General features: G+C 66.6%; 54 protein-coding genes and 2 tRNA genes (2 of these 56 only partly in view). 34 read left to right on the top strand and 22 right to left on the bottom strand.

What is annotated here, in order from left to right:
* Positions 1-336, top strand: partial view of a ketol-acid reductoisomerase gene (gene ilvC / locus ABZ824_RS02230; protein WP_174372187.1) — the 3' portion only. The gene continues 666 nt to the left of window position 1, outside the view; 336 of the gene's 1,002 nt are visible here — the last part of the coding sequence; the start codon falls outside the window, past its left edge; it ends in the stop codon at positions 334-336.
* 72 nt (positions 337-408) lie between these two features.
* Here ilvC and ABZ824_RS02235 read toward each other — a convergent pair whose 3' ends face one another.
* Positions 409-816: a hypothetical protein gene (locus ABZ824_RS02235; RefSeq protein WP_356961183.1), complete on the bottom strand. Its 408-nt coding sequence runs from the start codon at positions 814-816 to the stop codon at positions 409-411.
* A 249-nt stretch (positions 817-1,065) separates the two neighbouring features.
* Positions 1,066-1,680, bottom strand: coding sequence for a helix-turn-helix domain-containing protein (locus ABZ824_RS02240; protein ID WP_356961184.1), 615 nt, complete (start codon positions 1,678-1,680; stop codon positions 1,066-1,068).
* A 97-nt stretch (positions 1,681-1,777) separates the two neighbouring features.
* Here ABZ824_RS02240 and ABZ824_RS02245 point away from each other — a divergent pair, with 97 nt between their 5' ends.
* From ABZ824_RS02245 to ABZ824_RS02260, 4 genes are all read left to right on the top strand, one after another.
* The gene (locus ABZ824_RS02245; RefSeq protein ID WP_356961186.1) at positions 1,778-2,242 is read left to right on the top strand and encodes a nitroreductase family deazaflavin-dependent oxidoreductase; all 465 of its coding nucleotides are present in this window, start codon (positions 1,778-1,780) and stop codon (positions 2,240-2,242) included.
* A gap of 192 nt (positions 2,243-2,434) precedes the next feature.
* The gene (locus ABZ824_RS02250; protein ID WP_356961188.1) at positions 2,435-3,478 is read left to right on the top strand and encodes an acyl-CoA thioesterase; all 1,044 of its coding nucleotides are present in this window, start codon (positions 2,435-2,437) and stop codon (positions 3,476-3,478) included.
* 31 nt (positions 3,479-3,509) lie between these two features.
* The gene (locus ABZ824_RS02255; protein WP_356961189.1) at positions 3,510-4,394 is read left to right on the top strand and encodes a MoxR family ATPase; all 885 of its coding nucleotides are present in this window, start codon (positions 3,510-3,512) and stop codon (positions 4,392-4,394) included.
* A 75-nt stretch (positions 4,395-4,469) separates the two neighbouring features.
* Positions 4,470-5,885, top strand: a complete 1,416-nt coding sequence (locus ABZ824_RS02260; protein WP_356961191.1) for a VWA domain-containing protein — start codon at positions 4,470-4,472, stop codon at positions 5,883-5,885.
* A gap of 69 nt (positions 5,886-5,954) precedes the next feature.
* Here the strand turns inward: ABZ824_RS02260 and ABZ824_RS02265 are convergent, their stop codons facing one another.
* On the bottom strand, positions 5,955-6,575 hold the full coding sequence (locus ABZ824_RS02265; protein ID WP_356961192.1) for a TetR/AcrR family transcriptional regulator: 621 nt from the start codon (positions 6,573-6,575) through the stop codon (positions 5,955-5,957).
* Between the two features lie 30 nt (positions 6,576-6,605).
* Between ABZ824_RS02265 and ABZ824_RS02270 the strand changes: the two genes are divergently transcribed.
* The gene (locus ABZ824_RS02270; RefSeq protein WP_356961194.1) at positions 6,606-6,956 is read left to right on the top strand and encodes a DUF6463 family protein; all 351 of its coding nucleotides are present in this window, start codon (positions 6,606-6,608) and stop codon (positions 6,954-6,956) included.
* 66 nt (positions 6,957-7,022) lie between these two features.
* On the opposite strand, the gene ABZ824_RS02275 is transcribed toward ABZ824_RS02270, so the two are convergent.
* Both ABZ824_RS02275 and ABZ824_RS02280 read right to left on the bottom strand, forming a co-directional pair.
* Complete coding sequence (locus ABZ824_RS02275) at positions 7,023-7,643, bottom strand: GNAT family N-acetyltransferase (protein WP_356961195.1); 621 nt, start codon at positions 7,641-7,643, stop codon at positions 7,023-7,025.
* Entirely contained in the window at positions 7,640-8,974 is a 1,335-nt protein-coding gene (locus tag ABZ824_RS02280; protein WP_356961196.1) for a helix-turn-helix transcriptional regulator, read from the bottom strand. The genes ABZ824_RS02275 and ABZ824_RS02280 overlap by 4 nt, the downstream gene beginning before the upstream one ends.
* A 191-nt stretch (positions 8,975-9,165) precedes the next feature.
* Between ABZ824_RS02280 and ABZ824_RS02285 the strand changes: the two genes are divergently transcribed.
* Positions 9,166-9,657 (top strand): DNA-directed RNA polymerase subunit beta, encoded by a 492-nt coding sequence (locus ABZ824_RS02285; RefSeq protein WP_356961197.1) that lies wholly within the window; start codon positions 9,166-9,168, stop codon positions 9,655-9,657.
* Positions 9,658-9,712: 55 nt separating this feature from the next.
* Positions 9,713-9,964, top strand: a complete 252-nt coding sequence (locus tag ABZ824_RS02290) for a hypothetical protein (RefSeq protein ID WP_356961198.1) — start codon at positions 9,713-9,715, stop codon at positions 9,962-9,964.
* A 504-nt stretch (positions 9,965-10,468) separates the two neighbouring features.
* Here ABZ824_RS02290 and ABZ824_RS02295 read toward each other — a convergent pair.
* The gene (locus tag ABZ824_RS02295; protein ID WP_356961199.1) at positions 10,469-10,966 is read right to left on the bottom strand and encodes a very short patch repair endonuclease; all 498 of its coding nucleotides are present in this window, start codon (positions 10,964-10,966) and stop codon (positions 10,469-10,471) included.
* 95 nt (positions 10,967-11,061) lie between these two features.
* On the opposite strand from ABZ824_RS02295, the gene dcm reads away from it, so the two are divergent.
* A complete protein-coding gene (gene dcm / locus ABZ824_RS02300; RefSeq protein WP_356961200.1) occupies positions 11,062-12,363 on the top strand; it encodes a DNA (cytosine-5-)-methyltransferase in 1,302 nt (433 codons plus the stop codon).
* 51 nt (positions 12,364-12,414) lie between these two features.
* On the opposite strand, the gene ABZ824_RS02305 is transcribed toward dcm, so the two are convergent.
* Complete coding sequence (locus ABZ824_RS02305; RefSeq protein WP_356961202.1) at positions 12,415-13,338, bottom strand: NaeI family type II restriction endonuclease; 924 nt, start codon at positions 13,336-13,338, stop codon at positions 12,415-12,417.
* Between the two features lie 417 nt (positions 13,339-13,755).
* On the opposite strand from ABZ824_RS02305, the gene ABZ824_RS02310 reads away from it, so the two are divergent.
* From ABZ824_RS02310 to ABZ824_RS02320, 3 genes are all read left to right on the top strand, one after another.
* Complete coding sequence (locus ABZ824_RS02310; protein WP_356961203.1) at positions 13,756-15,081, top strand: DUF262 domain-containing protein; 1,326 nt, start codon at positions 13,756-13,758, stop codon at positions 15,079-15,081.
* Positions 15,078-15,638 carry a HEPN domain-containing protein gene (locus ABZ824_RS02315; RefSeq protein ID WP_356961205.1) on the top strand — a complete coding sequence of 187 codons (561 nt, stop codon included), beginning with the start codon at positions 15,078-15,080 and terminating at the stop codon, positions 15,636-15,638. Before ABZ824_RS02310 ends, ABZ824_RS02315 begins: the two co-directional genes overlap by 4 nt.
* 174 nt (positions 15,639-15,812) lie before the next feature.
* Positions 15,813-16,610 carry an HNH endonuclease gene (locus tag ABZ824_RS02320; RefSeq protein WP_356961206.1) on the top strand — a complete coding sequence of 266 codons (798 nt, stop codon included), beginning with the start codon at positions 15,813-15,815 and terminating at the stop codon, positions 16,608-16,610.
* 162 nt (positions 16,611-16,772) lie between these two features.
* On the opposite strand, the gene ABZ824_RS02325 is transcribed toward ABZ824_RS02320, so the two are convergent.
* Both ABZ824_RS02325 and ABZ824_RS02330 read right to left on the bottom strand, forming a co-directional pair.
* Positions 16,773-17,837, bottom strand: a complete 1,065-nt coding sequence (locus ABZ824_RS02325) for a Gfo/Idh/MocA family oxidoreductase (RefSeq protein ID WP_356961207.1) — start codon at positions 17,835-17,837, stop codon at positions 16,773-16,775.
* 49 nt (positions 17,838-17,886) lie between these two features.
* Positions 17,887-18,888, bottom strand: a complete 1,002-nt coding sequence (locus tag ABZ824_RS02330) for a LacI family DNA-binding transcriptional regulator (RefSeq protein WP_356961208.1) — start codon at positions 18,886-18,888, stop codon at positions 17,887-17,889.
* Positions 18,889-19,142: 254 nt separating this feature from the next.
* Between ABZ824_RS02330 and ABZ824_RS02335 the strand changes: the two genes are divergently transcribed.
* From ABZ824_RS02335 to ABZ824_RS02375, 9 genes are all read left to right on the top strand, one after another.
* The gene (locus ABZ824_RS02335) at positions 19,143-20,039 is read left to right on the top strand and encodes a TIM barrel protein (RefSeq protein ID WP_356961210.1); all 897 of its coding nucleotides are present in this window, start codon (positions 19,143-19,145) and stop codon (positions 20,037-20,039) included.
* An 11-nt stretch (positions 20,040-20,050) separates the two neighbouring features.
* Entirely contained in the window at positions 20,051-21,058 is a 1,008-nt protein-coding gene (locus ABZ824_RS02340; RefSeq protein ID WP_356961211.1) for a sugar ABC transporter substrate-binding protein, read from the top strand.
* Between the two features lie 10 nt (positions 21,059-21,068).
* The gene (locus ABZ824_RS02345) at positions 21,069-22,112 is read left to right on the top strand and encodes an ABC transporter permease (RefSeq protein ID WP_356961213.1); all 1,044 of its coding nucleotides are present in this window, start codon (positions 21,069-21,071) and stop codon (positions 22,110-22,112) included.
* Positions 22,109-22,891, top strand: a complete 783-nt coding sequence (locus ABZ824_RS02350) for an ATP-binding cassette domain-containing protein (RefSeq protein WP_356961215.1) — start codon at positions 22,109-22,111, stop codon at positions 22,889-22,891. The genes ABZ824_RS02345 and ABZ824_RS02350 overlap by 4 nt, the downstream gene beginning before the upstream one ends.
* 16 nt (positions 22,892-22,907) lie before the next feature.
* Complete coding sequence (iolC, locus tag ABZ824_RS02355; protein ID WP_356961216.1) at positions 22,908-23,846, top strand: 5-dehydro-2-deoxygluconokinase; 939 nt, start codon at positions 22,908-22,910, stop codon at positions 23,844-23,846.
* A gap of 534 nt (positions 23,847-24,380) precedes the next feature.
* Positions 24,381-25,274 (top strand): aldolase, encoded by an 894-nt coding sequence (locus ABZ824_RS02360; RefSeq protein ID WP_356961218.1) that lies wholly within the window; start codon positions 24,381-24,383, stop codon positions 25,272-25,274.
* Between the two features lie 220 nt (positions 25,275-25,494).
* Positions 25,495-26,385: a 5-deoxy-glucuronate isomerase gene (iolB, locus tag ABZ824_RS02365; RefSeq protein ID WP_356961220.1), complete on the top strand. Its 891-nt coding sequence runs from the start codon at positions 25,495-25,497 to the stop codon at positions 26,383-26,385.
* Positions 26,382-28,223 (top strand): 3D-(3,5/4)-trihydroxycyclohexane-1,2-dione acylhydrolase (decyclizing), encoded by a 1,842-nt coding sequence (gene iolD, locus ABZ824_RS02370; protein WP_356961221.1) that lies wholly within the window; start codon positions 26,382-26,384, stop codon positions 28,221-28,223. The genes iolB and iolD overlap by 4 nt, the downstream gene beginning before the upstream one ends.
* Before the next feature lie 468 nt (positions 28,224-28,691).
* A complete protein-coding gene (locus ABZ824_RS02375; RefSeq protein ID WP_014987157.1) occupies positions 28,692-28,895 on the top strand; it encodes a cold-shock protein in 204 nt (67 codons plus the stop codon).
* Positions 28,896-28,963: 68 nt separating this feature from the next.
* Here the strand turns inward: ABZ824_RS02375 and ABZ824_RS02380 are convergent, their stop codons facing one another.
* Positions 28,964-29,602, bottom strand: a complete 639-nt coding sequence (locus ABZ824_RS02380) for a dihydrofolate reductase family protein (protein WP_356961223.1) — start codon at positions 29,600-29,602, stop codon at positions 28,964-28,966.
* A gap of 108 nt (positions 29,603-29,710) precedes the next feature.
* On the opposite strand from ABZ824_RS02380, the gene ABZ824_RS02385 reads away from it, so the two are divergent.
* Positions 29,711-30,223, top strand: coding sequence for a helix-turn-helix domain-containing protein (locus tag ABZ824_RS02385; RefSeq protein WP_356961224.1), 513 nt, complete (start codon positions 29,711-29,713; stop codon positions 30,221-30,223).
* A 3-nt stretch (positions 30,224-30,226) separates the two neighbouring features.
* On the opposite strand, the gene ABZ824_RS02390 is transcribed toward ABZ824_RS02385, so the two are convergent.
* Positions 30,227-31,033 (bottom strand): nucleotidyltransferase domain-containing protein, encoded by an 807-nt coding sequence (locus tag ABZ824_RS02390; RefSeq protein WP_356961225.1) that lies wholly within the window; start codon positions 31,031-31,033, stop codon positions 30,227-30,229.
* 51 nt (positions 31,034-31,084) lie between these two features.
* Positions 31,085-32,275 carry an MFS transporter gene (locus ABZ824_RS02395; RefSeq protein ID WP_356961227.1) on the bottom strand — a complete coding sequence of 397 codons (1,191 nt, stop codon included), beginning with the start codon at positions 32,273-32,275 and terminating at the stop codon, positions 31,085-31,087.
* A 93-nt stretch (positions 32,276-32,368) separates the two neighbouring features.
* Between ABZ824_RS02395 and ABZ824_RS02400 the strand changes: the two genes are divergently transcribed.
* Positions 32,369-33,295 carry a LysR family transcriptional regulator gene (locus ABZ824_RS02400; RefSeq protein ID WP_355080578.1) on the top strand — a complete coding sequence of 309 codons (927 nt, stop codon included), beginning with the start codon at positions 32,369-32,371 and terminating at the stop codon, positions 33,293-33,295.
* A gap of 909 nt (positions 33,296-34,204) precedes the next feature.
* Here the strand turns inward: ABZ824_RS02400 and ABZ824_RS02405 are convergent.
* The gene (locus tag ABZ824_RS02405; protein ID WP_356961229.1) at positions 34,205-35,914 is read right to left on the bottom strand and encodes an alpha/beta fold hydrolase; all 1,710 of its coding nucleotides are present in this window, start codon (positions 35,912-35,914) and stop codon (positions 34,205-34,207) included.
* Between the two features lie 75 nt (positions 35,915-35,989).
* Positions 35,990-36,544, bottom strand: a complete 555-nt coding sequence (locus ABZ824_RS02410) for a TetR/AcrR family transcriptional regulator (RefSeq protein WP_355080575.1) — start codon at positions 36,542-36,544, stop codon at positions 35,990-35,992.
* Positions 36,545-36,687: 143 nt separating this feature from the next.
* Here ABZ824_RS02410 and serA point away from each other — a divergent pair, with 143 nt between their 5' ends.
* Together serA and ABZ824_RS02420 are read left to right on the top strand one after the other, a co-directional pair.
* Positions 36,688-38,286 (top strand): phosphoglycerate dehydrogenase, encoded by a 1,599-nt coding sequence (gene serA, locus ABZ824_RS02415; RefSeq protein WP_355080573.1) that lies wholly within the window; start codon positions 36,688-36,690, stop codon positions 38,284-38,286.
* Positions 38,287-38,531: 245 nt separating this feature from the next.
* The gene (locus tag ABZ824_RS02420; RefSeq protein WP_356961231.1) at positions 38,532-39,539 is read left to right on the top strand and encodes a 3-isopropylmalate dehydrogenase; all 1,008 of its coding nucleotides are present in this window, start codon (positions 38,532-38,534) and stop codon (positions 39,537-39,539) included.
* 319 nt (positions 39,540-39,858) lie between these two features.
* Here ABZ824_RS02420 and ABZ824_RS02425 read toward each other — a convergent pair whose 3' ends face one another.
* Entirely contained in the window at positions 39,859-41,040 is a 1,182-nt protein-coding gene (locus ABZ824_RS02425) for an MFS transporter (RefSeq protein ID WP_355069791.1), read from the bottom strand.
* A 205-nt stretch (positions 41,041-41,245) separates the two neighbouring features.
* On the opposite strand from ABZ824_RS02425, the gene ABZ824_RS02430 reads away from it, so the two are divergent.
* The 4 genes from ABZ824_RS02430 to ABZ824_RS02445 all read left to right on the top strand — a co-directional run bounded on the left by ABZ824_RS02430 (position 41,246) and on the right by ABZ824_RS02445 (position 43,929).
* Positions 41,246-42,019: a fumarylacetoacetate hydrolase family protein gene (locus ABZ824_RS02430; protein ID WP_356961232.1), complete on the top strand. Its 774-nt coding sequence runs from the start codon at positions 41,246-41,248 to the stop codon at positions 42,017-42,019.
* A 13-nt stretch (positions 42,020-42,032) separates the two neighbouring features.
* Positions 42,033-43,523 (top strand): glutamate--tRNA ligase, encoded by a 1,491-nt coding sequence (gene gltX, locus ABZ824_RS02435; RefSeq protein ID WP_356961234.1) that lies wholly within the window; start codon positions 42,033-42,035, stop codon positions 43,521-43,523.
* A gap of 115 nt (positions 43,524-43,638) precedes the next feature.
* Positions 43,639-43,710 (top strand) — tRNA-Gln (locus tag ABZ824_RS02440).
* A gap of 146 nt (positions 43,711-43,856) precedes the next feature.
* Positions 43,857-43,929, top strand: a tRNA-Glu gene (locus tag ABZ824_RS02445).
* A 949-nt stretch (positions 43,930-44,878) separates the two neighbouring features.
* Here ABZ824_RS02445 and ABZ824_RS02450 read toward each other — a convergent pair.
* The 3 genes from ABZ824_RS02450 to ABZ824_RS02460 form a co-directional block, all read right to left on the bottom strand.
* Complete coding sequence (locus tag ABZ824_RS02450; RefSeq protein ID WP_355069796.1) at positions 44,879-45,058, bottom strand: DUF5302 domain-containing protein; 180 nt, start codon at positions 45,056-45,058, stop codon at positions 44,879-44,881.
* A gap of 151 nt (positions 45,059-45,209) precedes the next feature.
* Positions 45,210-45,710 carry a PPOX class F420-dependent oxidoreductase gene (locus ABZ824_RS02455; protein WP_356961235.1) on the bottom strand — a complete coding sequence of 167 codons (501 nt, stop codon included), beginning with the start codon at positions 45,708-45,710 and terminating at the stop codon, positions 45,210-45,212.
* Positions 45,711-45,743: 33 nt separating this feature from the next.
* On the bottom strand, positions 45,744-46,445 hold the full coding sequence (locus ABZ824_RS02460) for an IclR family transcriptional regulator (protein ID WP_355069799.1): 702 nt from the start codon (positions 46,443-46,445) through the stop codon (positions 45,744-45,746).
* A gap of 155 nt (positions 46,446-46,600) precedes the next feature.
* Between ABZ824_RS02460 and leuC the strand changes: the two genes are divergently transcribed.
* From leuC to ABZ824_RS02475, 3 genes are all read left to right on the top strand, one after another.
* Entirely contained in the window at positions 46,601-48,022 is a 1,422-nt protein-coding gene (gene leuC, locus ABZ824_RS02465) for a 3-isopropylmalate dehydratase large subunit (RefSeq protein ID WP_355069800.1), read from the top strand.
* Positions 48,023-48,061: 39 nt separating this feature from the next.
* Positions 48,062-48,670: a 3-isopropylmalate dehydratase small subunit gene (leuD, locus tag ABZ824_RS02470; RefSeq protein WP_356961237.1), complete on the top strand. Its 609-nt coding sequence runs from the start codon at positions 48,062-48,064 to the stop codon at positions 48,668-48,670.
* Positions 48,671-48,826: 156 nt separating this feature from the next.
* Complete coding sequence (locus ABZ824_RS02475; protein ID WP_039799597.1) at positions 48,827-49,480, top strand: HU family DNA-binding protein; 654 nt, start codon at positions 48,827-48,829, stop codon at positions 49,478-49,480.
* Positions 49,481-49,663: 183 nt separating this feature from the next.
* On the opposite strand, the gene ABZ824_RS02480 is transcribed toward ABZ824_RS02475, so the two are convergent.
* The 3 genes from ABZ824_RS02480 to cofC all read right to left on the bottom strand — a co-directional run bounded on the left by ABZ824_RS02480 (position 49,664) and on the right by cofC (position 53,552).
* A complete protein-coding gene (locus ABZ824_RS02480; RefSeq protein ID WP_356961239.1) occupies positions 49,664-50,629 on the bottom strand; it encodes a bifunctional NUDIX hydrolase/histidine phosphatase family protein in 966 nt (321 codons plus the stop codon).
* A complete protein-coding gene (locus ABZ824_RS02485; RefSeq protein WP_356961240.1) occupies positions 50,626-52,797 on the bottom strand; it encodes an RNA degradosome polyphosphate kinase in 2,172 nt (723 codons plus the stop codon). Before ABZ824_RS02485 ends, ABZ824_RS02480 begins: the two co-directional genes overlap by 4 nt.
* Before the next feature lie 71 nt (positions 52,798-52,868).
* On the bottom strand, positions 52,869-53,552 hold the full coding sequence (gene cofC / locus ABZ824_RS02490; RefSeq protein WP_356961242.1) for a 2-phospho-L-lactate guanylyltransferase: 684 nt from the start codon (positions 53,550-53,552) through the stop codon (positions 52,869-52,871).
* Between the two features lie 31 nt (positions 53,553-53,583).
* Between cofC and ABZ824_RS02495 the strand changes: the two genes are divergently transcribed.
* Together ABZ824_RS02495 and ABZ824_RS02500 are read left to right on the top strand one after the other, a co-directional pair.
* Positions 53,584-54,579, top strand: coding sequence for an NAD(P)H-dependent glycerol-3-phosphate dehydrogenase (locus tag ABZ824_RS02495; protein ID WP_355069808.1), 996 nt, complete (start codon positions 53,584-53,586; stop codon positions 54,577-54,579).
* A 76-nt stretch (positions 54,580-54,655) separates the two neighbouring features.
* Positions 54,656-55,759 (top strand): D-alanine--D-alanine ligase family protein, encoded by a 1,104-nt coding sequence (locus ABZ824_RS02500; protein ID WP_355069809.1) that lies wholly within the window; start codon positions 54,656-54,658, stop codon positions 55,757-55,759.
* 52 nt (positions 55,760-55,811) lie between these two features.
* On the opposite strand, the gene ABZ824_RS02505 is transcribed toward ABZ824_RS02500, so the two are convergent.
* On the bottom strand, positions 55,812-55,857 hold the 3' end of the coding sequence (locus tag ABZ824_RS02505; protein ID WP_356961243.1) for a DUF3515 domain-containing protein. Its footprint extends 722 nt past the window's final position; the window shows 46 of its 768 coding nt (coding positions 723-768); its start codon lies beyond the right edge, outside the window; it ends in the stop codon at positions 55,812-55,814.

The raw sequence follows: 55,857 nt of genomic DNA on the forward strand, positions 1-55,857 counted from the left end.
TTCGAGGTGCTGCACGAGCTGAAGCTGATCGTCGACCTGATGTACGAGGGCGGCATCGCGCGGATGAACTACTCGGTCTCCGACACCGCCGAGTTCGGCGGCTATCTGTCGGGCCCGCGGGTCATCGACGCCGACACCAAGAAGCGCATGCAGGACATCCTCAAGGACATCCAGGACGGCAGCTTCGTCAAGCGTCTGGTCGCCAACGTCGAGGGCGGCAACAAGGAGCTCGAGGCGCTGCGCAAGAAGAACGCCGAGCACCCGATCGAGGTCACCGGCGCCAAGCTGCGCGGCCTGATGAGCTGGGTCGATCGCCCGATCACCGAGACCGCCTGATACCCAGGCCGATTCGCGCGGTGGCCCGCTCCGGAGTTCCGGAGCGGGCCACCGGCGTCTTTCGCGGAGTTTCTAACTGCTGCCGAACGAGCCTGTGCCCGGGAAGCCCTGGCCCCAGCCCCCGCCCTGGCCCCAGCCTTGGTTCCAGCCTCCGCCCCAGCCCTGGTTCCAGCCTCCGTCGCCCCAGCCCTGGTTCCAGCCTCCGCCGCCCCAGCCACCACCGCCCCAGCCACCGCCCTGGCCCCAGCCAGGACCGCGGCCATAAGGTGGTGCGCCGTAGTGCGGTTTGTCTACCAAGACGTTGTTGTTGCAACTCCAGTCCTGGAACGGGCCGAAGGCGCACTGGTTGTAAGCCGGAGTGACCCCTGGTGTGCTCGGGGTGGCGGAGGCGGGCATCGCCAGCGCGGTCAACGGAATCGCGGCGATCGCACCGGCGACGGCCACGCGAAAGATACGGCGTGCGCTGATTGACGAGAACAACGTAAATCCTTTCGGTCTGCGGCGAGCGTCTCCGCCCGCCATCCCCCGTTGCGGGGTCCGCCCACGGCCCACCCCCGCAGACAGATCTTGGATCTACGGTCACTGCTTCGCGGTCGCGCTTACCGACGGCACAGCGACTGCATAGCTACACTCTTGCGCACTCGCCGCCGAAGGTCACGGGTGTTCTCTCCCCTGCGGGGCAAATCGAACCGCGGTATTAGGGAGTTCCCCTATCGCCGCACCCTGGGATCAACCGAACAGCGGCAGCACCGTGTCCACTATGTCCGCAGGCGACGGCAGTGACGTGAACGCGCTCGCTGGGCTCAGGTGGCGTTGCAGCGCGCGCTGATGCGCCGCGCCCACGAGCAGCAGCGCTGCCGCGCGCAGATTTACGGCGCTCGAGGCGGAGGGCTGCGCGGCCGCGAGCCGCGCCTGCATCGCGTCCACCGCGCGGTGCGGACCGATGTCCGTCTCCTGGGCGCGGTCGAGGTACCGCGCGCGCAGTTCGGCGTCGGATTGGATCGCGGCGGCAACGGGGATCGTGGCGACGAAGAAATCTTCCAGCGCTTCCATCAAGGCGACGAGATCGGCGCGCAGGTCTCGGTGCGCGTCGATGTCGCCGAGGACGTCCTTGACCGGTCGCAGATGCCGTTGGACCACCGCCTGCAACAGCCCGGTCCGGTCGCGGAAGTGATAGAAGATGCTCGACTCGGCGACACCGGCGCGGTCGGCGACCCCTTTCGTGGACAGCCGCGCCACACCCTCCTCGGCGAGGATTCGCTCCGCGGCGGCGATCACCGCGTCGCGGACGCCCGTCGAGGGACGCCCACGGCGGCGGCCTTCGACCCGGCCGGATGCCGTCACGAATCCTCCGATCTTTCGTTCGTCACCCCTTGCAGTATGCCCGACGCGGTCGTATTTTCTGAGTAGATACTCAGTAAATCTCTCGGAGGTGACCGATATGTCCAGCCAGGCTTCGGTGCGACCGTCCCAATCGCGTATCCAGCGCACCGGGGACGTCGTCGTAAGGTCGTTGCTCCGGTCTCCGCTGCATCGGGTGCTCAGCGGCAGGTTGCTGCTGGTCACCGTGCTCGGACGGAAATCGGGGCGCGAGTACACCAATCCGGTCGGATATGCCGACCATGACGGAGCGCTGCTCGTCGGCACGACGGCCCGATGGCGGCGCAATCTCCGCGACGGTGAAGCCGTGCGTGTCCGGCTGCGCGGCAGTGAGATTCGTGCCAGAGCCGAAGTGATCGCCGACGAGGCCCGGCTCGCCAAGCTCGCTCCGGTGGTGGTGTCGGCGAATCCGATCCACGGGCGCTACGCGGGTATCGAGCTGGAGCCGGACGGGACGGTCGATCGCGACGATCTGCGGCGAGCCATGGCGAACGGGTATGTGATCGTTCGTCTGAGCCCGGTCTGAGGCGGACCGGGTCGTTGCCCGGGTCCGTTTCGCGCCGTCCAAATCGCTCTCCCGCCGCCGCGCGGTAAGGCATCCGTTGTAGCGACCGTCTGGTTACTCGCTCGTACGGCGGCTGGGGCCTATGGTTCTTCCGGACAACGAGGTCGGAGAAATGTACACCCGGAGATTCCCTGTCCGAACGGATTCCGCACCGTGGCCCACTCGACAAAGCTCGACCGCACCGTGACCGTCCCGACCTCGGCCGGCCGCCGACCCGAGGCGATCCACCGATTTCTCGTGAAGCCCGACGACGCGGGCATCGTCGGATCGGTCGACGGCGGCAAACTCCTGGAATGGATCGACAAGGTCGCCTACGCGGCGGCGGCCCAGTGGAGCGGCCGCTACTGCGTCACCGCCTACGTCGGCAATATCCATCTCGACCGGCCGATCGCGGTCGGTGAGCTGGTCGAATTGCATGCGAATCTGGTCCACACCGGGCGCACCAGCATGCACATCCTGGTCACCGTCTATTCGACCGATCCCACCCGAGTGCGGCCGGTGCAGTCGGCGCAATGCCTGACGATCTTCGTCGCAGTGGACGACGACCGGCGCACCGTGGAAGTGCCGCAATGGAATCCGGCCACGCTGCTGGAATTGCAGCGGCACCGCCAGGCGCGTGCCCGGATCTCGGTGCGCAAGCTGATCGAGGAGGCGATGGCCGGCCAGCGGTACACGTCCGCGGGCACCGCGCCGAGCGCCACGCTGCGGTTCCTGGCCGCGCCGTCGGACATCAACTGGGGCGGCAAGGTGCACGGCGGCCGCACGATGCGGTGGATCGACGAGGCGGCCTACGTCTGTGGTGCGGACTGGGCGGGGCAGCGCGTCATCACTTCGTACTTCGGCGGCATCCGCTTCTACCGGCCGATCGTCATCGGCCATGTCGTCGAGGTCACCGCGCGGCTGATCCACACCGGCCCGCGCAGCATGCACGTCAGCGTGCACGTGACCTCCACCGACGCCCACTCCGACGAGCCCGCGCTCGACGCGCACGGTCTCGCCGTGGTCGTCGCGCTTGACGGCGAGGGCAAAGCGCGGCCGGTGCCGCAGTGGGAGCCGGTATCCGAGGAGGATCGCGCGCTGGACGCGCACGCCAGGCACCTCATCGAACTTCGCTCGCTGGTCGAGCCGTTCACTGTGGCGAGCGCCGTGCCGTCGGACGCCGAGCCGAGCCATTTCCGCATACCTGCGCCGAGCTGAGGCCCACGCGCCCGGTCTAGACTAGTTACCGATGAGTAAGTTCTTCGCGTCGGTGGACGAGGTGACCGGGCGTCTCACCGAGGCCGGGTACCTCCCGTCCCTCGATATCGCCACCGCCGTGTTCCTCGCGAGCCACCTCGGCAAGCCCCTGCTGATCGAGGGCCCCGCAGGCGTCGGCAAGACCGAGCTGGCCAAGGCCGTCGCCGCGGCGACCACGTCCGACCTGGTGCGGCTGCAGTGTTACGAGGGCATCGACGAGGCCCGCGCCCTCTACGAGTGGAACCACGCCAAGCAGCTGCTGCGCATCACCGCCTCGGACGACGAAGGCTGGGACAGTACCCGCGACCACGTCTTCACCGAAGAGTTCCTCCTCGCGCGCCCGCTACTGGCCGCCATCCGTAACCCGCGCTCCACGGTGCTGCTCATCGATGAACTCGACAAAGCCGATGTGGAGTTGGAAGGCCTGCTGCTCGAGGTGCTCGGCGATTACCAGGTGAGCATCCCGGAACTCGGCACCGTCACCGCGGTGCGCAAGCCGTTCGTGATCGTGACCTCCAATGCCAACCGCGAGCTGTCCGAAGCGCTCAAGCGGCGGTGCCTCTACCTGCACATCGATTACCCGACGGCGGAATTGGAGCGGGCGATCGTGCGGATGAAGGTTCCGGAGCTGGACGAGGCGCTGGGAGAGCCGGTGGTCCGCGTGGTCGGTGCGTTGCGCCAGCTCTCGTTGCGCAAAGCGCCGTCGATCGCGGAGACCGTCGATTGGGCGAAGACGCTGGTCGCTCTGGGTGCGCGCAATCTATCCGGTGGCGTCGTCCGCTCGACGCTCGGTGTGCTGTTGAAATATCAATCCGACCACCGCGTCGCGATCGAGCGGCTCGGACTCGATCTGGATGCCGAGCAAGGTGGGCGGTGAGATGGGGTTCCGTCCGACCGCTGACCGCCTATCGTCCGAGGCCGGTCGTCGCGCCCACTGCGGGGCAGGGGCGTTATGAGCATCGCTGAAAGCCGCGCCGATGAGATGACTACCGGATCGATGACCGATCGCCTCGTCGAATTCGTCGGGCTGCTGCGTGACCACGGCATCAACGCGGGACCGAGCGAGACCATCGACGCGGCCGAGGCGATGATCGCCCTCGGAATCGGTGATCGCAATCGCTTGCGTTCCGGCATGGCCGCCTGCCTGCTGCGCCGCAATGGTCAACGCGCCGTGTTCGATCAACTCTTCGACCTCTACTTCCTGACCGCTCAGCAGCCGCGACCGGTCGAGCTGTCGACACCCGAATCCATCGAAGCACTGCGTGATCGTCTGGTTGCCACACTGGCACAGGATGATTCGGAGTCGGTCGCCGAACTGGCCCGCCAGGCGCTGACCGAACTCGGCGGCTACGGCGGCGCGGGCGCCGGGCAGTCCACCGCGCCGGTCACCACCGCATCCGGCGCGGGCTGGTCCTCTTACCTGACCATGAAAGCCCTACGCCCGGAAGAACTCATCGATCGCGTCGTGGCGGGCATGAACGGCTCCTCCCAGCTCGACACCACCGTCCACACCATCGAGGCCAACCGCCGCCTCGCCGCTTTCCGCACCGCCGTCCAAACCGAGGCCCGCCTGCGCTCGGCACAGCTGCGCGGCACCGAGTACATCGCCCGCCGCGGCGTCGAGTCCAGCACCGACCAGATCGATTTCCTCGGCGCCCGCGAACAGGACCTCGCCGAAATGCGCCGCCTGGTCCACCCTTTGGCCCGCAAACTCGCCACCCGCCTCGCCGTCCGCCGCCGCAAAGCCGTGCGCGGCCAGATCGACCTACGCCGCACCCTGCGCCGCTCGATGGCCACCGGAGGCGTCCCCATCGACCCGGTCCTGCGCGCCCGCAAACACGGCCGCCCCGACCTGGTCGTCCTCGCCGACATCTCCGGCTCGGTCACCGGCTTCGCCGAATTCACCCTTCAGCTGATCCAGGCCCTGCAAGACCAGTTCAGCAAGGTCCGCAGCTTCGGCTTCGTCGACACCTGCGACGAGATCACCCACTTCTTCACCCCCGGCGAACCCCCGACCCCCGGCACCGCCGCCCGAATCATCCGCTCCACCAAGGTCGCGCGCTTCGGCAGCTCCAACTACGGGGAAGCCTTCCAAGGCTTCCTCGACAACTACGCCGATGCCCTCGGTCCGCGTACGTCCGTTCTCATCCTCGGCGACGGGCGCACGAACCGCACGGACCCGAATCTCGCTGCGGTGCGGACCATTGCCGACCGGGCGAAGCACACCTACTGGCTGAATCCCGAGCCGTCTCGGTCGTGGTCGACGGGGGATTCCGCAGCCCACGTGTACGCGGAATGCGTGACGATGCACGAGTGCCGGAACGTCAAGCAGTTGACCGAGGTCGTCGCGCGGTTGCTGCCTGCGTAGAGTCCGCTCCGGCCCGCCGGTCACACCTGGGCTTGGTCGATCTGGCGCCCACGGCGATAAGACCCCGGCTCACCCAACACCGGTGCCGCCGCCCACATGAATGTCCGTCCGCCGCAACTTGTGCACAACGGCGGCCGTGGCGGTGGCGATGACGTCGTCGACCCACTCCGGAATGGGCGCCGCGTTCGCGATGTACTCGCGGACGAGCCCGTAGGGAATCGCCTTGACGGCAGCCACCGCGATCGCCATGCGATGCTCGTCGGCCTCGCCGAATTCCGCCGCGACGGCAACGCGTAGCGCGTCGTTCATTCGGTCGTTGACTCCTGCGATGTCGGCGCGCAACTCGGCAGAGCCCACTTCGAGCAGTTCCTCCCGCCGGAACATCTTCATCGCCCGAGCTTCGGTGGGATGCTCGCGGCAGTATCGCGGCAGGTGCATCGCGGCGGTGAGCAGCGGGTCGGCTCCCTCCAGCGCGGCGACGACTCCGATCTGAAAGCGCCGGATCGAGCGCAGCCACAGTCGTGCGAGCAATTCTTCCCGGGAAGCGAAGCGCACGTAGATCGATCCGGTGTGGATGCCGGAGGCGGCGCTGATCGCGGCGATCGTGGGCCGGGTCGTCGCCGGATCGGCGAGCAAGTCGCGCGCGGCGTCGAGAACCTGGTCATCGGTGAATCGCCGGGGTCTTGCCATGAGGGACAGCCTAAGGCAGAGTTTAAGAATATGGATTCAAAAACTGCGCTTCCGCTGACCGGCGGCCTACTCGCATTCATCGGATCGGCGCATACCGCGCTCGGTGTTGTCATCTGGGCAACCGGTCGAGAGCAGACCGAACTCGCCTTCTGGTTCACCGCGTTCGGCGTCGCCGCCGTCGGCTTCGGCATCGCCGTGATCGAGACGGAGCGCGCCCGCGGCTACGTACCAGCGCCGATCCTCGGCGCAATCGCTGTTCTCACCGCGTTCGGCCTCGTATTCGAGCCTGTGTCAGGGTTTCTCACCGTCCTGATACCGCTGGCCATCGGTGTCCGCGGGTGGGTGCGCCACCGGCGAATTGCCGCGGTCCCGGCAGGGTGAGTCGGACCCCGCTCGGCCACGGCGGACACGAATCGCTGCATGGAAGCGCTGAGCCGCAGCTCTTCCTCAACGGGCAGCAGCACCTTTCTGGTCCACGTGAGCCTGTTGAAGATCGCGCATCAGAACATCGAATCGCGGCGCATCGGGCCAATCCGGGCGCAGTGTGCCGACGCGATACCACCCCCAGCGGCGATAGTTGTCATACGCCCGGCGGTTATCCGGTCGGACAAGCAGCGTCGCGCGCTGTTCCGGCCGACCCTCGAGCAACTCGTCGTGCAGGGCACGCGCAATCCCCTTCCTCGTGAACTGTTTGCGCACCATGATCTCGCTGAACGCGAATGTGCGAGAGCCGTTCTCGGCGGTGAAGGACGCTTGGTCGCCCTCGTCAAGTTTCAGTCCGTCCCACCACGCGGTCTTGGCAGTGAGCGGCCAACCCCATGCCTGGCCGCAGGGTTCGCCGTCGAGGCGGGCGATCACCAGCTCGAAGGCACCGGCGCGGGCGGGGTCGGTGTAGGCGTCGAAACGGTGCATGAACGCTTCGGGCGATTCGAACTCCTCACCGGACTCGATCGCGTCAACGTAGGAGTCACGGAAGATGCGCACGACGTCGTCGCGGAGTTCGCGTGCCTGCGCGGCGGTGTAGCGCTGAAAGATCAAGACAGACAACGTGGAATCTTCGGAGGTCATACGGTGATTGTCCTTTCCGCCAGCTCGTCGAATCGTGTCGAAAATTCCTCGGCCCGGCCTTCTGCCGCTGCTCGAACTGGTTCGAGCAGGCGCAGCGTGCGGGTGGACGACACGGAGTTCTCCAAGTCGGCGAGAACCGACATGCCCTCTTCTGCAGCAGTGTCGATCTCGCCTAGATCAGCGAGCGCCGCCGCGAAGCCTGCTCGATAGTTCGCAGAGTTACGCGCACTGGTCTTGTCCACAGCCAGCCCGGAGCACAGGTCTGCCGACTTCGCGTGATCGCCCAAGTGGCTGAAGCCGCGGGCTTCATGGCTTCTGATCTCGGTGGCATTGACGAACCGCAACCACTGTGGGCAGTCCTCCCGTGACTCATGGTCGAGCGCGAAATCAAGCTCCCGCCAAGCGGTGGCCATGGCTTTTCCGAACGCGGTGCGGTCGCCCAGGACTCCGTATGCTTGCGCTTCGCGTGTCGCGATCAGGGCATGGACTCGCCCCGGTGCGTGACCGCGTGTGAGCGCCCGAGCGCGGGCGGCGAGAGCCAGGGCACGGTGCGGATTCGCTTCGCCTGTGCGTTGCCGCGACAGCGCCATCTGCGCGGCGTTGAGGCAGACATGCACGGTCAGTTGGTCATCGCCGGCTTGGCTGGCCAGCGCGAACGCGTCGGCGTAGCAGCTGCGGGCGAGTGGATACCTATCGGCGTCGTAGGACAGCCAACCCGCGATCGTCGCAAGCTCTCCTGCGGCACTCATGAATGCGCGGCCCGCCTGTTCGGAGAACGCACAGGTATCCAAGAGGTGCTTAGCTGCCTCGAGTCCTTGAACGGCGTCGCTCACAAGGGCCGCACCACCAATGACTTGCTCGCGCCGCCCGAACTCGGCCGCAAGCGTGTCGAGCCTTTGCGCGTCGGCGATCCCGATTCGAGCTGGAGCTCGATCACCACCTGCCGCGAAGTAGGCGGCACCTAGTAGCATTCCGAATTCACGTCGCTTCACAATGTCCTCGACTTCCGGCGCGCTATCGCGACCATCCCTGACCAGGCTATCGCTCGCTATGCCGACGAAGCGCTGGTGAACCAGCGGCACCGTGGCCTCGTGTACGGAGTTGATCTCGGCGCGGAAACGGGCACGCTGCTCATCAGTGAGACGAGCGAGCTCGGTGTCCAACGCTTCAGCCGACTCATTCCGCACCGGCTTTGCGTGGGTTGCGCGCTCCCACTTCCGAATTGTCGCCGTCGTGAAGCCCACCTTCTCGGCGAACTGCTCCTGCGTCATCCGCAGGGCAGCCAAGCGAAGTGCTTTGACCTCTACCTTTGTCCACTTGCTGACGATCATGCTCACCCCCTATTGCCCCTGCAAAAGCATGCTGGCGCAATCGTATTACTTCTGTGCGAGTCCTGTGACTGGGATCGCATGCCTGACCTGGCGAAGCTGGAAGCAGCCCCGCCGCCGGGTTGAAATTGGACCTTCACCGACTCCCCGGCGGCGGGTGCATGCCACGTTGAACCAGGCGGAGGGACACCCGAATGAGTTCGCCGAACGACATCAAGGACACGCCGTTGTCGGTGTGCCACTTCTACCGGAATGTGTGTGGCCTACCCGCTGAGGTAGATCCGCCGCACACGGGCCGGATTGTGATCCGCACCGGCGTCGTATGCGGGTTGATGATGCCAGCGTTCCTTGGTTCTGAGGTCAAGGCGCGGATGCGGTGCCACGGTCCGGAGATCGGCCCGATTCTGACTCATCCGCGTTCGCAGCGGTGGACATTCCTGACAGGTTCGGATCTACCGGACGGGATGGGGCTGTTCGCGGAGATGTCGCGCTTGCAGGTATCCATCATTCGTGGCGGAGGAATCATCGCTCTGCCTGGCCCGGGCCAGCGACCTGGCCTGTTCCGTGCGTGGGTACAGCCGCCGAGTGATCCGTTTCGGCCGTCCGGACGCGCTGTTGTAGATGCGATTCGGGAAAGTGTCGCGCAGGCGAGCAAGCGGAGGGGCCTGGTGCGCCATGCCCGATGACGCGCAACGGTGCGGCCCGGAATGCGAACCATGGATCACCGCGACGCATTGTGGCGTGACGAAGGCCGATCAAGTGACTGGTGAACTTCTGGCGGTGCGCTGTCCGTCGAAGAACTGCACTGATGTCGTTGTGCCGCTCGTCACAGGCCGGATTGCGCCACATGTCGCCACGGCCGGTGCGGCCCGCGGTCGGTGCCCGTGGACCGGCATTCGTGTGGTCGACGACCGCACACCCTTCCATAGCGAAAACGCCGAACTCTGTCTGACCGAGCCGATTACGTTGGACGACTGGCGGTTGCAGTCATGAAGTATGACGCTCGAGCAGAGGCTGAGATCGACGTACTCATCGACGTGCTAGCTTCGCTCGGCAAAGCGGCGGAAACGACTACTTCTCGCACACTCAGCGATGCTGAGCGGATCCGAGTATGCGCCGTCGTGCTGTACGAGTTGATCATCAGTGCGCGCAGTGTCGCCGGGCCCGACACCGGACGGCTGTATGCTGCGCCTATCCTCGACCCAGTTGTCGAAGGTGCCGCGGCCGCAGATGAGGTGTCACGGATGGACGTTCTGGTACGGGCACTCCTAAATTGCCAAAGATTCCCGTAGTAATTGATGAAGCCCGTGAGCTTGCCTTCAAGACAAGGTGGGTCCTCCAAGTGCGAGACAACGCAACCTCCTGCACCACGCCGACGATCAGTCTTGAGGTGGTCGTCTTCACGGGCGTGACCGCGCTTGACGCTGACTCTACGACCGATCTTGGTCGGCTTCACAAGCTACATTCGCCGGACGCGCCGGGCGGTCGGTTCCATTGTCAGCCCCTCGCTCTAAGATCGCTCGCATGTTCGAGCCCGTCTTCGAGAGCGCCAACTACGGCCTGCACAGCAGCCTCAAGTTCTTCGTGCTCCCAGAGACGAACAACCTTCCACCCTGCACCGGTCAAGGCAGCGTCCGCAGCGCGGTCACGTTCGACGTTGCGACGAAGCTTAGGCGCCCAGTACCACTCGTTCGTAGTGGGCTGCCGACCGTGTACAGGACAGACATGCCAGAAGCACCCGTCCACAAACACGGCGACTTTGCGGGCGGTGAACACGATGTCTGGGCGGACCTTCACGGAGCCGACCTCCAGGCGAAGGTCTTTGCGATAGCGGTACCCACGTCGATGCAAGGCGCGACGAAGCGTCACCTCGGGCTTGGTGTCGGCTCGCCGGTTCGCCTGCATGTTGCGAGAGCGGCCAGCATCGAGCGGAGCCGGATAAAGGCCTTGCTCGTGCGCCGTCCGCCGGGCAATCTCCGCCTTGCTCTCAGTCATATCCACTCCGGCTGTACGAGGAAGGATGCCCTACGGAAAGATACACCTCACGATTGGCCCGGACGCCGCCGGCCACGACATCGAAAGGCATCGCTGTGACAGAACTTCGTGTCATTGAGATCTGCGCCGGCGCCGGCGGTCAGGCCCTCGGACTTGAGCGCGCTGGTTTCGCGCATGAATTGGCAATCGAGCTCGATGACACTGCGGTCAAGACGCTCAGAATGAACCGTCCAGAATGGGACATTCGGCAGGGCGACGTCGCCGATACTTCTGTTTGGGACCCTGCGGACTATGCACCGACGCCACAGAAATATGCAATCGACTTGCTCGCCGGTGGAGTTCCGTGTCCCCCGTTCTCGGTCGCCGGAAAGCAGCTCGGTGCAAAAGACGAACGAGACTTATTCGCGTGGGCGGTCGAGCAAGTTGGGATAATGCGACCTCGAGCGCTTTTGCTAGAAAATGTGCGCGGTCTTGCCATGCCGCGGTTTGCCGGGTATCGACAGCATGTTCTGGATAGGCTTCATGATTTTGGCTATTCCGCAGTATGGAAAGAAATACAAGCATCCGACTACGGTGTTCCGCAGCTGCGTCCGCGCTTTGTTCTTATCGCCATGGAGCATCATTGCCTTAAGTTCTTCGAATGGCCCGAGGAAAATCCAAATAAGCCAAAAGTCGGCGCAACGCTGCGTGAGATGATGAAATGTAAGAACGTGTTCGAGGACGACGACACCTTGGAAAAATGGGTGAAGCTAGCCGATAAGGTAGCCCCCACTATAGTCGGTGGATCTAAGAAACATGGGGGAGCAGACCTTGGGCCAACGCGTGCAAAATTAGCTTGGAAGGAAATGGGTATAGATGGCTATGGCTTGCACGATGACGACAAGCCTTACTCTCGAAACGATCGGTCGATAACTGCCATAGGGCCGAAACTTACTCCGGAGATGGTTGCCCGCCTCCAGGGCTGGAACGATGGTGAGTTCAGTTGGAAGTTTGAGGGACGCAAAACTGCGAAGTATCGGCAAATCGGAAATGCATTTCCGCCGCCGGTGGCCAAAGCGCTTGGGTTGGCGATCGCCAAGGCTCTAAAAAAATCAAAGGGCAAATCTGCTACTCTTAGAGATCGTGCGAAAATCTCCGCCGTGGACCCTATTTACCGAGCGCTACGTGACAGTGGCGAGTATATGACTGTGGCGGACATTGCCAACAAAGTGGAAGACTATCTAAATGAACTGGAGATAGCGCGCCACATTGATAGGCTCAGCCACGACTTCGAGATAGAAGAAAAAGAGCTTAACGGCCTCGTTTCGTACAGGCTCGGCGGGTTCCGTGCTTTCACGGGTCAGGATAACCATTCGCGGCACGAAAGTTTTAGAAAGAACCGGTCGCGGATCAGCTGAGGAGAAAGTGACCTACGGGTGCGGCGAGAAGCGCCGCACCCGACGGGCCAGTCATTCTTCGCGCACGCCTGGTTCGGGCAGATCCGGTGCGATATGGGCTACCTCGTCAGGCGTAGCGCGCCTCCAGTGAGCGCCGCCAATTATTGGATCAGTTTCACTCCCAGGAGAGACACGTACCGCAATATAGTGCTTGCTGTCCGGCACTGGCACTCCTAAGCGCTGAGCGATGTGTGCATGATAGCTGCTCAGTATGATGATTCCTTCGGGCTTAAGAGCACTTCGTGCCCCGCCATTTTTGCGCACACGTTTCTGATCGTCGAGTTGCCTGGCCACAGTCCGTACGGTATTCCTATGAACTAACCGGCCTTCAGTAGCGCGAAACAGTCTATTCACTCGTTGCGTACCGTAACGGCTGTCAAATATATGTTCGACCACATGCTCGGGGAGTTGCAGTAAGATATTCGCAGGCATCGGTGCATCGCGCCACAACCAGACAACAGCAGCGCGCCCTGCTGCATTCAACCCGCTCTTCATGTCACGATTCGCGCCGATCCTGCGATACTCGGACTTGGCTCGGACTAGCCCGAGCGAGAATTTAGCTTCACAATCACTAGCAGTTGCAACTAGGGCAATTTCATCGAAGACTTCAGGCGGCAGCATCCAGCCGCCATCGTTTTGACTCCACTTTGCGTCCACCTGGTGGCCAGCAATTCGATAGTCTGTGGTGTCGCCTCCTTTGAATTTAAACGCCCGCTGTGCATTTATCTCAAATAGAGTACCAAAGTGAGTTTTCTCCGTCTTCATCAATTGTGACCAGTGATATCGACCGGTTTCCGCTCCGTTATAGATCATGTCATAGGTGTGGCGAAACACATCAGCCCACCTGCTGCCGTCGGGATCCAGTCGCCTAATCTCAGCAGCCACTTCTTCAAGGGCATGATCGGGCAAAGGACGTGAATCAAACAGACTCGTCACGCTGCGCAATCTATCTTGAAGTGAGATGCCGTTGCCTTTGGCCCCGTCTTAGGTTGTGCCTCTGCACGTGGAGGGTGGGCCGCCGCCCAGGCTGCCGTGTTCGTCGGTGGTTGGCCCGTCACAGCGTCGGGTGAGTGTCGCCTGCGCGGCTGGTGCCCACGTACCTAGAGGGCTCCTCGCGCCAGAGGGCTTCACCGTTCTCCTGGTAGCCCAGCGATATCTGTTTGAGTGGCGGCGCGGCTCGGTCATGTCGGAACGGCGAGACGGCAGGCGGTTCGCTGCGGAGGAGCGCGGCCAGGCTTGGCGCCCGGCATTCAGGTCGGCCGGTTGCCCGGCCTGGCAGCCGTGAGTACGAAGAACGTACGCCAAGCCACTCCCTAATCCCTGCACCGCACCGGGTCGAGCGGGAGATGCGCTGTGGCCAAGCAGATTGAAATTGGGCTTTGCTGTGCCGCAGTCGGATACGATGCGCCAGCGGGAGTGGTTGGAGACTATCGTGTGGAAGGGGCTGGCCGTATGGAAGGTGACTACGACGAGGGAGACGGCGGCGGGATGGAGACCAACTCCAGCGGTCAGGCTGTAGTGCTGCCGCCCCGTAACGAGCGAGCTTCTTGGCTCGACGACGCGTCGCAGGAACAGGAAGATCTCTCAGTAATTGAGTACGATATCGTGTCCTCTCCGAATGACTGGAATTTCACAACAATTGTGAACTTTATAGAATCCGGAGCCTTGAAGATACCCGCTTTTCAGCGAAATTTCGTCTGGGATCAGAAGCGTGCATCGAAACTAATCGAATCACTGATGATCGGGCTCCCGGTCCCGCAAGTGTTTCTGTATGAGGAAAGCCGTAACAATTTTATTGTAATTGACGGTCAGCAGCGCCTGCTTACTCTATTCTTCTTCGCTAAAGGTCGTTTTCCGCTTCCTAAGATCAGAGGTGAGCTTCGGCCCAGCCTCAGTTCGGGCGTGATTGACGAAGAGTTCCTGCATGACGATACTTACTTCACGGACTTCAAGCTCACGCTTCCCAAGTCGGCCTCTGGTCAGCAGAACAGATACCATGGCCTTTCATACAAAACCCTGAAAGACGATCGGATAGTTCTGGATCTCCGCACGATCAGGAATATCGTTGTGAAGCAAATGAGCCCATCAGGAGATTCCGCCATCTATGAGATATTCAGTCGCCTCAACACGGGTGGAGTAAACCTATCTCCGCAGGAGATTCGTGCCAGTCTGTATCACTCCTACTTGATAAATTCCGTACTGGAACTGAATCTTCAACCTGAATGGAGGAAGCTCGTTGGCCAGACGAGCCCGGATCCTCGAATGAGGGATACGGAGTTTCTGCTTCGTAGTCTGGCTTTGGCTCGCAAGCTTGATAAGTTCAGTGGTTCAATGGCGGCTTTCGTCAACGGTTTCTGCGAAGAAGTAAAGAAATTCTCGCCCGAGCAAGCCGATGATGCAGTCTCGGACCTCCGTGCGTTCTTTGCTATATTTTCTGGTCAAGCTGAAGATACTTTCTCGCGGGGAGGAAAGTTCAGCGGAGTTCTATTTGAGAGCTTCTTTGCGGCATGGGTCCGCAGCGGAAAGCCGCTGCTGGACCCGAAGCGCGTAACGGATTCGGTTGCTCGCGTTAAGGCTGGTGGCGATTTTGCGAAAACCCTACAGGAAGGGTCGACCAAACCGGCGAATATTCGGAATCGGGTAAGACTCGCTGAGGAGGAAATCGAGGCAATCAGATGATCACGGCGACAGTCGATCAGGACGCGACTGGCCCGGTTGCATCCCTCTACGAGGACTATCGGGGTCTGGTGGAAGACCTCAAGGACCGCAGCCCTTCAGGTTTGGCTGCGCTGAACCGCACCTACCACAAAGTCATCCTAGTGGCGGCGGCGAGTAGTCTGGAGAATCAGGTCAAAAAAGTCATTGGGTCAATGTTCTGTGAGCATGGCCGTGATGAACTTGGCATGTTCGTCAAGAATCGAGTGATGGATAGAGGATATCACCAACTATTTGACTGGAATGCAGGAAAGGCGAAGTCATTCTTTAGCAGCTTCGGACCGGACTGCTCCAGATTGTTTGAAGAGAAGATTAAAAGTGACATCGAATTTGAGAACCAGCACTTCTCGTTCATGCGACTGGGTCGTCTTAGGAATCAGCTAGTGCATCAGGACTACGCGACCTATGCCCTCGATGAAACGCCAGATGAGCTATTTGTGCTATATCGGACTGCTGCGCTTTTCCCTGGTCGATTTGAAGAAGTTATCTTTGCGGGGACGCATACGGCGGTCGCGGGATAGAATTATTCTTAGTCGACGAGTGCAGGTCTGAGCCGCAGTCCCCTGCGTAATCGCCATATCCGAAACATGTGCACTGGAGAGGTGTCTGTCTCACATGTTCTTCGCTAGCCTATCGGTGAACTTCCACGCCGACCTTGCCTGTATGGACATTCGCGACGGTAAGCTGGTCGCCGCATGACAGCGCAGGACTACCCGGCGGAGGCGTACGCCTTGGATGGCCAGCTCTGGTGGACCCTCCCCTTCTATCCTGGCACGAAACGGCCCTATGGTGCAGTGAACAAGATCGCGGCCTGGCTCTACTTCAACAAGCGGGTCGGCGATCGCTTTACTATTCGTGAACTTCGCGAAGCTGTCGGTACAGATAACGCGCCGAACTACCAAGAGCATTTTAATCGACGCTTGCGTGAATTACGCGCACTTGGTTGGTTACTGCCGTCTTCCCAGGAAGATGCGGAATTGCGTACCGATGAGTATAGGGTCGGAGTTAAGGGATGGCACCCGGGTGCCGGACCTCGTCCGAAGTTCTCCAGCCGCATCAGCCCTGCAGTGCAACGTACAGTGTTTGATCGCGATGGCCGCCGGTGCGTAATCTGTGGTGTCGCCAGCGGGGAGCCATACCCGGCTGCGCCTACCGAAATGGCCGCTATAACAATTGGGCACCGCATACCCCAAAAATTCGGCGGCAGTGACGATATAGATAACCTCCAAGTTGAATGCCAGCGGTGCAACGAGCCCATGCGCGAGGAAGCGGGACTCCCGGTAACCTTCGACGAGGTATATGCACAGATCAGGCGACTCAAGCGCGCAGAGAAGGAAACGATGTTGCGGTGGATGCGGAGCGGCAGAAGATCGCGATCCAGGCTCGATGTCCTGTATGACCAAGCTCGGCAGCTAAGTCCCAACGAAAAGCGGCAGTTGACTGAGCGCCTTGAGTTGGCTACTGATCAGCCGTCATTGGGTCAGGAATCGTAAGCCGCTGAGTTACTTCGCTTGTGCGAGGCTCCTGACTAGTCTGGCTCTGCTCTCATGATAAGAGAGCAGGTTGCTTCGACGCGTACGGTTCCACTGGCTGAGTGGGTGAGGATTCGTACTGCGTCATGCTTGTTATGTGGCGTGGTACCGGTACTCCACGCCTTAAGACCGAGCGATGTCGGGCTGATGTTGATCACTTTTCCACGCCCGGTTCCGCATCTCAGCTAGCTTGACTGCCCGCTCTTCGCTCCGGGAAAGCTCGCACGCCTCGGCGATGTAGAACGCTTCTAGTGCATCGGTCACGGCGCAGGGATTGTCGAGCCGCCCGGTCGCAACCTCGATGAACGCCGCCAGTTCGTCGGCATACGCCGGACGGAACCGTTCCATGAACCCCCCATAGGGAGGATAGGGCGAGGGACTGTGGTCGGGCTCGACGGAAGTCAGGGGTGCGCGGTCGTCCAGCCCGACAACCGCATTCCCTTTGGAACCCAACGCTTCCAGCCGAACGTCGTACCCCGCCCCGTTGTACCGGGTCAGCGAAACGGTGGCCAAAGCACCATCATCGAGCCGCAGCAACACCGCCGCCGTGTCGACGTCGTCCGCTTCGGCGAAAATCGCCGCGCCTCGGTTCGCCCCGAGCGCATACACCTCGACGATCTCCCGCCCCGTCACCCACCGAATGATGTCGAAGTCATGAACTCCGCAGTCGCGGAAGATGCCGCCGGAGCGGGGAATGTAGTCGGCGGGCGGCGGAGCCGGGTCGAGGGTTGTGGCCCTCAGCGTGTGCAGCCAGCCGAGGCTTCCGTTCCGAATCGCTTCGCGTGCGGCGCGATAACCGGCGTCGAACCGCCGTTGGAAGCCGATCTGGACGGGCACCGAGGAGTCGCGGAGGTGATCGATGACGGCGAGGGTCCCGGTGATGTCGGTCGCTACGGGCTTCTCGCAGAAGACGGGAATCCCCGCGTCCACAGCGCGGATGATGAGTTCGGGGTGGGAGTCGGTGGCGGTGGCGATGATCAGGCCGTCGAGGTCGGCGGCGAAGAGGGTGTCGAGGTCGGGGGCGAATTCGACGCCGAGGACGGCGGCGGTGGTGCGGGCGCGGTCGGCGTCGGCGTCGGCGACCACGACGGTGGCGACGTTCGGGAGTTTCTTCAGGGTCTCGGCGTGCGAGGTCCCGATGCGGCCGGTTCCGGCGAGGCCCAGCGTGACGGGTCGGTGGGGTGACATCGGCTCTCCTTATATATGGACGCGACGTGTGTTGGCGGGCGCCGGTGGTTCAGCGTGGGGCGGCTGTGGTGGAGCGGACGACGAGTGACGGTTCCACCCGGCGGCGGGCCGGGGTGGTGCGGCCGTCGCGGAGTCGTTCGGTGAGCGCGTCGATCGCCAGGCGGCCCATCTGGGTGCGGGGCTGGTCGATGGTGGTCAGCGCGACGTGACGCAGCGCGGCAAGCGAGGTGTTGTCGTAGCCGACCACCGAGACGTCCTCTGGCACCCGCAGGCCCGCTTCCTCCAGCGCGGACATCGCCCCCACGGCGTTGAAGTCGTTGCCGCAGACCAGCGCGGTGGGGAAGTTGTCGTGGGAGAACAGGTTCAGCAGTTTGCGCACCGCGGCCATGCCCGCGGAGTCGGTGTGCTCGCTCGGCACGACCATCGGTTCCAGGCCGTGGCGCTGCATGGCGGCGCGGTAACCCTTGCGGCGTGGGGCCGACGTGAAAGCGCCGCCGCCGTCGAGGTGCACGATGCGCCGATGTCCGAGCATGACCAGGTGGTCGACGGCCAATCCGGTGCCGACCTCGCCGTTGTCGTTGACCGTGTCGATCTCGGTGACGGTGGACGTGCGGGATACCAGCACCAGCGGAGCCTGCTGCGCCGCTGCGCGAATGGCGGCGGCGGGCAGGATCGGCGACAGCAGGATGATGCCCCCGGGACGGAAGGAGAGCAGGCTCTCCAGCGCGGTGCGCTCGCGGGCGGCGGTGCGTCTGCCGGTGTTGAGGATCAGTTCGAGGCCGGCGGCCTGGGCGGCGGCGTCCATCCCTTCGACGACGTCGGCGAAGAAGGCGTTGCGCAGGTCGGAGACCATGACGCCGACGATGTTGGAGGTCCGGCTGGCCAGCGAGCGCGCCATGATGTGCGGTTGGTAGCCGAGGTCTTTCGCCGCGTCGAGCACGGCGCGGCGACGGTGCTCGCTGACCTTCGGGGAGTTGCGCATGACCAGCGAGACGAGGGCGCGGGAGACGCCGGCGCGGGCGGCGACATCTTCCATGGTCGGTCGTGCCATGACGCCTCCGTTCCGCGTTCGCAGGCCTTTTCGGCTCGGACGATACAAGCTCCGCGCGGGCTGATCAATAGAGCGCTCTAATCGGACTTCACGAGTGGCGTATCGGTTCGGGCGAGGCGCTCACAGTCGAATATCGCCTGGTAATTGCGTTTTGGCGACGCGCTGACGACTCTTGACACGCTATGACCTGCGTTACATAGTTGGAGCGCTCCAATAGAGCGGTTCACCTCGACGTCGAAGGTCGGAGAGCACCGATGACCGAATCCCTCTACCCGCTGCGCATCGCGGCCGCGCCGATCTCCTGGGGAGTATGCGAGGTCCCCGGTTGGGGCCACGTGCTCGACGCGCACACCGTCTTGGCGGAGATGGCCGCACTCGGCCTGACCGCGACGGAACTCGGTCCTCCCGGCTATCTGCCACGCGACCCAGGTGAGCTGCGCCGGTTGCTGGAGACCTTCGGACTCACCGCCGTCGGCGGATTCCTCGCCGCCGTGCTGCACCGCGACCGGCAAGACGCCATCGCCCGCGCCGAGGACACCGCCGCCCAGCTGGCCGCCGCGGGCGCGGAAGTCCTCGTCCTCGCCGCCGCGACCGGATTCGACGGGTACGACGCGCGCCCGCAACTGGACGGCTCCGAGTGGAGCGCCTTGGTCGACACGGCCACCGCGATCCGGGACGTCGCCGCCGCGCACGGCCTGCGCGCGGTGCTTCACCCGCATGTCGGCACCCATGTGGAGAGCGAGGCCGAGGTCGAGCGGTTCCTCGCCGATTCCGATCTCGACATCTGCCTGGACACCGGGCATCTGCTCATCGGCGGCACCGACCCGGTCCGGCTCGCGCGACGACACGCGGAGCGGATCGGGCACATCCATCTCAAAGACGTGCGCGGCGCGCTGGCCGATCAGGTCCGTGCCGGAAAGCTGGACTACAGCTCGGCCGTGTGCCGTGGGCTGTATGTGCCGCTGGGCGAGGGCGAGGTCGACATCGCGGCACTCGTGCACACCGCGCGGGCCGCGGGCTACCGGGGCTGGTACGTGCTGGAGCAGGACGCCGCGCTGCGACCGGGCGAGTCGGCGCGGCAGGCGAGCGACGACACCGGGCGCAGCCTGCGCCACCTCGCGGACATCGCGCTCGCCGCCGCGGGAATCTGAAGGAAGCGACGATGTCTCCGACAACGCAGCGCGGCCTCACCGCGAGAGGGCGGCGTTCGAGCCGCCTGCTGCCGTGGATCGCCACGGCCGCGCTCCTGGCCGCGTGCACCGGCCCCGGCGCCGACGCGCCCGCACCCTCGCAGACGCCGACGGCCGCTGGGACGGTGGAATCCGTCGCGGTGGTGACCCACGGGAGCCCTGGCGACGCGTTCTGGAACGTCGTCAAGAACGGCGCGGAAGCGGCGGGCAAGGACCTCGGAATCCGGGTGGAGTACAACGCTTCCGGTGATCCGGGCCAGCAGGCGAAGCTGATCGACAACGCGGTGGCGCAGGGCGTCGACGGGCTCGTCGTCTCGATGGCCAATCCCGAGGCGCTGCGGCCGTCGGTGGAAAAGGCTGTCGCCGCTGGCATTCCGGTGGTGACCATCAATTCGGGCGAGTCCGAGAGCGCGAAGTTCGGCGCGTTCGTCCATGTGGGCCAAAGCGAGTCGCTGGCCGGGCAGGCCGCGGGCAGACGGCTCGCCGAGGCGCGGCGCACGAAGATGCTGTGCGTCATCCACGAAGCGGGCAATATCGGCGCGAACGAGCGCTGCGCGGGCGCGACCAAGGCCTTCGGCAATGCCACCACGCTCCAGGTGGACATCAACAATCCCACCGACGCGCAATCACGGATCAAAGGAGCGCTGGAGGCCGACCGCTCCATCGACGCGGTTCTGACGTTGAACTCGCAAGTCGCCGCGCGAGCCGTGGACGCGGTGCGGGAAGCCGGTTCGGCCGCCACCGTCGCCACTTTCGATCTGAATTCCGATGTGGTGGACGCGATCCGGGCCGGAAAGCTGCTGTTCGCGGTGGATCAGCAACAGTACGAGCAAGGCTATCTGCCGATCGTGCTGCTGAAGCTGTACCGGACGAACCTGAACACCGCCGGAGGCGGCGCTCCGGTGCAGACCGGTCCCGGTTTCGTCGACAAGAGCAATGTGGACGCCGTAGCCGCGCTCGTCGCGCAGGGCACGCGATGAGGTGGATGAAATGACCGTTGCCACAAAGACACCCGACCGGACCCGAGACACGGACCGCTCACCGCTGCAACGCCTGGCCGTGCGGCCGGAGATCGGCGCGGCGCTGGGCGCGCTGCTGGTGTTCGTCTTCTTCTCCGTCGTCACCGACCGGTTCCTGAGTCCGCTCGGCGTCGCGACCTGGCTGGACGACGCCTCCACGCTGGGCATCATGGCGGTGGCCGTGGCCCTGCTGATGATCGGCGGCGAGTTCGACTTGTCGGCGGGCGTGATGACCGCCTCCACGGCGTTGGTCACCGCCCTGCTCGCGGTGCACGCCGGCTGGAACGTGTGGTTCGCGCTGCTCGCTTCGCTGGTGTTCGCGCTGGTCGTCGGCGCGTTCAACGGCTGGGTGGTGATGCGGACCGGCCTGCCCAGCTTCATCGTCACTCTGGGTACGTTCCTCGCCCTTCAGGGCCTGAATCTCGGCGTGACTCGGCTGGTCACCGACACGGTGCAAGTGTCGGGCGTGCGCGGCGCGGACGGCTACCAGTCGGCGGGCTGGGTGTTCGCGTCGACACTCGACATCGGGGAAGCGCACCTCCAGGCATCGGTGGTCTGGTGGGTCGTGCTCACCGCGATCGCCGCGATCGTTCTGGTCCGCACGAGGTTCGGCAACTGGATCTTCGCCGTCGGCGGCGCGCAGTCCAGCGCCCGCGCGGTGGGCGTGCCCGCGGATCGCACCAAGATCCTGCTGTTCATGGGCACGGCGTTCGCCGGCTGGGTGGTCGGCTCCTGCAACATCCTGCGGTTCGCGAGCGTGCAGGCCAACCAGGGTGTCGGGCTGGAGCTGCACTACATCATCGCCGCCGTCGTCGGCGGGTGTCTGCTCACCGGTGGCTTCGGTTCGGCGGTGGGGGCCGCGATCGGCGCGCTGATCTTCGGCATGGCGCGCCAAGGCATCGTGTTCGCCCGCTGGGACAGCGACTGGTTCATGCTGTTCCTCGGTGTGCTGCTGCTGGCGGCGGTGCTGGTCAACAACCGATTCCAGAAACGAGCCGAAAGGGTGCGCCGATGACTTCCCTCATCGAGGCCGTCGACCTCGGCAAGAGCTACGGCGGCGTCGTCGCCCTGCGCGAGGTGTCGACGGTGGTGAACGCGGGCGAGGTGACCTGCGTGCTCGGCGACAACGGCGCGGGCAAATCCACGCTGATCAAGATCCTCGCCGGAGTGCACCGGCACGACCGAGGCGAACTGCGCATCGAGGGCGAATCGGTGCGGTTCGCCTCACCGCGCGAGGCGTTGGATCGCGGCATCGCCACGGTGTACCAGGATCTCGCGGTGGTGCCGTTGATGAGCGTGTGGCGCAACTTCGTGCTGGGCTCGGAGCCGACATTCGGATTCGGCCCGTTCCGGCTGCTGGACCGCAAGAAAGGCTGCGCGATCGCGCGAACGGCGTTGGCGGATATGGGTATCGAAATCCGCGACATGGAACAGCCGGTCGGCACGCTGTCGGGTGGGCAGCGGCAATGCGTCGCCATCGCGCGAGCCGTGCACTACGGCGCGAAGGTGCTGATTCTCGACGAGCCGACAGCCGCGTTGGGCGTGAAGCAGGCCGGGGTGGTGTTGCAGTACGTCGTGCGGGCGCGCGAACGCGGGCTCGGCGTCGTGCTCATCACGCACAACCCGCACCACGCCTATCCGGTCGGTGACCGATTCCTGCTGCTGAAGCGGGGCGCGATGCTCGGCTCGTACGAGAAATCGGAGATCGACCTGCCGGAACTGACCCGCCAGATGGCGGGCGGGGCGGAACTGGAGGCGTTGCAGCACGAACTGCGACGCGTGGTGACGCCGTGAACGAGGAGGCGGATTCGTGACCGAGCTGGAGGCGTTGACCATCGGCCGGGTCGGGGTGGACCTGTATCCCGAACAAAGCGGCGTCGCCTTGGCACAGGTGCGCAGCTTCTCGAAATTCTTGGGCGGCACCGCGACCAACGTCGCCGTGGCCGCCGCCCGGCTCGGTCGCCGTACGGCGGTGCTGACCAAGGTGGGCCCCGACGGCTTCGGCGACTTCGTGCGCACGGCGCTGGAGGACTTCGGCGTCTCGTCCCGTTATGTGACGACCGCGCCGGACCTCCAGACGCCCGTGGTCTTCTGCGAGCTCACGCCGCCGTCCGATCCGCCACTGCTGTTCTACCGCGCGCCGATCGCGCCGGACCTGACCATCACTCCGGACGAAGTGCCCTGGGCAGTCGTGGATGCCGTGTCCTTGCTGTGGGTCACCGGCACCGGAGTGAGCGCGGAGCCGGGGCGCGGCACGCAGCGGGACATATTGCTGCGGCGTGCACGACGCGGGCATACGGTGCTCGACCTGGACTACCGGCCGATGTTCTGGCCGGATGTCGAGACCGCGCGGACCGAGATCGGGTGGATGGTCGACCACGTGAACGTAGTGGTCGGAAACCGTGCCGAGGTAGAGATGGCGGTGGGCACCGCTGACCCGCACGCGGCGGCCGATCGGTTGCTCGCCCGTGGAGTGCGCCTCGCGGTGATCAAGCAAGGCGGCGACGGCGTGCTGGTGGCCACCGGCGAGGAACGTTGGACGGTGCCGCCGTGCCGCGTGGACGTGGTGTGCGGGCTCGGCGCGGGTGACGGATTCGGCGGGGCGCTGATCCACGGACTGCTCTCGGACTGGGACCCGCGCCGCATCGCCACCTACGCCAACGCGGCGGGCGCTCTGGTCGCCGCGCGCCTGGCCTGCGCCGACGCGATGCCCACCGGCGCGGAGATCGAGGAACTGCTGTGCGGCTGAGTCGCCTGGGCGGCACCGGGGAGCCGTCGCGCCTGTGGCCGACGGCGCCGACCCGAGTCGAAGCGCGTGCGGACGCCCGTCGGAATCGAGCTCGACTGCGCCCGATGAGTGCGACTGCGCCGACCCACGGCTTGCTCTCGCATGGCGCACGCGGCGCATCCGCCACCGACGCCGACGTGGTGGGCGCATCGGTCGCCACGTCTGGCCTGGGCGGATGCGATGCCCACGCGCGCGGAGATCGAGGAATGCCGTGGGTAGCCGCACGGATTGGGGAAGCAGCTGTGGAGCCGGGCCAGAAATCGAGTAGCTGCTGTGGGACGCCGCGCGGACCGGGGGAGCTGCTGTGGGACGCCGCGCGGACCGGGGGAGCTGCTGTGGGTAAGTCGTGGACTAGGAGAGCTGCCGTGGGTGAGCTGCGGGCTAGGCGAGCTGCTGTGGGAGGCGGCGGACCAGAGGGGCTGCTGTGGGTGAGCAGCCGCGGACTGGAAAACGCGCTGTGCGGCCGAGACTCGAGCCCAGAACGGAGGAGCTGCTGTGCATGTGACCGACGAACGCTGGCGTGAGTTACTGCACGTGCGCGCGACGGACCCCGCCGCGGTCGAACGGGCCTATGCCAAACGGGTTCGCCGCGCCGACCTGTTGGCGGGCAAGCAGACCTTGTTCCTCGTCGCCGCCGACCACCCGGCTCGCGGGGCGCTGGGCGTCGGCGCGGACCGCACTGCCATGGCGGATCGGCGCACGCTGCTGGAACGGCTGCTGATCGCGTTGGCCAACCCGGACGTCGACGGCGTGCTCGGCTCGCCGGACGTCGTCGAGGAACTGTTGCTGCTGGACGCGCTGGACGACAAGGTCGTGATCGGTTCGATGAACCGCGGCGGGCTGGCGGGCGCGGAGTGGGAGATCGACGACCGCTTCACCGGATACGACGCGGACTCCATCGCGCGGTTCCGGCTCGACGGCGGCAAAATGCTGCTGCGCCTGGTCGACTCCGACGCGGGCACCGTGCCGACGCTGCAAGCTTGCGCGGAGGCGGTCTCGGAGCTGGCGGCGCATGAGCTGATGGCGATGGTCGAGCCGCTGCCGTATCACCGGGACGGCTCCGGTGCGCTGGTGATGAGCAAGGACGCGGTCTCGCTGTCGCGGGCGATCACGGTGGCCTCCGGACTCGGCGTCACCTCGGCCTACACCTGGCTGAAGATCCCCGCACCGCAGGATATTTCGGTACTGGACGCCACCACACTGCCGGTTCTCGTGCTGGGCGGTGCACCGTCCGGAGATCCGGCGGTGGATCGAGCGCTGTGGGGCGGGGCGCTCGGCCACGACGTTGTTCGCGGTCTCGTCGTCGGCCGCACCCTGCTGTACCCACCGGACGGCGACGTCGCCAGGGCGGTCGAAACCGCGGCCCGCTTGCTGAAAGAAGCCCGATGAGGCGGGACAGCATCTCGGTACCGGCCTCGCGATGTGCCACAGACGGCGGCGATCGCTCATCGACAGAGCCGATCCGAGCGGTGCCCGTCGTTCCTGCCGTGTACAGCACGGGCACAGTCTCCGACCACTGGCACGGTCGTCGGCGAACGGGTCGGCCGACTGTGTTCGCCCGGCGAGGCGACCGAGTTGCCGGTTCTGGATCGAGCATGGAGGAGGTGCGATGACACTGCATCGTCCGGAAGGAACGCTGCGTCATGACGGTGACCCGATCCTGCTGACTCCCGACGACGCCGGATGGACCTATGCCGGGCTGCGGGTGCTGCGGATCGACGCGGGCGAGTCGCGGACAGTTCGGACGGGGGAGTTCGAGGCGTTCGTCCTGCCGCTGTCGGGGGCGTGCACGGTCCGCGTCGACGGCGAGACCTACGCGCTGACCGGCCGGAAATCGGTCTTCACCCGAGTGACGGATTTCGCCTACGCCCCGCGCGACGCCGAACTGGAAATCGTGGCCGAGGGCGGTGACCTCGAGGTGGCACTGCCGATGGCCCGCTGCGGGAGACGGCTCGAGCCGAGATACGGCCCCGCCGAGGAGGTGCCGGTCGAAATTCGAGGCGCGGGAAGCGCGACGCGTCAGGTGACCAACTTCGGCATACCCGGTGTGTGGGAACACGCGGACAAGCTCAACGCCTGCGAGTTGATCACCCCGGACGGCAACTGGTCGTCCTATCCGCCGCACAAGCACGACGAGGCCAGCGCCTGCGAGGTCGTCAACGAGGAGATCTACTACTTCCGCATCGCCGGACGGGACGGCATCACCCCGTCCCGCGAGGGATTCGGTATGCACCGCACGTACACCGCCGACGGCACGGTGAACGAGAACGTCGTGGTCCGCGACGGTGACGTCTTCCTGATCCCGCGCGGTTATCACGGCCCGTGCATCGCCGCGCCTGGTTACCCCATGTACTACCTCAACGTGCTGGCCGGTCCGGCGCCCGAGCGATCGATGGCGTTCTGCGACGACCCCGCGCACAGCTGGGTGCGGGCGCGCTGGGACGCCGAGCCGATCGATCCGCGCTGCCCGGTCACTTCCCACGAAGGACGGATCGGATGAAGCTCACCACGGCGCAGGCGCTGGTGGCCTGGTTGATCGCCCAGCGCTCGGAGACACTCGACGGCCGCGAGGCGCCGTTGTTCCCCGCCGTCTTCGCGATCTTCGGCCACGGAAACGTGCTCGGCCTCGGCACCGCGCTGCACGAGCGGCGCGCCGAACTCCCCGTCTGGCGCGGGCACGCCGAAGAGGGGATGGCGCTGGCCGCCGTCGGCTATGCGAAGGCCACTCATCGGCGTCAGGTCGGTGTCGCCACCTCATCGATCGGTCCCGGCGCGCTCAACATGGTGACGGCGGCGGGCGTCGCACACGCGAATCGCCTCCCGCTCCTCCTCCTTCCTGGCGACACCTTCACCGGACGCGCGCCGGACCCGGTTCTGCAACAGGTCGAGCACTTCGGCGACCCGACCGTCACCGTGAACGACGCGTTCCGCGCGGTGAGCCGCTACTTCGACCGCGTCACACGCCCGGAACAGTTGATCGCCACTTTGCCCCAGGCGGCCGGGGTGCTCACCGACCCGGCCGACGCCGGCCCGGTCGTCCTGGCGCTTCCACAGGACGTCCAGGCCGAGACCTACGACTTCCCTGACACGCTTTTCGAGCCGGTGCTGCACCGTCTCACCCGGCCACGTCCCGACCACCGGGCACTCGCCGAAGCCGTCGCCGCACTGCGCGCCGCGCACCGTCCGCTGCTGATCCTCGGCGGCGGCGTCCGGTATTCGGGCGCGGGACGCACCCTGCTGGAATTCGCCGAGAAGCACGGCATTCCGATTGTGGAGACCACCGCGGGCCGCACCCTGGTGCCGCACGAGCATCCGCTGTACGCGGGACCGCTCGGCATCACCGGCTCGGCGTCGGCGAACGCGATGGCGGCTGACGCCGACCTGGTCCTCGCGGTCGGCACCCGGTTGCAGGACTTCACCACCGCGTCCTGGACGGTCTTCGCACCGGACGTTCGTCTGGTCACCATCAACGTGGCACGCTTCGACGCCGTCAAGCACGGCGCGCTAGCGGTGGTCGGCGACGCCGAGGCCACCGTGTGCGAGCTGGCCGGGCGGATGGGGGAGTGGCGAGTCGACGCCGAGTGGACCGCGCGAGCCGCCGAGCAGCGGGGCGCCTGGGACGCGCACATCGATGAACTGCGCGCGCCGACCCCGGGCGCGCCGAGCTACGCCCAGGTGGTCGGCGCCGTGAACGACCTGAGCGGGCCGAGCGACTATGTGCTGACGGCCTCCGGCGGCCTGCCCGGTGAACTCGTCGGCGGCTGGCGGGCGACCGGTGGCGCGCCGACCATGGACGTGGAATACGGCTTCTCCTGCATGGGCTACGAGCTGGCGGGCGCGTGGGGCGCGGCCATGGCGCGCACCGACGGCGTGGTGACGACGCTGCTCGGCGACGGCTCGTATCTGATGCTGAACTCGGAGTTGTTCTCGGCGGCCTTCGCGGGGCATCCGTTCGTCGCGGTGGTCTGCGACAACGACGGCTATGCCGTGATCGCGAGGCTGCAAGAGGGGCAGGGCGGTGAGCCGTTCAACAACTTCTATGCCGATTGCCGCACCACGCGGGAACAACCGCCGCGAGTCGATTTCGCCGCCCATGCCGCCGCTCTGGGGTGTGCCGCTTTCACCGCCGCCGACCTGGACGAATTTCGTGACGCGTACCTGCGGGCGCGGGCGACGGCGATGGCCGAGCAGCGCCCCGCGGTGCTGGTTGTGCGGACGCGGCCGTCGTCGTGGACCGACGCGGGCGCCTGGTGGGAGGTCGGCGTGCCCGAGCAGCTGCCGGGCCGCGCCGCCTACGACGAGGCGAAACCGCGCCAGGTGCGCTACCTCCGGCCGTGAACAGAACTTAATGAACAGTGCGCCCGATGGGCCACGGACCTAGGCTGAAGTAGGAGTCTAGGCGTGGTACGCTGAAATGCGCTGCGGCACAAGATAACTGGTAGCGAATCCGTATCGGTTTCGAGCCGCGTCGCAAAGAAGCTCCACGCTGCCTGGCGCAGTTCGGTGGGGCATGCTCGTCAGGGAGGGTGACGGGCGTTATCCGGCGAAAAGTACGGGTATCCGACGGGCGGGCCCCGGCGATGTCGCGTGATCGGGACCCGACCGAGCGTGGGAGGTGACAGACCAGCCCGCCCCTGAGCGAGCATTGCGAGTGCACTCGCGCACGACCGAGCCGAGCGTCCTCGTGAGCGTTAGCTCACAGTTGGTGGTGCGAAACGTGAGTAATTCGTCGGATCATGGCATCGTTGATCTACGAGACCAGGGCATCTCGATAACACCACCTGGCTCGTCTACAGAAAGTATGAAATGGCTCAAGGCATTGTGAAGTGGTTCAACAGCGAGAAGGGCTTCGGCTTCATCGCACAAGACGGCGGAGGGCCCGACGTCTTCGTGCACTACTCGGCTGTGAGCGGCTCGGGTTTCCGGTCCCTCGATGAGGGGCAGCGCGTGGAGTTCGAGATCGGCCAGGGACAGAAGGGTCCGCAGGCCCAGGACGTCCGCGTTCTCTGATCGCGACTTGACTTTCGAAAGGCCCCGCACCGGGACGGTGTGGGGCCTTTCCGCTTGTTCGGAGGTCCTCACGCCTCGGAGCGGGTGAAGGTGACATGGGTGACGGCGGGGGAGTGGGTCACCGAGGCGACCTGGTAGCCCGGCAGTTCGCCCAGATCGTCGTAGAGGCGCTCGCCCGCGCCGAGCAGGATCGGGACGACGGCCAAATGCAACTCGTCCACCAGCCGCGTCCGCAGGAACTGCCGCACCGTGGAGCAACCGCCGCCCAAGCGCACGTCTTGGCCGTTCGCCGCGTCGAACGCGCGGTGCAGCACCGCCTCGGGGGTTTCGTCCACGAAGTGGAAGGTGGTCCCGCCCTCCATCCCGAACGACGGGCGTGGATGGTGCGTCAGGACGAAGACGTCGTGGTGGTACGGCGGATTGTCGCCCCACCAACCCGTCCATTCGTGGTTCGGCCATGCTCCGCGAATCGGACCGAACATATTGCGGCCCATGATGGTCGCGCCGATGCCGCGATCGCCCGCGGCCAGATGCTCATCGTCGACGCCGGGATCGTTCGTGGCCTCCGGGTTGGCGTAAGGGGTCGCGAAGACCCACTCGTGCAGTCGCGTGCCGCCTTCGCCCAGCGGATTGTCCGGCCCTTGGTTCGGACCGGCGACATAGCCGTCCAGGGAGATCGCCAGGTTGTGTACGCGCAGCTTCGGCATGCCCACTCATTCCCACTAAGTGATTGCAATTCGCAATCGGTTGGAGGCAGCGTACGTCCAACTGGTTGTATATTGCAAGCAGTAGTTGACGACCGACAGGAGTGCCGGATGCGCGAGGAGGGACGTTCGGGATGCCCGATCAACGCGACGATCGAGGTGATCGGCGACCGGTGGACGCTGCTGGTGCTGCGTGACGTGATGTTCGGCAACCGGCGGCACTTCCGCGAACTGCTGGCCGGATCGGAGGAGGGCATCGCCTCCAACATCCTGTCCGACCGGCTCAAGCGCCTGGTAGCCGCCGGGCTGCTCAGCCGTGCGGACACCAGGCCCGGCCAGAAGGCCGAATACCGGCTCACCGAAGCGGCCATCCAATTGGTGCCGATCATGGCGCAGCTCGGCGCGTGGGGTCTGCGGCACCGCCCGACCACTAAGCGCCTCCGGGTTCGCGCCGAATTGCTCGAGGCGGGCGGTCCGCGGCTATGGGCGGATTTCATGGACGAATTGCGCGAGGGCCACCTCGGCATCCCGCGCCCGGATCCGGACCGTCCGACCGCCACCCAGCGACTCGCCCAGGCTTACGCCGACGCCGTCGCCGAGGACGATCGGAAAGTCGCCTCGTAGGCGTCAGCCCGCCAGTGTCTCGGAGCGGAAGAACTCCGCGGTGATCGCCCTGGCCCGAGTGATGTCCTGGCCCCGAGATTTGACGAAAACCTCCTCCGCACAGGCGAATTCGGCGGCGATGAACGCGGAGATCGGCGCGGGCGCCGACCCGCTGCCCATCTCGCGGGTTCGCGATTTGAGGTCGGTCAGCTCGGTCACCGCCGCCGACAACTCCGCGGGCAGCTCGCACTGCCGCAACAGTGTGGGCAGATGCATCGGCGCCACCGCCGCCCCGGGACGCTCGCGCAGCCAGCGCAGTGCCATCGCCGGACGCAGCGCGTAGAACACCTTCTTCAGCGATCCGGTGCGCTCGAACAGCTCCCACTGCTTGGCGCCCAGGTGCAGATAGTGCCGGGCGACCCTGTCACGGTCGGCGACCTCATCGGCCAGCGCGCGCAATCGGTCGCGAAACAGCGGGTCGCCGCGGTACACGATCGGCGACATCAGCCATTCGATCAGCACGGCGTTGCCCTGCACCAGCAAGCGCAGCGCTTTGGCCAGATCCCAGCCGTTCACGTCGAGCAGATCCGTGAGCGGCGTCTCCACCACGTCGCGGGTGCGCCACGGGGACAGGTAGGTCTCCAGCGTGGCGACGTAGACGAACCGGCAGTCGTAGTCCGAATCGGGAGACGGAAAGCCCCACGCGCGGCTGCCGCTTTCGATCGCCAACCGGATCGACACCCGGTGGTCCAGCTCCACCCGGTCCAGCTCGCGATCGATGGACCCGACCACCGTCGGGTCCATCGAATCCGGTATCGCGCGCAGAGACATGGAGCGATGGTAGGTGCCGCAGCGAGGTTGTCGCAGCTGCATTTTCGTCGTTCAGGACCGGTGCACGCCCCTTCCGAGCGCGGCGACCGGCACGGCCATGAGCGCGAGCGTCCCGCCCAGCCACATGGCGGCGGCCACGCCGATCGCGTCCGCCGCCAGACCGCCGGTCAGCGACCCCAGCGCGATGGCGGCATTGAAAACACCCGCGAACAGGGCGGACGCGCCTTCCTTCGCCTGCGGCGCCGCGGCGAAGACCAAGCTTTGCGTGCTCACCGAGACCCCGCCGTAGGACACGCCCCACACGATCATCAGCGCGACAGCCCCCGGCAGGGAGCCGCCCAGCGCAGGCAAGGCGATCGTGGTCGCGGCGAGAATCGAGCCGATCGCGATCAAGGTCTTCCGCGGTGCCCGCGCCGCAGCGGCTCCTGCGCCGAAATTGCCTGCGACACCGGCGATCCCGTAGATGAGCAACAGCGCACCGAGCGTTTCCGCATCGACGCCGGTCGCTCCCTCGAGCGCAGGCCGCACATAGGTGTAGGCGGTGAAGTGGCCGGTTACCAGGAAGGCGACAACGAGCAAGGCGATTCGCAAGCCGGGTTGCCGCGACAGTCGCAACACGCCACGCAATGCCAAGGTTTCCGTCGCGGGCAGACGCGGCAGCAGCACCGCCAGAGCCGCGAGCACCAGTACTGCCAGGCAGGCCGCGGCCACGAACGCGATCCGCCACCCGGCGAGCGCACCCAAGAAAGTTCCCGCCGGAATGCCGAGCACCGACGCGACCGCGACGCCGGAGAAGACCAGCGAGGTCGCGGCGGCGACCGATCGCGCGGGCACCAGCCGCGCGGCCAGGCTCGCCGCGATCGCCCACACCCCGCCCATGCCGACGCCGACCAGCACCCGCGCCCCGATCAGCACGCCGAAGGTGGGGGCGGCGGCCGCGCCGAGATTGCCCAGCGCGAGCAGCGCCAGCAATCCGCACAGCACCACCTTGCGCTCGACTCGGCGCAGCGTCGCGGTGACCAAGGGCGCGGCCAGCGCGGCGACCAGGCCTGTCACCGTCAACGCGAGACCGGCGCGGCCTTCGCTCACTCGCAGCGCCGAGCCGATCGGAGTGAGCAGTCCGACCGGCAACATCTCGGCGGTGACCACCGTGAACGTGCCCGCTGCGACCGCGCCCACTCCGAGCCAACCGCGTAGCGACGAAACCGGCTGCGAAGCAACGACTTCTCGAACCTGTGTCATGTCTTCCAGACAAAAGGCTCCCGGTATGGGGAAACAACGGCGAAGGTCTCATAGTTCTATGAGCTGGACTCATCGACCGTGGAAGGGAGGCAGATGAGTGGGCTGGAGGTCCGTGAACTGGAAGCGTTTCTTGCGCTCGCCGAGGAACTGCACTTCGGGCGGGCCGGTGCTCGGCTGTATGTGTCGCAGAGCCGGGTGAGCCAGCTACTGCGCTCGCTGGAGCGGCGCATCGGCGGACAGCTCGTGGAACGGACCAGTCGCACCGTCCGGTTGACCCCGCTCGGCGCGGATTTCCTCGCCGCGCTGCGGCCCGCCTATGCCGCGTTGCGCGCGACGGTCGACGATGCTCGCGCCGCCGCCCGGGGTGCGGACGGGATCTTGCGCATCGGATTCCAAGGCGCGGGCAACGATCACCTGATGGCCGCGGTCGAGTTGTTCCAGCAGTGGCACCCGGACTGCTCGGCCGAGCTGGTCGAGATACCGCTGGCCGACCCGTTCGGTGCGGTGCGGCGCGACGAGGTCGACGCCGCTGTCGTGCTGCTGCCGATGGGCGAGGGAGATCTCGTGCTCGGCTCGGTGTTCGCGGGGCAGCCGCAGACGCTCGCGCTGGCCAGTGCCCACCCGCTTGCGGGCCGGGCCGAACTGTCGGTAGAGGAACTCGCCGCTCTTCCACTGATAGGAGTGCGCGCGCCCGCGCCGGAGTATTGGCGCAGAGCTCAGGCGCTCGACGTCACGCCGGGCGGTCGAAGGGTGCGCTCCGGGCCCGAGGTCGGCACGTTGGAAGAAGGTCTCGCCGCGGTGGCGGCCGGCCGCGGAGCGATGTTGCTGTGTCATCCCACCGCGGATTCCCACCGCAGACGGCCGGTGGCCTTCGTGCCGGTCACCGGGATCGCCGAGTCCCGGCTCGGACTGGTGTGGCGTCGGTATCGCGAGACACCGCGGGTGCGCGCGTTCTCCCGCGCCGTCGCGGCCACCAAGCCGTCCGAAGATGTGCGATCGGTCACTGTCGGGGCATCCTGACGGTCTGCCGTCGCGGCGCCCGGCGAATCGACAACAGGGCCGCCGACGTGGAGCCGAGCATTTCTCCGTCTACCCCTTCGACGTATTCGAAAGTTATTTGGTATCTCTATTGCCGGGTTTGTCGAAGTGGCTCGAATCACTCGGCAGCCTCTTTTCCGGACGCGGCGCGAGATTCGTACGAAGTTTTTCTGGAATGTCGCATTCGACTTCTGTTAGCGAGGGAAATCTTCTAGCGCTTTCGGTGTCTTGACCTGGACAAACGTATAGATTCCCAGCTCATTCGCAATGGGATGAGTGTCGTGAGTCACATTTCGATTGATATGTGGTCTGCATTACCAAACATTCGAATTCTGTAACTGTCGCCGATCCGGCACCGACATGCCCCGTGTCAGCCAGTTCGACTGGATAAGTTTCGAGGAAGAGGTATTTCCATGATCCCCGTTATCATCGACACCGGTAGCGCTGCCTTGAACGGTCTTTTCGGCACCCTCGGCGCCGCGCTGCACGGTCTTGTCGACACCCTGTGGACGGGTTCCTTCGGCGGCCGCTGACCGACGTAACGGTCGAGCAGAGTCGACCGGGTCGCACGCCGACCGATGGCGTGACCGAGCGGGCCCCCGCACCTGGTGGTGTGGGGGCCCGCCGCTGTGTGCGGTTGGTGGACGAGCCGGGGTGGTCGGGTTCCGCCGCGATGAGGTCCGCGCCGATGCCGGGAAGGTCGAAGCACAGTGCGGCCGCGTGTGCTGCGCGTCGACAAGCCGCGCCCCGCAACGGGCGGGATCGGCCGCGCGGCCGGGATGTCGGCGGTCGGGATCGGCCTCGTGCCGCGTGGTCAGCGGTGGGTGTGGCCCCGTGCCCTCGACGCCGGAGTCGGAGATCAGCCTTGCGCCGCGATGTCGGAGTGCGAGATCAGCCCTGCGCCGCGACCGCGGAGATCCGGCTGAGTTCTGCCGCCACCTGGGTCGGGTGGGTCAGTTGCGGGTAGTGGCCCGCGCCTTCGATCGAAATCCGCTCTCGCGCGTTCGGGGCGGTGACCGGGTCGTCGGAACCGGCGATGATCCGCACCGGCACGTCGATCCGGTCCAGCAGAGTTCGCAACTCTGCACGCCGCGCGGGAGCGCTCGCCTCGCGCAACGCGCCGACCGTTCGACCCGCGACGCCCGGCCTGCGCAGGTTCGCCGCCGCGCTCGCGATGGCGTCGCTCTCGGGCACGCCGAGCCGTTTCGACAAGGCCGCCGCCGAGATCCGGCGCATCGCCGCGGTCGCGAGTGGCGAGCGCAGCAGCCGGCCCGACCGCGGCTGCAAGAAGGCGGGCGCGACCAGCACCACGCCGGAGACTCGGTCGGGATGCTGCGCCGCGTACCGCAGCACCGGGCCGCAGCCGAGCGAGTGGCCGACCAGAACGGGGCGCGTGTGCACCGAAGCGAGCAATCCCGGCAGCACCGCGTCACGATCCCCGGGCGCCGAACGCCCGAGGCCGGGCAGGTCCACGACCAGGCTGGGCCCGTCCAGCTCCGCGCGCACCTCGTTCCATGACTCGCCGTCCAACGGAAGGCCGTGCACCAGGACGTAAGCGGGGCGGACGCGCTCGCCGCCGACCCAGACGCCGTCGGCGAAACCGGCTGTCGGGTCATCGGCCACCGCGCCGAACCGGGTGGCCACGAGATGGTCGGCCCAGCCCAGGAGGGTCGCCTCGGTCGGCGGCATGGTGAGCCCGGCCCGGCGCGCCACTTCCAGCGCCGCCGATGTGTCGTAGCGGTCGTCGGCGATGAAGCTGAGCGTCTCCGGGTCGGCGCCGGTGAGTGCGGGCGGAAGCTTCGAGATGACGCCGACCGGAATCGAGAACCGGGGCGCGCGGACGCCCAGGTGATCCGCCAGTAGCCGAACAAGTTTCGGCAGCACGGGAGTCCGATCATCCAGAACCGTGTAGGACCGGCCCGCGGTATCGGGCAGCGTGGGCAGGCTGATCAAGAAATCCGTGAAGTAGTCCAGATCCACGATGGGCACGAAGGTCTCGGGCCCGCCGGGGAGAGCCGGAAGCCGCCCGTTCCACAGATCCTCGACGACGCTCGGCAGCCCGATGTATTGACCGGGGCCGATGACGCTGCTCGGGTTCGCGATGGTCAGCGCGACGCCGAGTTCCGCCGCCCGGCGGCGCAGCAGCGGATCCGATTCGAACTTCGACGCGCCGTACGCGCCGTTCTCGTAGTGCTGCTCCTCGGATTCCTCCACGGTGATCCGGTACCCGGTGATGTGCACGACGCGTCGCAACTCGGGAAGGGCGGCGGCCCATTCCAGCACCCGCAGCGCCCCGGTGACGTTCACCGCGTACGCGTCCTCGGGGGCGAGCCCGAAGGCGAATCGGGCCGCGCAGTTGTACACGTCGCGCACGCCGGACGCGTCGAACTCGGCGGGCAGGCCGAGGTCCGGCGCGGTCACGTCACAGGTGAGGATCTCCAACCCGCTCTCGTCCACGCCTTGTCTGCGCAGCCAACTGGTGAGCCGCTCCGCGCTGCCAGCACGCAATGCGGCGGCGACGGAATGCCCCTGCTGGAGCAGGCGGGCGACCGCATTGCGGCCGAGGAACCCGGCGGCTCCGAAAACGATGCTGTCGGACATGACGTCCTCCTTACTAGACCGGTCTACATATTCTGTGGACATGGAAAACTTCTTGCGGTATCGGCGGATTCGGCCTCAGATCATGGCGCGCAGTGTGCGTTCGACCCGTTCCAAGGGTTCACGGCTTCGCTGCGCACGTGCCAGCAGCAGTGCGCCCTCGACCATCGCGAGCACCGCCGCCGCCAGATCGTCCGCGTCGTCGCGGCCGTCGGCCCGCAGCCGGATCCGCAGCGCCTGCTCCCAAGCGGCGTAGGCGGCGGCGCATTCGGCCTGGATCGGATCGTTCGCCGCCGCGACGTCCAGGGCGACGGTGGCGACCGGGCAGCCTTGTTGCCAGCCGGATGCTTCCAGCCGGTCGCCGAACGCTCGGAGCAGTCTGCTCGCGGCCTCGGCGGCATCGCCGGGCTCGATGGTGTCGATCAGCGCGGCGATCTCCTTGCCCGCTTGGGCGACCGCCGCCGCGACCAATTCGTCCTTGCCGCCGGGGAAATGGAAGTACAACGATCCGCGCGGCGCCCCACTGGCCGCCAGGATCTGGTTGAGCCCTGCGCCGTAGTAACCGTGCCGCTCCACCAGCGTGCGCGCCGCGTCGACGAGTTTGCCGCGAGTCTCGGTGCCTTTGACGCCCATGCGGTGACTGTAGACCGGTCTGCATATTTTTGCCAGCGTCGGGACTGACGACGGCCGCCCACCAGGTGGTAGCCGGGTCGGAAATCGCGCGCACTAAGCTGGTCGGCGGTAATTGCCGACCCCATTCCCCAGGAGTACTCCACGTGAGCCAAGCAGGCCGTCCTGTAGTTCTGATCGCCGACAAGCTCGCCCAGTCGACCGTCGACGCGCTCGGTGACGGTGTCGAGGTCCGGTGGGTGGACGGACCGGACCGCCCGGCCCTGCTGGCCGCGGTGCCCGAGGCCGACGCGCTGCTCGTGCGGTCGGCGACCACGGTCGACGCCGAGGTCCTGGAAGCCGGGAAGAACCTGAAGATCGTCGCTCGCGCGGGCGTCGGCCTGGACAACGTCGACGTTCCCGCCGCCACCGAGCGCGGCGTCATGGTCGTGAACGCGCCCACCTCGAACATTCACACCGCCGCCGAGCACGCGGTCACCCTCTTGCTGTCCGCCGCCCGCCAGATCCCGGCCGCGGACGCCACCCTGCGTGAGCACACCTGGCAGCGCAGCAAGTTCAACGGCGTCGAGATCTTCGACAAGACCGTCGGCGTCGTCGGCCTCGGCCGCATCGGCCAGCTGTTCGCCGCGCGACTGGCCGCCTTCGAGACCAAGATCGTCGCCTACGACCCCTACGTGTCGCCCGCGCGCGCCGCGCAGCTCGGCATCGAGCTGCTCAGCCTGGACGAACTGCTCGAGCGTGCCGATCTGATCTCGATCCACCTGCCGAAGACCCCGGAGACCAAGGGCATCATCGGCAAGGAGGCCATCGCCAAGACCAAGCCCGGCGTGATCATCGTCAACGCCGCGCGCGGTGGCCTGGTCGACGAGGCCGCCCTGGCCGAGGCCATCAAGTCCGGCCACGTGCGCGCCGCGGGCCTGGACGTGTTCGAGACCGAGCCGTGCACCGACAGCCCGCTGTTCGACCTGCCGCAGGTCGTGGTGACCCCGCACCTGGGCGCCTCCACCTCCGAGGCGCAGGACCGCGCGGGCACCGACGTCGCCAAGTCGGTGCTGCTTGCGCTCGCCGGTGAGTTCGTGCCCGGCGCGGTGAACGTCACCGGTGGCGCCGTCGGCGAAGAGGTCGCCCCCTGGCTGGACATCGTCCGCAAGCAGGGCGCCCTGCTCGGCGCGCTGTCCAACGAGCTGCCGGTCAGCGTGGAGGTGCAGGTGCGCGGCGAGCTGGCCGCGCAAGAGGTCGGCGTACTGGAGCTGTCCGCGCTGCGCGGCATCTTCTCCGCGCTGGTCGAGGACCAGGTCACCTTCGTCAACGCGCCCGCGCTGGCCAAGGAGCGTGGCATCACCGCCGAGGTCACCACCGCGACGGAGAGCCCGAGCCACCGCAGCGTCGTCGACCTGCGCGCCGTGTTCGGTGACGGCAGCACCCTGAACGTGGCGGGCACGCTGACCGAGCCGCAGCTGGTGGAGAAGATCGTCAACGTCAACGGGCGCAACTACGACATGCGCGCCGAGGGCCTCAATCTGGCCATCCTGAACTACGACGACCGGCCGGGCGCGCTGGGCAAGATCGGCACCAAACTCGGCGAGGCCGAGGTCGACATCCTGGCCGCGCAGCTGACCCAGGACGTCGACAAGGAGGGCGCCACCGTGGTGCTGCGCGTGGCCCGCGAGGTGCCCGCCGACGTCCAGGCCGCGATCGCCGAGTCCGTCGGCGCGGCCAAGGTCGTCCAGGTCGACCTGTCCTGATCCGATCCGGGGCGCGGCCCCGGTGAACTCGGAATCGGCGCCGCGCACGAGCACTCGTGCGCGGCGCCGGTCTCTTCGTCGGCGCGCAGGCCCGCCGCGCGCCCGGTGCTCGGCGATCCGGCCGCGCCGAGTACCGTGACGGTGCTGCGGTCACCCGGCCGGAATGTCGTGCGCACGCCGACGGTCGCCTCCGGGCCGCACGTTGCGGCGGCCCGCGACCGGCAATATCGAACGGAGCATTTGTCATGAAGCTTGCTGTCATCCCGGGCGACGGGATCGGGCCCGAGGTCATCGCCGAGGCGCTCAAGGTGCTCGACGCGGTCGTGCCAGGCGTCGAGAAGACCGAGTACGACCTCGGCGCGCGCCGCTACCACGCGACCGGCGAGATCCTCCCGGATTCGGTGCTGCCCGAACTGAAGCAGCACGACGCGATCCTGCTCGGCGCGATCGGCGATCCGTCGGTGCCCAGTGGCGTGCTCGAACGCGGCCTGTTGCTGCGCACCCGGTTCGCGCTGGACCACCACGTGAACCTGCGGCCGTCCAAGCTGTTCCCTGGCGTGACCAGCCCGCTGGCCGGCAACCCTGACATCGACTTCGTCGTCGTGCGCGAGGGCACCGAGGGCCCGTACACCGGCACCGGCGGCGCGATCCGCGTCGGCACCCCGCACGAGGTGGCGACCGAGGTCAGCACCAACACTCGCTTCGGCATCGAGCGCGTGGTGCGCTACGCCTTCGCCAAGGCGCAGGCCCGGCGCAAGCACCTGACGCTGGTGCACAAGAACAACGTGCTCACCTTCGCCGGCTCGCTGTGGCAGCGCACGGTGGACGAGCTCGCGGCCGAGTTCCCCGACGTCACAACGGCTTACCAGCACATCGACGCCGCGACCATCCACATGGTCAACGACCCGGGCCGGTTCGACGTGATCGTCACCGACAACCTCTTCGGCGACATCATCACCGACCTGGCCGCCGCCGTGAGCGGTGGCATCGGCCTCGCCGCCAGCGGCAACATCGACGCGTCCGGCACGAATCCGAGCATGTTCGAGCCGGTGCACGGCAGCGCCCCCGACATCGCGGGCCAGTCCAAGGCCGACCCGACCGCGGCGATCCTCTCGGTCGCCCTGCTGCTCAACCACCTCGGCGACGCCGAGGAGGCCGCGCGCATCGAGTCGGCGGTCGCGAAGGACCTCGAGTCTCGCTCCGGCACTGCGTCGACCGTGGAAATCGGCGACCGCATCGCGGCCACTCTCTGACCGTCGCGCAGGAAGGCCCCGCTGCCACTCCGGCAGCGGGGCCTTTCGCGTTCACACGCAGATCGTGCTGCCTGCGCAGTGATTCGGCATCGTGGTCCGACCAGGTGGCCGCGTCCTCCGCCTCCCGCAGCGCCCGATCGATCGTCGATCGGGAGACGTCGTGGGTGCCGAAGAGCGACTCCGCCTGGCGGGCGAATTCCGCGGCGGCCTCCCGCGCCCGCGGCGCGCTCGACCGACATCGAGTCGAGATCGTCCGGGGCGATCTGCATGCGGAGTGCGGCCCTGTGCCGCGGACCCGGCAATCCTTCGACGCGCGAACCTAGGCGGGGTCGCGGGGAACCAGCGGGACCGCCGCGACGGCCGAGACCGCGGCCAGAAGGAAGGCGGCGGGGAAGCCGCTCGCGGTGATCAGGGCGCCGAACACGGGTGGAACCGCGGCCATCGCGAGGTTCTGCCCGGTGTTCTGGATGCCGAGGCCCCGGCCGCTCCAGTACGGGCCCGCGATCTCGGCGACCGCGGTGAAGGCCAAGCCGTTGTCGGAGACGGTGATCACGGACGCGGCGATCAGCAGCGGAATGGCGGCCCACCACCAGTGGGTCGACGCGGTCAGCGCCAGCGCGGTCATCGACAGCACGGCGGCGACGGCCACCGTGCGCAGCGGGCCCATCCGGCTGCCGACCCGATCCGACCACGCGCCCGCACCGATGCGGCCAAGCGCGCCGAGGATCTGTGTGACGGTCACCAGCGCACCCGCCGCGGCCAACGACCAGCCGACATCCCGGTGCAACCACAGCAGCGCGAACGTCCACACGGTGCCCTGCGGGACGACGAGCAGAACCGAGACCAGATGGATGCGCCACAGCATGGCGTTGTCGCGATAGGGATTGGCGCGCAACGCCGGATCGGCGGCGGCGCGATCGGGACGCGGCGGGTCCACGATGCCGGCCAGACAACCCATGGCCGCCACACCCGCCATGAGTGCGGGAACCAGAATGGCCGCGGGTACACCGTGGGCGGAGGCGACGGCCGGAATCGCCAGCGCGCCGACACCGACGCCCAGCGGCTGCGCGGTCTGCCGGATGCCCATCGCCAGCCCGCGCCGCTGCGGCGGGAACCAGCCGACGATCACCCGGCCGCTCGCGCCGTTCGTGCTGGCCGCCCCGACGCCCCCGAGAAACAGCAGCGCGCCGAGGGCGATGTCGTTCGTCGTCGCCGCGGCGGCGCAGCCCGCCGCCAGCATCAGCAGCGGACCACCGACCAGCACCTTGCGTTCGCCGATCCGGTCCACCAGATAACCCCACGCGATCAGGGTGCACACCAGCCCGACGGTGGGCATGGCCACCAGCAGGCCCGCCGTCGCCAGCGGCAAGCCACGGTCGGTCAGCGCGGGCAGCAGGAACGGGACGCCGTGGATGAAGACCGCGCTGGAGGCCTGGGCGAACACGCCGAGACCGAGCATGGACCAGCGCCGAACCTCGTCGATCTGCGTAACGGTCGCCATCGGCCTCACCTCGGAATCTCATTATTTGGGATACAATTCCCATTGTGTGAACTTCGCTGCTCACGGTACACCCGGCGGCGGCTCGATTCGACGGTTGCGGCTGTCGGGCTGCTCACAGCGCGCGCCGTCGCCGGATCCGGGCGGATTCCGTACCACCCGGTCGGGCGCGTTCGAGCAGGTGACGGTGGGTAGATAGACTCCGGGCATGCGTCTAGGTCGAGTTGCCAGTCCCGATGGAGTCGCTTTCGTCAGCATCGAAGGCGACGGAAGCGACAGCGTGGCCAAGGAGATCGCGGAACACCCGTTCGGCACACCGACGTTCACCGGCCGCAGCTGGCCGCTGGCCGACGTACGGCTGCTCGCGCCGATCCTGGCCAGCAAGGTGGTCTGCATCGGCAAGAACTACGCCGCCCACGCTGCGGAGATGGGTGGTCCCGCGCCCGCCGACCCGGTGATCTTCCTCAAGCCGAATACCGCGATCGTGGGGCCGAACGCCCCGATCATCCTGCCGCCCAGTTCATCTCAGGTCGACTACGAAGGGGAACTGGCGATCGTCATCGGCCGCCCCTGCAAGGACGTGCCCGCCGCCCGCGCGCTGGACGTGGTGCTGGGTTACACCGCCGCCAACGATGTGACCGCCCGCGACCAGCAGCGCCACGACGGCCAGTGGACCAGGGGCAAGGGCTACGACACGTTCTGCCCGCTCGGTCCGTGGATCGAAACCTCCCTGGACCCTTCGGATCTGGAGGTCGTCACCGAGCTCGACGGTGAAGTGCGTCAGCGCAGCCGCACTTCGCTTCTGCTGCAGGACATTCCGAAGCTCATCGAGTGGATCACCACCGTGATGACACTGCTGCCCGGTGACGTCATCCTCACCGGCACCCCGGAGGGCGTCGGCCCGATGCGGGAGGGCCAGCAGGTGTCGGTGACCGTCGAGGGCATCGGAACCCTCACCAATCCCGTTGCCGCCAAACGCTGATCGAAAGAGAGCCATGACTGAAGTACGGGTCCGATTCTGCCCGTCACCGACCGGGACGCCGCACGTCGGCCTGATCCGGACGGCGCTGTTCAACTGGGCCTACGCCCGCCACCACGGTGGCGCATTCGTCTTTCGAATCGAAGACACCGATGCCGCACGGGATTCCGAGGAATCCTACCGGGCGATTATCGACGCGCTGCGCTGGCTCGGCCTCACCTGGGACGAGGGGCCGGAGGTCGGCGGGCCTTACGCGCCATATCGCCAGTCGCAACGAAAAGAACTGCACCAGGACGTTGTTCGGCGTTTGCTGGAGGCCGGTGAGGCTTACGAATCGTTCTCCACGCCGGAGGAAGTCGAGGCCCGTCATCGCGCCGCGGGACGCGATCCGAAGCTCGGTTACGACAACTACGATCGCGACCTGACGCCGGAGCGGATCGAGGCGTACCGGGCCGAGGGGCGCGCCGCCGTCGTCCGGCTGCGGATGCCAGAAGAAGACCTGTCCTGGAACGATCTGGTGCGCGGGGAGACCACCTTCAAGGCCGGCAGCGTCCCGGACTTCGCGCTCACCCGCGGCAACGGCCAGCCGCTGTACACGCTGGTCAACCCCGTCGACGACGCGCTGATGCGGATCACCCACGTACTGCGCGGCGAGGACCTGCTCTCCTCCACTCCCCGCCAGCTCGCGCTGTACGCCGCGCTGCGCCGGATCGGGGTCGCCGATTTCACTCCCGAGTTCGGCCATCTGCCGTTCGTGATGGGTCAGGGCAACAAGAAGTTGTCCAAGCGTGATCCGGAGTCGAATCTGTTCGCCCATCGCGACCGCGGGTTCATCCCCGAGGGTTTGCTGAATTATCTCGCGCTACTCGGCTGGGGCCTGTCCGAGGACCGCGACGTGTTCTCCATGGCGGAGATGGTCGAGGCCTTCGACATTTCGAAAGTGAATTCGAATCCGGCCCGATTCGACCAGAAGAAGGCGGACGCGCTCAACGCCGAGCACATCCGATTGCTGGCTCCGGGTGATTTTGCCCACCGGCTGCGGGAGTATCTCACCGGACACGGCCATATCGGCGCCGAAATCGATGAAAAAGTGTTCGCCGCGGCGGCGGAACTCGTGCAGACCAGGATTGTCGTCTTGTCCGACGCTTGGGACCTTCTGCGTTTCCTGTTCGCACCAGCGGAGGAGTTCGCGATCGACCCGGCCGCGGGGGCCAAGAATCTCGGTCCCGACGCGGCTCAGGTATTGCAGGCGGCTATTACCGCCGTGGAGCCGTTGACCGAGTGGACCACCGAAGCGATCGAAGCGGCACTGAAAAAGGCGCTGATCGATGATCTCGGGCTGAAACCGCGCAAAGCCTTCGCTCCGGTGCGGGTCGCGATCACCGGATCGCATATCAGCCCGCCGCTGTACGAATCCTTGGAACTGCTCGGCCGCGACCTCACCTTGGACCGGCTGCGCGCGGCGCTGGACTGGAAGGAGACCGCCCAGACCGGCTCCGAAGGCTGAAAATATGGCTTTGACCAGGCGATTTGTAGTTAACCCGTAGCCGTTTGGTACTCTTCTTCTCGGCCCGGAACACGGTCTCGAGTCACCCAGACGCGAGGCTGAACGACCTGGTCATTGGGGTATGGTGTAATTGGCAACACAGCTGATTCTGGTTCAGCCATTCTAGGTTCGAGTCCTGGTACCCCAGCGGAGTGTGTTGTAAGACTTCGGTTCGCGGCCGAAATCCCTCAGCACCTGGCGATTTGGTCGCCGGGCCTCGGCCAGATAAACTAGCCGAGCCTCCTGATCGAAAGATCAACCACGGCGCTCCTCGCGACAGTGAGAAGCAGTCCTGGCCCCGTCGTCTAGCGGCCTAGGACGCCGCCCTCTCAAGGCGGTAGCGCGGGTTCGAATCCCGTCGGGGCTACACGAATGGAAGGCCCATGCTCATGGAGCATGGGCCTTTCTCGTTTCGCAGTGTCTTGTGGGGTGCAACCCCCACGCCCCGCCGGAGGGCTTCGCCCCGGACCCCCGTGAGGGCTTCGCCGCGCCTGGATGGTCGTGGTCCGGTGGTGTGGTCAGTGGCGGATCCGGGCCTAGCCGGGCGGCGGATCTCTTCGGAAGCTCGGCCTGTCTTTGGTGGTACCTCACCTGAACTACTGACTGTGCCGTATCTCACTCTCGGCCGATCGGGTTCGCGCTGGACCCCGTGGGCACTGTCCGGCTCCGTATGAAGGGGCCATGATCCAGGTGTTCGGCGGGTACCAGCTATGGTCCCGTCCCACCGTGGGAACCCCGCCGAGTCATCGAAGGCAGCGCGGCATCCCATGCGACGTGCTCGTGTGGACCGATTCGCATGCTGCGGCAGTCGGCCCGAGTCTCGATCCGCAATGACCTGGATCGCACGGCAGAGAGCGTCGGAGCCGCCTGTGCGGACGGTCAGGATCGCCCACCGGCAGATCGGGCAGTGCGGCGGTGGCGCCGAACTGCCCGTGCCGGGTCTTCCCGGTGCGGGACTGTTCGAGCCGTCCCGGTGAGTCCGGCAGTCCAGCCGAGCCGTTCGCGGGAGATGGGGGCAAATGAACGGCCCGGCTGCGCCGGTGGCAGCGGATGGACGCAAATCGGCCGCCGGGCCGTGCCGGTCGCGGGGGATGGACGCAAATCGGCCGCCGGGCCGTGCCGGTGGCAGCGGATGGACGCAAATCGGCCGCCGGGCCGCGCCGGTCGCGGGGGACGGACGCAAATCGGCCGCCGGGCCGCGCCGGTCGCGGGGGATGGACGCAAATCGGCCGCCGGGCCGCGCCGGTCGCAGGGGAGAGCGGCAAAAGAAAGGCCCTCCAGCGATCTTGCTGGAGGGCTTTCGCCGACTGTGCGGACTATCCGCTCTTGCGCCGGAATTCCCGCTTGTGGCCGACCGCGGAGTGCGCCGAGGACGCCTTCGACCGTCCGTCGAGGTGGTCGGCCGCGCGGGCGTTCTGCTGGTTCTTGCGCTCCAGTGCTTCCCGGAACTTGCGCTTCACCTCGTCGGCGCCGTTGGACTTACCCGAATCCGCCATCGCTGCTCCTCGTCGTCGCGGCCGCGCGCCGCGTCCTCGCGGGCGGCGGTGCCCGGCCGATTGCTGTCGAACACCCGACGCTAGCCCGTGCGAGGCGGTTGTGTCAGTTGGATTTCGCGCGCGTCGCGCGGCCCGATCGCGTTCGGGCCGGTCAGTCGAGTGCCTGCGCGGTACTGCCGCCCAGCGGCATCGCCGGAAGGCCGAGCTTGCGATGATCCCAGCTGCGCGTGCGCTCCGGCACGACGCGCACGGCGACCCGCTTGTTCAGCATGGCTTCGACCATCGGGCGCAATTCCTCGTTGTAGGGGCCGGTGTAGCGCTCCCATACGCTCACGCCGACGGCGAAGAGTTTCTCGGCGTCATCGATGATCTCGGCGCGGCCCTCGATCGAGACGCCCCGGAGTTGGTCGTAGGTGTCGCCCGCCTCGACCATGCAGGTGACCCGAGGATCGCGGCGCAGGTTCACCGCCTTCTGCGATTTGGCCTTGGTCTCGAACCAGATCTCGCCGTCGATGAGCGCGTACCACATCGCGGTCAGGTGCGGCGTGCCCTTCGGTCCGATGGTCGCCAGCGTCGCGATCCGGCTGCGCTGCAGGAACTCGGTGATCTCGGTGTCGGACATCACGATCTGTGCCCGTTGATTGACTCCCATGGGGCAACTCTAGAGAGTCCGGACTGAAACAGGTTACAGGCGCTTGTGCAGCGCCTCGGCCGCCGCGACCAGATCCGCCGCCCACCGCGCGCCCGGCCTGCGGCCCATCCGATCGATCGGTCCCGACACCGACACGGCCGCGACCACGGCGCCGCCCGCGTCGCGCACCGGCGCGGAGACGCTGGCCACGCCTGCCGCACGCTCGGCCGCGCTCTGCGCCCACCCGCGCTTGCGCACCTCGGCCAGCGCGCGTTCGCCGAACACCGCGTCGGCCAGGATGGTGCGCTGTAGTTCCGGGTCGGCCCACGCCAGCAGTACTTTGGCCGCCGACCCCGCGGTGAGCGGCAGCCGCGCCCCGATCGGCACGGTGTCGCGCAGTCCCACGGGAGGTTCCAGCGCCGCGACGCAGACGCGGGCGTTGCCGTCGCGGCAGTACAGCTGGACGCTCTCGCCGGTGATCTCGCGCAGCCGGGGGAGGATGGCCGACGCGGCCTCGAGCAGTGGATCGTTCGCGCTGGTCGCGAGCTCGGCGAGGGCCGGCCCCGGCCGCCAGGTGCCGTTGCTGTCGCGCGCGAGCAGGCGATGCACTTCCAAGCCGACGGCGAGACGGTGTGCGGTGGCGCGGGGTAGACCGGTGCGCGCGCACAGCTCGTTGAGACCCGAGGGATGCTCGGCTACGGCGTACAGGACCGCCACTGCTTTGTCGAGGACGCCGATGCCGCTATGCTGTCTCATAGAACGATACTAGCGTCTCGGATGTTGAGAAATCCACCTCCACGGATCCTTCCTCTCAGCGTTCGGACCAGGCGCAGCTATCCCAACTTGTGCAACCGTCGCCGCGTCGGAGTCCAGATCGCGGAACGGCTGCTTCGTCCGAAAGGTGATCGACAATGGCCGAACCGCGCACGCTGGCCGAGAAGGTATGGGACCAGCACGTCGTCGCTCGCGGGGAGGGCGAGGGTGCCTCGCGCGAACCGGACCTGATCTACATCGACCTGCATCTCGTCCACGAGGTGACCAGCCCGCAGGCCTTCGACGGACTGCGCGCGGCGGGCAGGCCGGTGCGACGGCCCGATCTCACGATCGCGACCGAGGACCACAACGTTCCGACGATCGATATCGACAAGCCGATCGCCGACCCGATTTCGCGCACCCAGGTGGAGACGCTGCGGCGCAACTGCGCGGAATTCGGTGTGCGGCTGCATCCGATGGGCGACCTGGACCAGGGCATCGTGCACGTGGTCGGGCCGCAGCTGGGCCTGACCCAGCCGGGCACGACCGTGGTCTGCGGCGACAGCCACACCTCGACGCACGGCGCGTTCGGGGCGCTGGCGATGGGCATCGGCACCTCCGAGGTGGAGCATGTGCTTGCCACCCAGACCCTCTCGCTGCGCCCGTTCAAGACGATGGCGATCACGGTGGACGGCGTCATGCCGCCCGGCGTGACGAGCAAGGACCTGATCCTGGCCGTCATCGCGAAGATCGGCACCGGCGGCGGACAGGGCTACGTCCTGGAGTACCGCGGCGAGGCCATCCGGGCCATGTCGATGGAGGCCCGAATGACGATCTGCAACATGTCCATCGAAGCGGGCGCGCGGGCAGGCATGATCGCGCCGGACGAGACCACCTACGAATTCCTCAAAGGACGGCCGCACGCGCCGCAGGGAGCCGATTGGGACGCCGCGGTGGCCGCCTGGGAGGCGCTGAAGACCGACGAGGGCGCTGTTTTCGACGCCGAGGTGCACATCGACGCCTCCGAGCTGACTCCGTTCGTCACCTGGGGCACCAACCCGGGTCAAGGCGCCCCGCTGGGCGAGGCGGTGCCCGACCCCGCCGCCATCGCCGACGAGGTGGCTCGCGAGTCCGCGGAGAAAGCTCTGCGTTACATGGACTTGGAGCCGGGTACTCCGCTTCGACAAGTGCCGATCGACACCGTATTCGTCGGCTCGTGCACCAACGGACGCATTGAAGATTTGCGTGCGGTGGCCGGGATTTTGAAGGGACGTCATGTCGCCGACGGCGTGCGAATGCTGGTTGTACCGGGCTCGATGCGGGTTCGCGCACAGGCGGAAAAAGAAGGACTCGGGGAGATTTTCACTGCGGCGGGCGCCGAATGGCGGCAAGCAGGCTGCTCAATGTGCCTGGGAATGAATCCGGACCAGCTCGAGCCGGGCCAGCGTTGCGCGTCCACCTCGAACCGCAACTTCGAGGGCAGGCAGGGCAAAGGCGGCCGTACGCACCTCGTTTCTCCCCTCGTAGCGGCCGCGACGGCGGTCCGTGGAACTCTGTCATCGCCTGCGGATCTGGACTGACCGGCCCCGATTCCCTCAATCAAACCCAGGAGATTCGTTATGGAAGCCTTCACTGTGCACAAGGGCATCGGGGTGCCGCTGCGCCGCTCCAATGTCGATACCGATCAGATCATCCCGGCGGTCTACCTCAAGCGGGTGACGCGGACCGGATTCGAGGACGGGTTGTTCGCCGCATGGCGCACCGATCCCGACTTCATTCTGAACATCGCGCCTTACAACAGGGGTAGTGTCTTGGTGGCGGGTCCGGATTTCGGTACGGGATCGTCGCGTGAGCACGCCGTTTGGGCGCTGTCGGACTACGGCTTTCGGGTGGTCATCTCATCCCGGTTCGCCGACATCTTCCGCGGCAATGCGGGCAAGGGCGGTCTGGTCGCCGCTCAGATGTCACAGAACGATGTCGAAATGCTCTGGAAGTTGCTCGAGGAACAGCCCGGCTTGGAATTGGTTGTGGACCTCGAGGCGCGCACGGTGACGGCCGGAACCGTCGTGTTGCCGTTCGATATTGATGACTACACCAGGTGGCGTCTGCTGGAAGGATTGGATGACATCGGCCTGACGCTGCGCCGGGAGGACGCGATCGCCCGGTTCGAAAAGGCAAGGCCAACATGGAAACCCACTACCCTGCCTGCACATATTTCGCAGACGTAATCACCCCCGCCGGTTAGCTGGACACCCGGAGTTGCGGTAGCTGGACGTGTGCTAAACCACATGAATTTTGGCGTGGCACATAGACTCTTGCCCAAAGTGGGTTTACCGTGGTACCTAGTCGGTCCGACGACGGGCCATTAGTCTGCGGAGGATTCAATGAACAAGGCGGAACTGATCGACGTTCTGACCGAAAAGTTGGGTACGGACAGGCGCACGGCCACCGCGGCAGTCGAGCATGTGGTCGACACCATCGTGCGCGCGGTGCACAAGGGTCAGAGCGTCACTATCACCGGATTCGGTGTGTTCGAACAGCGTAAGCGTGCGGCTCGCGTCGCGCGGAACCCGCGTACCGGCGAAACCGTGAAGGTCAAGCCCACTTCGGTGCCCGCGTTCCGTCCCGGCGCTCAGTTCAAGGCGGTGATCGCGGGTAAGCAGAAACTGGCCGCGACCGGGCCCGCCGTCAAGCGCGGGGTGAATGCGCCGGTGTCGGCGAAGAAGGCGGCGGCGAAGAAGACGGCGGCCAAGAAGACCGCCGCCAAGAAGTCGACGCCGACCAAGGCGCCCGCCAAGACGACGGCCCGCAAGGCCGCCGCCAAGGCTCCGGCGAAGACCACCGCGCGCAAGACGACCGCTACGAAGACCGCTGCGAAGAAGGCGCCCGCGAAGAAGACCGCGGTCGCGAAGAAGGCTCCGGCCAAGAAGACGGCCACCAAGGCCACGGCGGCCAAGAAGACCACCACCGCTGCCGCCAAGAAGACCACCGCGAAGAAGACCGCGGCCAAGAAGGCCTCGACTCGCGGAACCCGCTGATCTCGAGCCACCGCCGGATCGGCGCTGAATGCGTGGCCCCACGACTGGGCCCATTCGCCTCAACGTCGAGACGGCCCCGGGAGACACCCGGGGCCGTTTTCGGCTGTCCGCCTACCGAGACCTCACGGCCGTGGCCGCCACTCGGCGCCCGCCGACCCGCGCGGTGACGCGGGAGCTGCCGGTCTAATCCGACCGCACCACGTAGGCTGACAGCGATCGATCCAGATGGTCGGCGGCCACCAAGCGATGGCCGACGAACGACAGCACCCACACACTGCCCTTGCGATTGCGCGCCGACGGCAGCGCGACTCCATCGCGTTCGGCCAGCCATCCCAGCAGATCGGGGATCACCTTGCCCTGACTGCAGACGACACGAATGGCTTTGTCCGACACCAGGGCTCGAAAACGTTCCCGGGCGTCGTCCGGGTTTTCGGCGTACCCGGTCTCGGAAAGCAATGGCTCCTCGATGATTTCGACACCGAGTTTCTCCGCCAACGGCGCCACGGACTGCACGCAACGCAGTGGTGGAGCCGAATAGACCTCAGATGCGCCGAACGCCAAGAGGTTCGGCGTGAGCGCCTGTGCCTGCGCCTCGCCCTCGCGGTCGAGCGGACGCTGCTCGTCGGGACCGTTGAAGCGGTCCCTGCGGCCTGCTTTCGCATGCCGCACCAACAGCAGAGTGTCGGTGCGCGCGGGCAGCCGGGTGAAGGCGCGCACCACCTGCCGGTCCATCGGATACGACAGCTGGTCCATCACCCGATCCAGCGGATGCCAGCTGAGCACGTCCACCTCGGAGTTGACGGTGAACTCCCCGCCCACCTGTTCGGCGGCCCAATAGTCGACCCGCTTCAGCTTGCGGTGGCCGGGGATCGGGTAGGTCACGTGGCCGAGGTAGCGGCCGAGTCTGCTCTCCAGCCCGGTTTCCTCCCGTACTTCGCGGACCGCGGCCAGCACCGGGGTCTCGCCCGGGTCGAGTTTGCCCTTGGGCAGCGACCAGTCCTCGTACTTGGGGCGGTGGACGATCGCGATCTCGATCGCACCCGAGGACGACTCGCGCCACAGCACCGCTCCGGCGGCGTGGATATTGGCGGTGACGCGGGGATCCCAGAACGGGCCCCCCTCTTGTTCGAACCCCGTTTTGGCGTTCACTGCTGATCTGGCCTCCGCAGCCGCATCAAGAACTCCTGATGGTCTCTGATCTTGTCCCCGTCGCCGGACACGCCCGGTGACGCCTGCCACGTGCCGTCCGGTTGCAGCACCCAGCAGCGCGTGGTCGGCGACAGAGCCGAGTCGAAGACTCCGCCGAGTTGTTCGGTCAACCGCGGATCCTTCACCTGCGCCATCACCTCGACCCGGCGATCGAGGTTGCGGTGCATCATGTCGGCGCTACCGATCCAGTACTCGTCCTGCGCCTGGAAGTGCAGGATGCGGGAATGCTCCAGGAACCGGCCGAGGATCGAGCGGACCTCGACGTTCTCGCTCATCCCGGGCACACCGGGGCGCAGGCCGCAGATGCCGCGCACCACGATCTGTACCGGCACGCCCGCCTGGGAGGCCCGGTACAGCGCGTCGATGACCTCCTCGTCGACGATGGCGTTGGCCTTCAGCCGGATTCGGGCGTCCTTACCCTCACCCGCCAGATCGGTCTCGCGCTGGATGCGCTCGATGATGCCGGAGCGCACGCTGTGCGGGGCGACGAGCAGATTGCGGTAGTTCTCTTTCCGCGAGTAACCGGTCAGCGAATTGAACAGGTCGGTCAGGTCGGCGCCGATTTCGGGTGCGGCGGTGAGCAATCCGACGTCCTCGTAGAGGCGCGCGGTCTTCGGGTTGTAGTTGCCGGTGCCGATGTGGCAGTAGCGCCGGATGGTGGCGCCCTCGCGGCGCACCACCAGGCAGGTCTTGCAGTGGGTCTTCAGGCCGATGAGGCCGTACACCACGTGCACGCCGGCCTGTTCCAGCGCGCGGGCCCATTTGATGTTGGCCTGCTCGTCGAAGCGCGCCTTGATCTCGACCAGGGCGACCACCTGCTTGCCCGCCTCGGCGGCGTCGATGAGCGCGTTGACGATCGGGGAGTCACCGGAGGTGCGGTACAGCGTCTGCTTGATGGCGAGCACCTGCGGGTCGGCGGCGGCCTGTTCGATGAACCGCTGCACGCTGGTGGAGAACGAGTCGTACGGATGGTGCACCAGCACGTCACCCTCGCGCAGCGCGGCGAAGACGTTGCGCGGCGTCTCGCGCTCGCCGAACGCGGGCGGGGTCGCGGGAACGTACGGAGTGTCCTTCAGATTCGGCCGGTCGACGCCGTACACCTGCCAGAGGCAGGACAGGTCGAGCAGGCCGGGCACCTGGATGACGTCGTCGGGGTCGACGTCCAACTCGCGGAGGAGCAGATCGAGCATGTGCTCGGTCATGTCGTCGGACACCTCTAGTCGCACCGGCGAACCGAACCGCCGCCGGGCCAGTTCCCGCTCCAGCGCCTGGAGCAGGTCCTCGTCGCGATCCTCGTCGACTTCGAAGTCCGCGTTGCGGGTGATCCGGAACGAGTGGTGCTCGACCACCTCCATGCCGGGGAACAACAGGTCCAAGTGCGCGGCGATGAGCGCTTCCATCGGCAGGAAAGCCGCGATCGGGGAGCCGGAGTCGGTGCGGCGCACGCGGACGAACCGGTCGACGTTGTCGGGGACCTTGACGCGGGCGAAGTGCTCGCCGCCGGTCGCGGAATCCTTTACCGTCACCGCGAGGTTGAGACTCAGCCCGCTGATGTAGGGGAAGGGGTGCGCCGGATCGACCGCGAGCGGGGTGAGGACCGGGAAGACCTGATCCTGGAAGTAACCCGAAAGGCGACTGCGTTCGTCCTCGTCCAGATCGCTCCAGTCGATGATCGCGATGCCCTCGGCGGTCAACGCGGGCAGCACGCTGTCGAGGAAGACGCGGGCATGCCGCACCGCGATCTCCTGGGTGCGCGCGGCGATCAGTTCCAACTGCTCGCCGGGGGAGCGGCCGTCGGCCGAGCGCACCAGCAGGCCGGTCTCGGCGCGGCGTTTCAGCCCGGCCACCCGCACCATGTAGAACTCGTCGAGATTGGACGCGAAGATCGCCAGGAACTTCGCACGCTCCAGCAACGGCAGCGACTCGTCCTCGGCGAGGGCGAGCACGCGGGCGTTGAAGTCCAGCCAGCTCAATTCGCGATTGAGGTAGCGATCGCGTGGCAACCGCGCCGCCGACGAGTCGGTGGACAAGGGTGTCGCCGCTGGGGGTGGCGTGGGAAGCAACGGCTGCTGCTTGACGGTTTCCGTATCGCTCACGTCACCGATCATCCCCTACCGGAGAGGTCGTGTGCATCCCGCGACCGTGATCGTCATGTGTCTCACGCCACCACGGCGACCGGCTAGCACACGTGTGGAACGTGTTCGTGAACGCCGCCCGGCCAGCCGATGTCGTGCAGGACAGCACGCGTCGCGTTTCCGGCCCCGAGTGCCACCGCGCGGTCCAGATCGGCGGGGGTGTCGACGTCCAAGCGCAGGCCCGGCCAGTCCCCGGTGAGATCGACCGCGCCCGCGTCGATATGGCTGCGTGCCGACCCGGGACCGAAACGGGGATCGAGCGCGGCGACCGGGTCGCGAACCACGAGCGCGGCGGTGCCGCTGCCCTCGTGATCGATCACGATCGAGCGCAACCCGCGCGGGGCGGCGGCGAGCATGTCCGACAGTTCTTCCGGGCGCAGCGCGGGCAGATCCGCCTGCAAAGCGAGCAGATCGATCGGGCCGTGCGCGACGCGCAACGCGGCGGCGGTGGCGGCGAGCGCGGTGTTCAGCCCGTCGGCGTGCCGCTGACGCGGTTCCGGATGGACTTCCGCGCCCAACGTGCGGGCCAGGTCCGCGACGGCGGGGTCGGGCGTGACCACGGTGACCGATACGACCTCGCCGACCGCCGCGGTGGCGGTCACGGTGTCGGCGAGCATGGCCAACACCAACCGGGCCCGGTGCTCCGGGCGCAGCCGGTCGGCCAGTCGGCTCTTGGCCTGATCGAGGCTCTTGACCGCGATCACGGCATGCACGGCGTGCGGGCGCATGCGAGCAATCCTTCCATGGCATATTGGGCTGATGACGAGGGCGGCAGTGCTGGGCGCGGGATCGTGGGGCACCGCGTTCGCGAAGGTGTTGGCGGACGCGGGAACCGAGGTCACGATCTGGGCCCGGCGGCCCGAGGTCGCCGCGACGCTGGCCTCCGAACATCGCAATCCCGATTACCTGTCGGATATTCCGCTGCCGCCGGTCGCGGCCACCCACGACCCGGCGGTGGCGCTGGACGGAGCGGACATCGTCGTGCTGGCGGTGCCGTCGCAGTCGCTGCGGGCCAACCTCGCGGAGTGGAAGGGGTTGATCCCCGGCGACGCCACGCTGCTGAGTCTGGCGAAAGGCATCGAGACCAGGACGCTGCTGCGGATGAGCCAGGTGATCGAGGAGGTCACCGGGGCCGATCCGAGCCGGATCGCGGTGCTGTCCGGACCGAACCTGGCGCGCGAGATCGCGGTGGGCCAGCCTGCCGCGACCGTGGTCGCCTGCTCGGACAACGATCGCGCGGTGGCGGTGCAGCACGCCTGCGCGACCGGCTACTTCCGTCCCTACACCAACACCGACGTGGTCGGCTGCGAGATCGGCGGCGCTTGCAAGAACGTCATCGCGCTCGCCTGCGGCATCGCGTCGGGAATGGGACTCGGCGACAACTCGATCGCCAGCCTGATCACCCGCGGTCTCGCCGAGATCATTCGGCTCGGGGTGGCCCTCGGCGCGGAGCCGGTGACGCTCGCGGGTCTGGCCGGCGTCGGAGACCTGGTCGCCACCTGTACCTCCCCGTTGTCGCGCAACCGGTCGTTCGGGCACGTGCTCGGCGCGGGCGGATCCATGGACGCCGCCCAGTCGGCCACTCATGGCCAGGTCGCCGAGGGTGTGAAGTCCTGCACATCGGTGCGCGCGCTGGCCGAGCGGCACGGCGTCGAGATGCCGCTGACCACCGCGGTGCATCAGGTCTGTCACGAAGGGCTCTCCGTGCGCGAAGCCGTCGGCAACCTGCTCGGGCGGCGGATGAAGCCCGAGTGAGCCCGCTCCGCCCCGGCGGGAGTGTCCGGGACGGTCAGCGGTGGGAGTGCACATCGAAACGGGTACGGTTCGGGGCATGACGAACCGGATCAGGGTGGCTGTGGTGTTCGGCGGGCGCAGTAACGAGCACGCCGTGTCCTGCGTATCGGCCGGTAGCGTGCTTCGCCACCTGGATCAGGAGAAGTACGAGGTCGTGCCGATCGGCATCACCACGGAAGGCCGCTGGGTGCTCGGCGGTTCGGAGGTGGCCGCGCTCGGCATCCACGACCGCGCACTGCCGTCGGTGGACGCCACCGGCACGGCATTGACCCTGGCCGCGGACCCCAGCCGCCCCGGGGCGCTGATCGCGCTCGACGATCCCGGTGCGGCGCTCGGCTCGGTCGATGTGGTGTTCCCGATCCTGCACGGACCGTTCGGCGAGGACGGCACCCTGCAAGGGATGCTGGAACTCGCCGGAATTCCCTACGTCGGCCCCGGCGTGCTGGCCAGCGCCGCGGGCATGGACAAGGAGTTCACCAAGAAACTGCTCGCGGCGGAGGGGCTGCCGATCGGCACGCAGGTGGTGTTGCGGCCCGGCACCGCGACGGTCACCGAGGAAGACCGGCTGCGCCTGGGTCTGCCCGTGTTCGTCAAACCGGCCCGTGGCGGCTCATCGATCGGCATCACCCGGGTCACCGACTGGAACGAGCTGGACGCGGCCATCGCCGTGGCGCGCGCGCATGATCCGAAGGTGATCGTCGAAGCGGGCATCGTCGGGCGTGAGGTGGAGTGCGGGGTCCTGGAATACCCGGACGGCCGGGTCGCGGCGAGCGTGGTGGCGGAGATCCGGATGCCGGAGACCGGCGTCACGGTCGACGGACCCGCGTTCTACGACTTCGACACGAAGTACCTCGACGACGTCTGCGAATTCGACGTTCCCGCGAAACTGGACGACGAGGTGTCCGACCGGATCCGGGAATTGGCCGTGCGTGCCTTCCAGGCTCTCGACTGCCAGGGACTGGCGCGGGTCGATTTCTTCGTAACCGAGCAGGGGCCGGTGATCAACGAGATCAACACGATGCCGGGATTCACCGCCATCTCCATGTATCCGCGCATGTGGGAGGCCACCGGCATCGACTATGCCGCACTCGTCTCGACGCTCATCGAGACCGCGCTCGTTCGCGGCACCGGGTTGCGTTAGGGCCTGCCGTCGTCGGGTGCGCCCCAGGTGATCGGCGCGCGACTACTCGGAGTCAGTTGGGCAGCGGTCCCGGGTCGATCGGCTGGGCCGGGAGGTTG

Origin of the sequence: Nocardia sp. NPDC047038 (assembly GCF_040644075.1) — a bacterium.
GTDB classification, from domain to species: Bacteria; Actinomycetota; Actinomycetes; order Mycobacteriales; family Mycobacteriaceae; genus Nocardia; species Nocardia sichangensis.

Coding starts and splice junctions, on each gene's coding strand:
- ABZ824_RS02245 (WP_356961186.1), top strand. CDS start 1,778: ATGTCCAGCCAGGCTTCGGTGCGACCGTCCCAATCGCGTATCCAGCGC.
- ABZ824_RS02255 (WP_356961189.1), top strand. CDS start 3,510: ATGAGTAAGTTCTTCGCGTCGGTGGACGAGGTGACCGGGCGTCTCACC.
- ABZ824_RS02260 (WP_356961191.1), top strand. CDS start 4,470: ATGAGCATCGCTGAAAGCCGCGCCGATGAGATGACTACCGGATCGATG.
- ABZ824_RS02265 (WP_356961192.1), bottom strand. CDS start 6,575: ATGGCAAGACCCCGGCGATTCACCGATGACCAGGTTCTCGACGCCGCG.
- ABZ824_RS02270 (WP_356961194.1), top strand. CDS start 6,606: ATGGATTCAAAAACTGCGCTTCCGCTGACCGGCGGCCTACTCGCATTC.
- ABZ824_RS02275 (WP_356961195.1), bottom strand. CDS start 7,643: ATGACCTCCGAAGATTCCACGTTGTCTGTCTTGATCTTTCAGCGCTAC.
- ABZ824_RS02280 (WP_356961196.1), bottom strand. CDS start 8,974: ATGATCGTCAGCAAGTGGACAAAGGTAGAGGTCAAAGCACTTCGCTTG.
- ABZ824_RS02285 (WP_356961197.1), top strand. CDS start 9,166: ATGAGTTCGCCGAACGACATCAAGGACACGCCGTTGTCGGTGTGCCAC.
- ABZ824_RS02295 (WP_356961199.1), bottom strand. CDS start 10,966: ATGACTGAGAGCAAGGCGGAGATTGCCCGGCGGACGGCGCACGAGCAA.
- ABZ824_RS02315 (WP_356961205.1), top strand. CDS start 15,078: ATGATCACGGCGACAGTCGATCAGGACGCGACTGGCCCGGTTGCATCC.
- ABZ824_RS02320 (WP_356961206.1), top strand. CDS start 15,813: ATGACAGCGCAGGACTACCCGGCGGAGGCGTACGCCTTGGATGGCCAG.
- ABZ824_RS02325 (WP_356961207.1), bottom strand. CDS start 17,837: ATGTCACCCCACCGACCCGTCACGCTGGGCCTCGCCGGAACCGGCCGC.
- ABZ824_RS02330 (WP_356961208.1), bottom strand. CDS start 18,888: ATGGCACGACCGACCATGGAAGATGTCGCCGCCCGCGCCGGCGTCTCC.
- ABZ824_RS02335 (WP_356961210.1), top strand. CDS start 19,143: ATGACCGAATCCCTCTACCCGCTGCGCATCGCGGCCGCGCCGATCTCC.
- ABZ824_RS02340 (WP_356961211.1), top strand. CDS start 20,051: ATGTCTCCGACAACGCAGCGCGGCCTCACCGCGAGAGGGCGGCGTTCG.
- ABZ824_RS02345 (WP_356961213.1), top strand. CDS start 21,069: ATGACCGTTGCCACAAAGACACCCGACCGGACCCGAGACACGGACCGC.
- ABZ824_RS02350 (WP_356961215.1), top strand. CDS start 22,109: ATGACTTCCCTCATCGAGGCCGTCGACCTCGGCAAGAGCTACGGCGGC.
- iolB (WP_356961220.1), top strand. CDS start 25,495: ATGACACTGCATCGTCCGGAAGGAACGCTGCGTCATGACGGTGACCCG.
- iolD (WP_356961221.1), top strand. CDS start 26,382: ATGAAGCTCACCACGGCGCAGGCGCTGGTGGCCTGGTTGATCGCCCAG.
- ABZ824_RS02375 (WP_014987157.1), top strand. CDS start 28,692: ATGGCTCAAGGCATTGTGAAGTGGTTCAACAGCGAGAAGGGCTTCGGC.
- ABZ824_RS02380 (WP_356961223.1), bottom strand. CDS start 29,602: ATGCCGAAGCTGCGCGTACACAACCTGGCGATCTCCCTGGACGGCTAT.
- ABZ824_RS02385 (WP_356961224.1), top strand. CDS start 29,711: ATGCGCGAGGAGGGACGTTCGGGATGCCCGATCAACGCGACGATCGAG.
- ABZ824_RS02390 (WP_356961225.1), bottom strand. CDS start 31,033: ATGTCTCTGCGCGCGATACCGGATTCGATGGACCCGACGGTGGTCGGG.
- ABZ824_RS02395 (WP_356961227.1), bottom strand. CDS start 32,275: ATGACACAGGTTCGAGAAGTCGTTGCTTCGCAGCCGGTTTCGTCGCTA.
- ABZ824_RS02400 (WP_355080578.1), top strand. CDS start 32,369: ATGAGTGGGCTGGAGGTCCGTGAACTGGAAGCGTTTCTTGCGCTCGCC.
- ABZ824_RS02405 (WP_356961229.1), bottom strand. CDS start 35,914: ATGTCCGACAGCATCGTTTTCGGAGCCGCCGGGTTCCTCGGCCGCAAT.
- ABZ824_RS02410 (WP_355080575.1), bottom strand. CDS start 36,544: ATGGGCGTCAAAGGCACCGAGACTCGCGGCAAACTCGTCGACGCGGCG.
- ABZ824_RS02420 (WP_356961231.1), top strand. CDS start 38,532: ATGAAGCTTGCTGTCATCCCGGGCGACGGGATCGGGCCCGAGGTCATC.
- ABZ824_RS02425 (WP_355069791.1), bottom strand. CDS start 41,040: ATGGCGACCGTTACGCAGATCGACGAGGTTCGGCGCTGGTCCATGCTC.
- ABZ824_RS02430 (WP_356961232.1), top strand. CDS start 41,246: ATGCGTCTAGGTCGAGTTGCCAGTCCCGATGGAGTCGCTTTCGTCAGC.
- gltX (WP_356961234.1), top strand. CDS start 42,033: ATGACTGAAGTACGGGTCCGATTCTGCCCGTCACCGACCGGGACGCCG.
- ABZ824_RS02450 (WP_355069796.1), bottom strand. CDS start 45,058: ATGGCGGATTCGGGTAAGTCCAACGGCGCCGACGAGGTGAAGCGCAAG.
- ABZ824_RS02455 (WP_356961235.1), bottom strand. CDS start 45,710: ATGGGAGTCAATCAACGGGCACAGATCGTGATGTCCGACACCGAGATC.
- ABZ824_RS02460 (WP_355069799.1), bottom strand. CDS start 46,445: ATGAGACAGCATAGCGGCATCGGCGTCCTCGACAAAGCAGTGGCGGTC.
- leuC (WP_355069800.1), top strand. CDS start 46,601: ATGGCCGAACCGCGCACGCTGGCCGAGAAGGTATGGGACCAGCACGTC.
- leuD (WP_356961237.1), top strand. CDS start 48,062: ATGGAAGCCTTCACTGTGCACAAGGGCATCGGGGTGCCGCTGCGCCGC.
- ABZ824_RS02475 (WP_039799597.1), top strand. CDS start 48,827: ATGAACAAGGCGGAACTGATCGACGTTCTGACCGAAAAGTTGGGTACG.
- ABZ824_RS02485 (WP_356961240.1), bottom strand. CDS start 52,797: ATGATCGGTGACGTGAGCGATACGGAAACCGTCAAGCAGCAGCCGTTG.
- cofC (WP_356961242.1), bottom strand. CDS start 53,552: ATGCGCCCGCACGCCGTGCATGCCGTGATCGCGGTCAAGAGCCTCGAT.
- ABZ824_RS02495 (WP_355069808.1), top strand. CDS start 53,584: ATGACGAGGGCGGCAGTGCTGGGCGCGGGATCGTGGGGCACCGCGTTC.
- ABZ824_RS02500 (WP_355069809.1), top strand. CDS start 54,656: ATGACGAACCGGATCAGGGTGGCTGTGGTGTTCGGCGGGCGCAGTAAC.